The organism is Ruegeria sp. AG6, assembly GCF_056541565.1.
This window is the reverse complement of the sequence record NZ_JBQFYQ010000010.1, coordinates 57,514-109,777: the sequence shown is the minus strand read 5'-3', so window position 1 is coordinate 109,777 and position 52,264 is coordinate 57,514. Positions and strand designations below refer to the sequence as shown.

Genomic DNA, 52,264 nt, shown 5'->3' with positions numbered 1-52,264 from the left:
GTCTCGCCCTTCTTGCCCAGAACGATGCCCTTGTGGCCGTCGCGCATGACATAGATGACCTGATCGATCTTGGCAGAGCCGTCTTTGCGCTCTTCCCAGTTTTCGGTCTCGACGGTCAGTTGATAGGGCAATTCCTGATGCAGACGCAGGGTCAGCTTCTCGCGCGTCATTTCGGCGGCGATCATGCGCAGGGGCAGATCGGCGATCTGGTCTTCGGGATACAACCACGGGCCTTCAGGCAGTTCAGAGGCCAGCCACTTGCGCAAGTCCTCGACGCCGTGTCCCTTTTCAGCAGAGATCATGAAGGTTTCGGCAAACGGGTAGCGCGCGTTCAGGTCACTGGTCAGCGCCAGCAGCTTCTCGGACGGCACCTTGTCGATCTTGTTGATGGCCAACGCGATCGTGCGGCCCTGCCCGATCTCTTCCAGACCTTCTAGAATGCGCTCGACGCCTTCAGTAATGCCACGATGCGCCTCGACCATGAGCACAACGATGTCGGCATCCGCGGCCCCGCCCCATGCGGCGGCGACCATGGCGCGATCCAGTCGGCGGCGGGGTTTGAACAGGCCCGGCGTGTCGACGAAGACCAGTTGCGCGTCGCCTTCCATCGCCACGCCGCGGATACGCGCGCGGGTGGTCTGCACCTTATGCGTCACGATCGACACCTTGGCCCCGACCATGCGGTTCAGGAGGGTGGATTTGCCCGCATTGGGCTCTCCGATCAGGGCGATAAATCCGGCGCGTGTGGTCATGTGTCTGGCAATCCTGTCTGCAACTGCGCCCCCCTATAGCAGAAAGGGGCGGCGGGCCAGAGGGATTTGTCGCATTGCAGCCCTGCGCTTGCAGTGGCAGGACAGGATTAGATGCCCAGCCAGTTCCAGCCCGGCAGCAAATCCTTTCAGTGAGGTTGTCATGAAACGTCGCGAGTTTCTTCTTGGAAGCGGTGCCGCCGCTGGTGCGTTTGGGTTGGGCGGATGGTCGCTGGCGGCAGGCAATGCGGCGCAGGAGCTGGTGCTGCAACCCGCCAGTTACTGGCTGCGCGAAGGGCTGACCACAGGGATGGTCAGCCTGTCGCCCGATGCGCCGCCGCCGATTCTGTATGGGCGGCAGGGCGAGCCTATGCGGCTGAGCGTTCGCAACACCTTGCCGGATTATACCTCGATGCACTGGCACGGGCTGCGCATTCGAAACGGGATGGACGGGGTGCCCTACCTGACCCAAATGCCCATCGGCGAGGGCGAAAGTTTCGCCTATGAGTTCACGCCGCCGGATGCGGGCACGTATTGGTATCATCCCCATTGCATGACGATGGACCAGATGGCGCGCGGGCTGACCGGCGTGATGGTGATTGCCGAGCCGGACGAGCCGGGGTTCGACAGCGAGCAGGTGGTCAATCTGCGGGATTTCCGTCTGGACGAGAATGACGCGTTCCTGCCGGCCTATACGGCGCGAGGTGCGGCGCGGGCGGGCACGTTTGGCACGGTGCAGACCGCCAACTGGCAGAGCGAGGCGGTCTATGAACACACGGCGGGTAGTCTGGTGCGACTGCGGGTGGTCAACACGGACACGACCCGCATCTATAGGTTGCATCCTGAGGGGGCCGAGACCCGGATCATCGCCTGGGACGGGCATCCGGTCGAGATCGATCTGCCGGTGCCAACGGCGGACGAACCGCTGTTGCTGGGCCCCGGTCAACGGGTGGATATTGCCGTCCGGATGCCCGAGGGCGAAGGGCAGTCGGCGGACCTGATAGCCAAGTTTCCCGGTCAACCACATCGCGCCATGGCGCGCTTGCGGGCGACCGGCACATCAGCGGCGCGCGATCTGCGAGAGCTGCGCCCATTGCGTGCAAACCCTGTCGCGCGCCCAGATCTTGATCAGGCCGAGTTGCATGAATTCGTGTTCGGCTGGACCCCGGAAGGCGGCGCCCCGAATGACGGGTTCTGCGGGTCGTTGGGCTATAGTTTCTGGTCGATCAACCGCACACCCTGGCCGGGCGATGCGGCGCAGGAAACCGGGCCGCTGGCCGTGCTGCAACGGGGCAAGAGCTATGTTTTGCGATTGCGCAATGAATCGCCCAATCTGCACCCGATCCACCTGCACGGGCTGGCCTTCGTGCCGCTGCGATCCAACCTGCGCACCCTGCCACCGCTGATGACGGACACGATGCTGCTGTTGAAGGATGAGGTGGCGGATATCGCACTGGTGGCGGACAACCCCGGCGACTGGGCGTTTCATTGCCATGTGATCGAACATCAGAAAACCGGGCTGACCGGGTTCATTCGCGTGGAGTGATCAATGAAAACCGTCGGCCCGACACCGGACCGACGGATAGTACGGGTCAGATCACGGGTGACGGCGCAGGATGGGGTTCAGCACGGCCACAAACACGATACCGTACAAAACGTGTCCGATCAGCGCGACCCATGTGATGCCGACAAAGTTCAGGAACGGTGGCAGACCGGCAAAGGTCGTGACACCTCCGATAGCAAACACCCACAGACCGAAACCATAGATTGCCGAGGCTACAAAGATGTGGGCCGGACCCAGAACCTTGACCCAGATTGGCTGGAAAATAAGGAACCAACCCAAAGGATAGGCAATCAGGCCGACAATGTAGAAATGCACAAAGAAGCCCAGAAAAGCGTTGCTGGGCAGGCCCAGACTGGACAGCAAACTCTGCGCCAGACCTTCGGGTGACAGGTTGGCCCAGCCGATCCCGGGACTGACAACCTGCCCCCAGAAATCGAAGGCCATGGTTGCCACAAACCCGGCAATGAACAGAAAGCCGATATTGACGAGCGAGAGTTTTGCACGTTGCATTAGATTGCCTTTTTTTATGTTGTTTTCTGAGTGCTTTGACCTGCCGTAGCCTGACTGGTGCCAAAACGACTGATACCCAGATACAGGTCGCCTGTCGTGGCTTCTATAGTCTTCAAGTTAGATTGAAGTTTGTGACAGGCCGAGCTTAAACTGAGATCAGCCGACCCGCTCCAGCAAGGCCTTGGCGGCCGCCTGTTCGGCCTGGCGCTTGGAACCTGCCGTGGCTTGTGCCTCGGTTCCGTCCTGAAGGCGGGCGGCGATGGTGAAGACGGGGGCGTGGTCGGGGCCGCTGCGTTTGACCTCGACATAGCTGGGTGGTTTCTGGCCGCGCGCCTGCGCCCATTCCTGAAGCGCGGTTTTGGCGTCGCGGGCGTCGGCCTCGACCTTATGGATGCGGTCCCCCCAGAGGGCGAGGATGACATCGCGGGCGGCCTCAAACCCCGTATCCCGATAGATGGCAGCGATCACGGCCTCCATCGCGTCGCCCAGCAGCGCTTGCTTGCGACGGCCACCGGACAGCATCTCGGACCGGCCGAGTTTCAACACCGCGCCCAGGTCAATCTGGCGGGCCACATCAGCGCAGGCTTCTTTGCGGACCAGTGCGTTGAACCGTGGGGCCAACTGACCCTCGGACGCCTTCTTGTCAGCTTCAAGCAGCGCAGTGGCCATGACAAGGCCCAGCACCCGGTCTCCCAGAAACTCCAGCCGCTGATTGTCGGGGCGGGTGGACGAAGACACCGAGCCATGGGTCAGCGCGCGCACCAGCAGTTCGGGGTTTTTGAACTCATACCCCAATCGCCGCTGGAACGCCTTTATTTCAGCCGAGAGCTTCAATTGACCGCCTTGAAGAACCGATCACCGCGCCATGTCCAGAAGAACAGCATCGAACGGCCCGCGGACGAGAACATGATCCGGTCGGCACGACCGATCAGGTTTTCGTAAGGCACGTATCCGACACCACCGGCAGATTGCGGCAGACGGCTGTCGCTGGAATTGTCACGGTTGTCACCCATGAAGAAATAATGACCCTCGGGCACGGTATAGATGCCGGTATTGTCCGATGCCTGGTTGCCGATATTCAGCACGTCATAGGACACACCGTTGGGCAGGGTTTCGATCAGGCGCGACTTTTCACAGGTACCACCGATTCCAACAGGGCCGTTTTCACAGCGGGGGCGCAGGCGCTGCGGGCCTTGCGGTTCGGCAATTTCAGTAAACACGCCGTCGGGCTGCTGAGGAACCGGAGTGCCATTGAGGATGATCTGGCCATTGCGGACCTGGATCCGGTCGCCAGGCAACCCAATCAGGCGTTTGATATAATCACGCCCGGTGACCGGATGGCGAAAGACGATGACATCGCCACGTTCGGGATCACCGCCCCAGATACGGGTATTGTCTTCGCCCTGCATCCAGCCACAGATATCTTCGGCATCCACGTTCAGGCCGACGCTGGGGATGATCAGGCTGGGGCAGGATGCGTAGGAATAGCCATAGGCCATCTTGTTGACGAAGAGGAAATCGCCGATCAGCAGCGTCTGCTTCATCGAGCCCGAGGGGATCCAGAACGGTTGAAAGAAGAGGGTGCGGAACACGCCGGCAATCAACAGCGCGTAGACGATGGTCTTGATCGTCTCCCAGACGGGATTTCCGGTTTTGGCGTCCTCGGCCATTCTGCTCGCTCCAGTTCTTTGCTTGGCTTCGCTGCTACATGCGGGGGGGATGGGGGCAAGTCAAGGCTGCGCGGGCTGATCTTGAACCGGACGCGCCTCGATCACCACAAAAGCCTGCGCCCAAGGGTGATCATCGGTCAGGGTGACGTGGATGATCGCCTCGTGCCCGTCGGGGGTCATTTCCTTGAGGCGCTCGGCGGCCCAGCCGGTCACGTGCATCACCGGTTGGCCGGTGCGCAGATTGGTGACGGCCATGTCCTTCCACGAAATGCCCATGCGCAGGCCGGTGCCGAGCGCTTTGGAACAGGCCTCTTTCGCGGCCCAGCGTTTGGCATAGGTTCCGGCCGTATCGGCGCGGCGTTCGGCCTTGCGCTGTTCGGTGTCGGTGAAGACCCGGTTGCGGAAGCGGTCGCCGAACCGGTCGAGCGTGCCCTGGATGCGGTCGATGTTTGCGAGGTCTGTGCCGATTCCGAGGATCATGACAACCGCACCGTGAGGATCTTGTAACTCGCCACCCCGAAGAACCCGGCAAAGGCGAAATCGAACCAGCGGCGGGCGCGGCGGTAGGTTCGAACCAGGCGTTCGGAGGAAAACAGAAACGCATAGCCGATAAAAATTATCAACGATCCAGCATAGAGCATGGCGAAATAGCCCAGCAGCATCGACAGGCTGGCATCGCTGGGGGCGACGATGGCATAGATCGAGCCCCAGCTGAGGATCGCCTTGGGGTTCGTCAGGTGGATGGCGGCACCTTTGGCGAAGATCGTCGGCAGCGCGCCCGTGACCGGTTTGCCCAAAGCGACCTCATCCGCGGTCATCGCGCGGCGCAGGGCCTTGAGGGCCAGCCAACCCAGATAGGCCACGCCGACATAGCGGATCACTTCGAACACCCAGACATTGGCCAGCATGATCGCCGACAGGCCAAGCGCTGCAGCAATGCCCCAGGCGGCGGACCCGGCACAGATGCCCAGCGCGAAGACCAGACCAGCGCGGCGGCCTTCGTTCATGGCGGTTCCGGCAATGCCCATCGTGGCGGGGCCCGGAGAGCCCCCGGCCATCAGCCAGGCGAACCAGATGGCGACAAAGCCGGGGGTGATCACGCGCGCGCCTCGTCCATCAGGCGACGCATTGCCTGAATGGCCGGGGTCATGCCCAGAAAAATCGCCTCGCCAATCAGGAAATGACCGATATTCAGCTCTTTTACTTCTGGGAAAGCGGCAACCGGTTTTACGGTGTCATAGGTCAGGCCATGGCCCGCATGAACCTCGAGCCCAAGCGAATGGGCGAAGGTGGACATCTGGCGCAGCGACTCAAGCTCGCGTTCGGCATCTTCCATGCGACCTTCGGCATGGGCGTCGCAATAGGCGCCGGTGTGCAGCTCGATCACTTCGGCACCAATGCGATGCGCGGCTTCGATCTGACGCTGATCGGCGGCAATGAAGATCGACACGCGGCAGCCGGCCTCACGCAGGGGCGCGATGAAATGCGCCAGCTTGTTTTCCTCGCGCGCGACTTCAAGCCCGCCTTCGGTCGTGCGCTCTTCGCGCTTTTCAGGCACGATGCAGACCGCGTGAGGCTTGTGGCGCAGGGCGATTTTCTGCATCTCGGGCGTCGCGGCCATCTCAAAATTCAGCGGCACCGACAGAACCTCCATCAACCCGTCGATATCGGCGTCCGAGATATGGCGTCGATCTTCGCGCAGATGCGCGGTGATGCCATCCGCCCCCGCTTCTTCCGCCAGTTTGGCAGCGCGCAGCGGATCTGGATAATCCCCACCCCGCGCATTGCGCACGGTGGCCACGTGATCGATGTTCACACCCAGACGCAGATGGTTCTCAGACATCACTCGATTCCTTTTGCATGTTTCTGCCCGAGCCTAGAGGCTCTGCCGAAGAAACGGCAGCCGAATCTTCGGCCAAACGCTTGATTTCCTCGAACTTCGCCTTGATCCTGGCGCGGCGGCGCTGCTGATACGTCAGGATCAGCGGCAGGCTGAGGTAATAGCAGATCACCCCCGCAACGACGCCCGGAATGATCCCACCGATCATATAGGGATAGAAGACGTCATCGTAGAACTGCGACAGCCCGTGCCAGTCGGCCACGCGATCCGTAAACAACGCCAGAAAATTGTTCTTGAGGTCCCCTATGGCGCTGGCGAATTTGCCCATCAGCCCTTGTGTGTCGCCTTCTTCGTATTCTGTCCCCAGCAGGAAATGCCCAGTCTGAAGACAGATCACCCCGATCGGAACATAGGTGAGCGGGTTGCCAAAAAACGTGCCGCTGAGCGCGGCCAGAATATTTCCCTTGATCAGCCGGGCACCGATGGCGGCGACAAGAAAATGCAACCCGTAAAACGGCGTAAAGGCCGCGAAAACACCCGCCCCTATACCGCGCGCGATCCGGTCAGGGGTATCCGGCAAGCGCCGGACGCGGTGTTTCACGTAATGGAAGGCGCGGGTCCATCCGCCACGCGGATAGACGAAATCCGATGCAATCTGGACTGGAGAGCGTCGGTCTCGGCGCTTGAATACCACCCGTGATCACCCCTTCTCAGCCAGCCGCGGTCGCGGTTTTGGTCCGGTCCCGATAACGTTCGACCGCTGCAACGTCGCTTTCCGCCTCCAGCATCAGCATGAGTGAATGAAGCTGTTCAAGGTCGCGCAGTTCGACATTGATCAGAAGGCGGTAAAAATCCGGTTTGCGGTCAACAAATTCCAGGTTCGAGATATTGGCCTTTTTCTCGCCGATCAATGTGCAAATACGCCCCAGAACCCCGGCATCGTTGCCAATGGTCAGATCCAGCGTCGCGCCATAGACGGCCGGGTGCGTGCCCGAATGCCAGTGCAGATCGACCCACCGGTCAGGTTCGCCTTCGAACTCGCTGAGCCGATCGCAATCGATGGCATGCACGACCACGCCCTTGCCCCGATAGGTGATACCGACGATACGTTCCCCCGGCAGCGGCTGACAGCAGGGGGCCCGGTCGAACTTCTGCCCCGGCTCCAGGCCAATCACCGCACGGCGCAGCGGAATGGCGTCGCCGTCGTCCTTGGCAAGTTCGGGATAGACGGCCTGAACCACCTCATGTGCGGTCAGTTCGGCGCTGCCAAGGCGGGCCAGCAGCTCGTGCCGGTCTTTCAGGCGCAGGTGTTTTGCTGCGGTATCCAGCGCCTTGTCGGTCGCCTTGCGGCCCACGTGCTCGAACCCGGAACGGGCAAGTTCTTTGCCCAGCTTGATGAATCGTTCGCGATCCACCTCGCGCAGGGCGCGGCGAATGGCGGTACGGGCCTTGCCGGTGACTGCAATCTCCAGCCACGTGACCTGTGGCGTCTGACCATCGGCGGTAATGATGTCCACGGACTGGCCATTCTTGAGCCGCGTCCAGAGCGGAACGCGGATACCGTCAACCTTGGCCCCGACACAGGCATGACCGATCCGGGTGTGAATGGCATAGGCAAAATCGATCGGCGTCGCGCCACGCGGCAGCTTCACCACGTCGCCCTTGGGGGTGAAACAGAACACCTGGTCGGAATACATCTCGAGCTTGACGGCCTCGAGGAAGTCTTCGTGATCTTCCTCGTTGTCGAACTGCTCGGTCAAATTGGAAATCCATTTGGCCGGGTCGACGGCGAACGGGTTCTCGGTGCGCACACCGTCGCGATAGGACCAATGCGCCGCGACCCCGGTTTCGGCCACGTCGTGCATCTGGCGGGTGCGGATCTGGACCTCGACCCGTTTGCCGTCCCGGCCCGACACCGTGGTGTGGATCGAGCGGTAACCGTTCGATTTGGGCTGGCTGATGTAGTCCTTGAAGCGCCCCGGCACCGCGCGCCAGCGCTGGTGGATGGCCCCCAGGGTTCGATAGCAGTCTTCCTCGGTCTGGGTGATGATGCGGAACCCATAGATGTCGGACAGGCGCGAAAAGCCCTGATCCTTTTCCTGCATCTTGCGCCAGATCGAATAGGGTTTCTTGGCGCGGCCGAACACCTCGGCCTCGATCCCGGCCTTTTCCAACTCGTGCCGCATGTCGCCGGTGATGCGATGGATCACGTCGCCGGTCTCGCGTTGCAGGGTAATAAAGCGACGGATGATCGACTGGCGGCCTTCGGGATTGAGAACACGGAAAGCCAGGTCTTCCAGTTCCTCGCGCATCCACTGCATACCCATCCGGCCCGCAAGCGGTGCGTAGATGTCCATCGTCTCGCGCGCTTTGACGATCTGTTTTTCGGGACGCATCGCCTTGATCGTCCGCATGTTGTGCAAACGGTCGGCCAGCTTGACCAGAATGACGCGCAAGTCCTTGGACATGGCCATGAACAGCTTGCGGAAGTTCTCGGCCTGCTTGGTCTCGCGACTGGACAGTTGCAGATTGGTCAGCTTGGTGACGCCGTCGACCAGTTTGGCGACTTCATCCCCGAAAAGTTCAGCCACCTTGCCATAGTTGGCCTTGGTGTCTTCGATCGTGTCGTGAAGCAGCGCCGTGATTATGGTCGCATCATCCAGACGCTGTTCGGTCAGGATGGCGGCAACGGCAACGGGATGAGTGAAATAGGGCTCGCCGGAATGGCGGAACTGCCCTTCGTGCATCTGCTGGCCAAATTCATAGGCCAGCGCAATGCGGTCAGCATTCGTCTTGGGATTGTAGTTGCGGACCAGCGCAATCAGATCGTCAGCAGAAATCATCCGGTCCGCACCTTCGTCTTCAGGGCTTACCCCTGCCCTTGAGCCTCCATCAGAGCGCGCAGGAGCTTCTCTTCCGACATGTCGTCCATGGCGGGTTTGTCCGTTTCGGCACCCATCAGCAGCGCCATCTGATCTTCTTCGGGCTCATCAACCTCGATCTGGGTCTGGTTGGCCTCGATCAGGCGCTCGCGCAGTTCGTCCGCGCTTTGGGTTTCATCGGCGATCTCACGCAGAGACACGACAGGGTTCTTGTCGTTGTCGCGGTCAACGGTAATCGCTGCACCGGCGGAAATCTCACGCGCCCGATGGGCGGCGAGCATCACCAGCTCGAACCGGTTTGGAACCTTGTCTACGCAATCTTCAACCGTCACGCGGGCCATTGGGCGCTCTCCGTTTCTGAATCCATGTCAGGAAGGGGTTTATCTAAGCGCGAATCCGCGCCTTGACAAGCAGGAAATGCTGCATTTGCACGGATCACAGCGCCGTGACCGCCGCAACCTCTGCCGCGGGAAGGGTCTGGATCATCTCGCAGACCGTGCGACCCATAACCGGATGACGCCAGTCGGGCACGATATCGGCCATCGGCACCAGGACAAAGGCGCGATCCTGAAGGCGCGGATGCGGCAAGATCAATTGATCCGGTGCCTCTTGCCTTTGCGCGTCGGTCGGCAGGGTCCGCCAGCGATCAAACGTGGCGCGATCCGGCAGGACCAGATCTTGGAAACAGACCAGATCCAGATCCAGCGTCCGCATCCCCCAGCGCTGCACCCGTTCACGCCCGAATTCCTGTTCCACCTCGTGCAGCACCTGCAACAGCTGCGACGGAGATTTCTCGGTCGCAATCAGCGCCGCAGCATTCACATAATCCGGGCCGGCCCCGGAGGGAAAGCACGGGGTGGAAAAAAAACGACTGACGGAGCGAATCACCACATCGTGACGCGATAACGCGTCAAGCGCGTTCTGAAGTGTTACAGCGGGACCATTTCCTCTCAAATCGAGATTTGCGCCCAGCGCAACAACGGCATTTGGCATGGATTTGCTCATGTGATACCCTACATTCGACCCATTGCATACTTGCGATAATCGACAGAAGTTCTAATTATGGGCGTACCAGAGCGCGTCATTTTATCACTCACTCACTCACGTAACGCGGCACGCACTGGATTATACCGGAAGGGAACATTTATGTTTTATAAAGACGAACGGCTAGCGCTGTTCATCGACGGCTCGAATCTTTATGCTGCGGCAAAAGCACTCGGTTTCGACATTGACTACAAACTTCTGCGGCAGGAATTCATGCGCCGCGGCAAGCTTCTTCGGGCCTTCTATTATACAGCGCTGCTGGAAAACGACGAGTATTCGCCGATCCGCCCATTGGTTGACTGGCTGCATTACAACGGCTTCACCATGGTCACGAAACCGGCCAAGGAATACACCGACAGCATGGGGCGTCGGAAAGTCAAAGGAAATATGGATATCGAGCTTACCGTCGATGCCATGGAACTGGCGCCGCGCGTCGATCATATCGTGCTGTTCTCGGGTGATGGGGATTTCCGCCCGCTGATCGCCAGCCTGCAACGGCAGGGCGTGCGCGTATCGGTGGTTTCGACCATCCGCAGCCAACCGCCGATGATCTCGGACGAACTGCGCCGCCAGGCCGACAATTTCATCGAGCTGGAAGATCTGCGCGATGTCATCGGTCGCCCGCCGCGTGAAATGCCGACGGAGCATCGCAGCGTCGCTGTTGCCAGCAACAGCTGACAAGGCGACAAGCCTGTCATGATGGGGAAAAAATTTGCGCGGTCAGGACATCAGTCCTGGCCGCGCTTCTTTAACAAGGTACAGGTGCTTAAACATCACCCGAGTAGCAACGATTCGTGTCAGATGAATGACAATGTCCTGTCTGGACCAAGGCCGGGAAAAGACTTACCTGTGCCACAAGGAGACAGCCTGATGAAAAAGCCGCCACTGACACTTTACCTTGCCGCCCCACGCGGGTTCTGCGCCGGTGTGGACCGTGCCATCAAAATCGTTGAGATGGCTTTGCAGAAATGGGGACCACCGGTCTATGTGCGCCACGAGATCGTGCACAACAAATTCGTGGTCGATGGCCTTCGCGCCAAAGGGGCTGTGTTTGTCGAAGAATTGCAGGAATGCCCCGATGACCGCCCGGTGATCTTTTCCGCCCACGGGGTGCCGAAATCCGTTCCCGCCGAGGCTGCCCAGCGCGAGATGATCTATGTGGACGCCACCTGTCCTCTGGTTTCCAAGGTGCATGTCGAGGCGCAGCGCCACGCGGACGCGGGATTGCAGATGATCATGATCGGCCATAAAGGCCATCCCGAAACCGTGGGCACCATGGGGCAGCTGCCCGAGGGCGATGTGCTGCTGGTCGAGACCGTGGACGACGTGGCCACGGTGCAGGTGCGTGACCCGGATAAGCTGGCCTTTGTCACCCAAACCACCCTTTCGGTCGATGACACCAAGGATATCATCGCCGCCCTTCAGGCCCGGTTCCCGGCCATTGTCGGACCGCACAAGGAAGATATCTGTTACGCCACCACCAACCGGCAGGAAGCGGTGAAAGCCGTGGCCCCCAAGGCGGACGCCTTGCTGGTAGTAGGCGCGCCGAACTCATCGAACTCGCGCCGTCTGGTCGAGGTTGCCTCGCGCGAGGGGTGCCAGTACGCGCAGCTGGTCCAGCGCGCCACCGAGATTGACTGGCGCGCGCTCGAGGGGATCTCTACCGTGGCTGTCACCGCAGGCGCGTCGGCCCCGGAGGTTCTGGTAAACGAGGTGATCGAAGCGTTCAGCGCGCATTATGATGTCACCGTCGAGCCGGTCGAAACCGCCGTTGAAAACGTCGAGTTCAAAGTCCCCCGCGTGTTGAGGCAACCGGCGTGAACGGAGTGCCGAAAGCGCCGCTCTGTCTGGGGCTGGCGGGACTGATTCCGTTTGTCTGGGGCGCCCTGACCTATCTGAATGGCGATCTGAATGCCTGGGGCGCGCAAACCTTTGGCCCGCGTTTCGTGGGCCCTTATGTGCAACTGTTCTATGGATCAGTCATCCTCAGCTTCATGTCCGGTGTACTCTGGGGTTTTGCCACCAAGACCTCGGGCAGCAAGGCGGCCCTGTGTTATCTGTTGTCGGTTCTGCCCGCGCTTTGGGCCTTTGCCATGACAGGTGGTGGGCCGGTGAATGCGGGCACCAATCTGATGTATGGGTTCGCTGGCCTGTTGTTGCTGGATGCCCTGTTTTCCTACTGGCGCCTGACACCGGTCTGGTGGATGCGGTTGCGCATCCTGCTGACCGCGGTCGTATTGGCCAGTCTTGCAGTCGGAGTCTATCTGTGACCGATGAACGTACGATCACCGCTTATACCAACAGGGTGGCGGAATATCTGAAGATCCCTCTGCCGCCCGAGCAGCTTGAGGCCCGACAGGCTTTTGCTGATGCAGTCGGCGCAGGCGGCTATGTGCTGGATTTGGGGTCCGGGCCGGGATCGGACAGCGGGTTCCTGATGCGTCAGGGGCTGAAGGTTCGCGCGCTGGATGCCACGCCGGCCTTTGTCGAACATGCGCGGGAAAACGGTGTGGATGCTTATCTGGGTACGTTCGATGACGTCACCGAGACAGCCGAATATGACGGTGTTTACGCCAGCTTTTCCCTGCTGCACGCGCCGCGCGCTGATTTCCAGCGGCATCTGAATGCGATCCACAGGGCTCTGAAACCCGGTGGACAGCTGTTTCTGGGGATGAAGCTGGGCACTGGTGAACATCGGGATGATCTGGATCGTTATTATTCCTATTACACGGAGGCCGAGATCGAGGACGCCTTGAACAAGGCCGGGTTCACGATTGACCGCGCAGTCCATGGCATGGGCAAAGGCCTGGCCGGATCGTATGACGGATATATCCTGGTGTTCGCCCATGCCTGAATTGTTTGCCTATACAGACGGTGCCTGTTCCGGAAACCCCGGCCCCGGAGGCTGGGGTGTGCTGTTGCGCGCGATGGACGGGGACAGCGTTCTGAAAGAGCGTGAGCTGAACGGGGGTGAGGCCGAGACGACCAACAACCGGATGGAATTGCTGGCCGCCATCAGCGCCCTTGAAGCGCTGGAGCGACCGTCGAAGATAACCGTCGTCACCGACAGTGCCTATGTGAAGAACGGCGTCACCGGCTGGATTTTCGGTTGGAAACGCAACGGCTGGAAAACCTCGAACAAGAAACCGGTCAAGAATGTCGATCTTTGGCAGCGTCTGGATGAGGCGCAGGAACGGCATGATGTGACATGGGAATGGGTCAAGGGCCACGCAGGCCACCCCGAGAATGAAAAAGCTGATGAGCTGGCCCGGGCCGGAATGGCGCCGTTCAAACCGAAAAAGGCACAGGCGTGACCGCGCTGACGCTGCTGGACTATGCCTCGGTTCTGATCTTCGCGTTGACGGGGGCACTGGTGGCCAGCCGTGCCCAGCTGGATCTGGTGGGATTTGCCTTCATGGCCTGCCTGACTGCCGTCGGGGGCGGCACTGTACGAGACCTTTTGCTGGACCGTCACCCGATCTTTTGGATCGGGCAGCCGGATTACATCCTGATCGCAGTCGCGGCGTCGGTCCTGGTGTTCTTTACCGCACATCTGGTGGAAAGCCGCTATAACTGGCTGGTCTGGCTGGACAGTTTTGCACTGTCAGTGGCTGTTGCGGCCGGAACCGGCGCGGCATTGTCGCTGGATCAGTCCGGGGTCATTGTCGTTTTGATGGGTGTGACGACCGGATGCCTGGGCGGGCTGATGCGCGATGTGGTCTGCAACGAAGTGCCGCTGGTGCTGAAACAGGGCGAGCTTTATGTGTCCTGCGCCTTTACAGGTGCCCTGACGGCGGTTCTGGCTGCCCGATTGGGGACAGAGCCTGCGTTTTCTCTGGCTCTCTGCGCCTTGGTGTGCTGGGCGTTGCGTGCCGGGTCGTTGATGTTTGGCTGGCAATTGCCGGTCTACAAAAGCCGTCCGCCGCGCAACTGAGCCCGATAGTGGACGCCAAAGCGGCTGGCTGATACCCCTTTTGAAAGCACAGCCCGGAGGCCAACGTGACATTCAGACTTGCATCCATCACAGCCTGCCTGGCCCTGCTCGCCTCATGCGGCGCGTATTACACCCCTGTCAGTTTTGTTGCGCAGGGCGACCAGATCATCGCCTCGGGCACGATTGACGAGACAACGCTGTCTGCCTTTGAGGAAGTGACAGCCCAAAACCCCGAAGCCCGCACTTTGGTTCTGCAATACATTGAAGGATCGGTTGATGATGACGCCAATGTCATCTTCGCCCGCGAAGTGCACAGGGCCGGGTTCGATACCGTTGTTCCATCGAACGGTCTGGTTGCCAGCGGCGGCACCGATCTGTTCCTGGCCGGAAACCGCCGCGTGCTGCAACCGGGGGCCTGTGTCGGTGTCCACAGCTGGGCCGGGTCGGGTCTGGTGGCGACCGACTTGCCCCAGGACGATCCCGAACATGACCGATACCTGGACTATTTCAAGGATATCGGCGTGGACGAGGAGTTTTACTGGTACACTCTGTTCGCAGCCCCGGCCGACAGCATCCACTGGATGACCGCCGCCGAGGCGAACCGGTTCGATTTGACCACCAGGGGTGCTCCGGCACTTGGGTCTGCGACGGCGTGCGACGAACGGTAAGTCAACCGTTCAGCAAGCGCGCGCCGATTTCCTTGACGAATTTCGCGGCCACCATCGCCGTCATGCCATAGGGGTCGCGATGCGGGTTGAGCTCGACGATATCCGCCCCGACCAGCTGACCTTTGAACCGGTGGATCAGGTCGATAACCTCGCGCATGCTCAGCCCACCGGGTTCATAGTGCGAGACGCCCGGGGCAAAGGCCGGGTCCAGCGCGTCCAGATCAAGGGACAGATAGACCGGGCCATCGAATGAAATCTGCAAGTCGGGGCGCCAGTTGCGCATGTCGATCACCTCGACGCCGAACTTGTTGGCCTGTTCGCGCTGATGGGCGTTCATGGTGCGGATGCCGACCTGCACCAGACGCTTGACCGGGCAGGTCTCCATCACCCGCGCAAAGGGGCAGCCATGGCCGAGCGGGCCGATATCCTGCGTGTCGTACAGATCCGGGTGGCTGTCGATATGCAGGATGTTCAGGCCTTCGTACCGATCTGCATGGGCCTTGATCAGCGGATAGGCCACGGAATGGTCGCCGCCCAGCGACAACAGGCGTGCGCCGGTTGCGATCCGCTTCGCCGCTTCGGCCTCGATCCGGTCAATCGGTTCCTGCCCGCGCATTTCGAACACATCCAGATCGCCGGTATCCCTGAATTTGGCGCTTTCACCCAGATCGGTACCATCTTCGGCGGTCAGGTTGGCGGCTCCGGAATGCAGCGCTTCGCGGATGCGTCCGGGTGCGAAGGCCGGCCCTTGCAGGAACGAGGAATGCAGATCCAAAGGAACACCCATCAGAGCGACATCACCCGGCTTCAAATCATACGGCATCATCATTCCCCTTTTTCGTTGAATGTGATCTGGACGGAGGAAGGGCACCGGGTCAAGGGGTTAGCGGCGCAGGTAGGTCTGCCAGATCCAAATCACAAGCAACGCGCCCAGAACCGCCCCGACAAAACCAGACAGCCACCCCATAACGGTAACAAGAAACCGCAGCAGCGCCCCTCCGATCAGGGCCCCCACGATACCGATCAACATGGTCGTCGGGATATCCGCCTCGATCCGCATCAGGCGGGTGGCCAGAAACCCTGCCGCTGCACCGATGATGATCAGGGCGACGATTGGCATGTCACTTCCTCCAGTGGGTCGGCACGATGATCAGGGCACCAACAGAGGAAATCACCGCATCCAGCCCCGGAGGACCAAAGCTGATACCGAACATGATACGGACGAAATAGAACAGGAACGCCCCGCCCACACAGATGATGATGGATTGCAAATAGCCGTTATGGGTGAAACCGGTCTGTTCGGACAGATACCCGACGATCCCGGCAATCACGACAGTGCCCATCATCACCATGAACATATGGCTTTACTCCGAAGACATCCGGGTGCCGATCGGGATTGGCCAGCCCCGCAGGAACGTTTCCTTATCCTGCGCGCCTTTGCCCGCCCTTTGCAAGCGCAGCAGTTCTATGGCGCCCTGCCCGCAAGCCACATACAGATCGTCATTCAGAACTTCGCCCGGCGCGCCCTGCCCTTCGGCCAGACGCGAAGCGAGGAGTTTTACCCGGTTGCCGTCGATCTCGGTCCAGGCCCCGGGAAAGGGCGACAGCCCGCGGACCTGCCGATCGACCTCAACCGCCGGGCGCGACCAGTCCACGCGGGCCTCGGACTTGTCGATCTTGGCGGCATAGGTGACACCAATCTCGGGCTGCGGATCAGGGGTCAGGCCGGGCAGCTTTGCCAACGCCTCAACGATCAAGGCCGCGCCCATCGCCGAGAGCCGGTCATGCAGTTTCGCAGTGGTTTCCTCGGGCCCGATATCGGTGGCCTGCCGCAACAGAACGGGGCCGGTATCAAGGCCCGCCTCCATTTGCATGATACAGACGCCAGTTTGCGCATCGCCCGCCATGATCGCGCGGTGGATCGGAGCCGCCCCGCGCCAGCGCGGCAGCAGGCTGGCATGAATGTTCAGGCAGCCATGAGCCGGCGCATCGAGGATGGGCTGGGGCAGGATCAGCCCATAAGCCACAACCACCGCCACATCCGCGTTCAGTGCCGCAAAACTGTCCTGCTCCTCGGCCGGTTTCAGCGAGGTTGGGTGACGCACGTCCAGACCCAGCGCTTGGGCACGCGCGTGGACCGGTGTCGGGCGATCCTTCTTGCCCCGCCCCGCCGGGCGCGGGGGCTGGCAATAGACGGCGGCGATCTCATGCCCGGCCTCGACCAGCGCATCCAGAACCGGCACCGAGAAGTCCGGGGTTCCCATGAAAACAACGCGCATCTTTACCCCTGTTTCTTGGCTTTGCGCAGCAGCATGTCGCGTTTGACCTTGCTGAGCCGGTCAAAATACATCCGGCCATTCAGATGGTCGATCTGGTGCTGGACACTGGTGGCCTCGATGCCGACAAAATCGCGACGGTCCACCACGCCCTGCTCGTTCAGGAATTTGACAGTCACCGCGCGCGGGCGCTTTACCTTGGCCGACACGCCCGGCAGGTTCGGACTGGCTTCTTCATGTTCACGCAGTTCGATCGAGCTGTGCAGGATTTCCGGGTTCGCCAGACGCACGGCCTTGCCCCGCTCGGCCGACCCATCGACCACGGCCAGACGCAACATCACTCCGATCTGCGGCGCGGCCAGACCGACACCGGGCATGGCCTCCATCGTGTCGATCATGTCCTGCCAAATCCGGCGAATGTCATCGGTGATTTCAGTCACCTCATCCGCCTTTGTGCGCAAGCGTTTGTCAGGCCAGGGCAGACAGGTGCGGACGGTCATGCGCGCGCCCGTTCACGTTTGAGCTTTTGCATCTTGCGGGTAATCATCTGCCGTTTCAGCGGTTTGAGGTAATCGATGAACAGCTTGCCGTTCAGATGGTCGATTTCATGCTGCACGCAAGTGGCCCAAAGACCGTCGAACGTCTCCTGTCGCAGGTTTCCCTTCTCGTCCATCCAGGTGACATCGACCACCTTGGGGCGGGTCACTTCGGCATATTGATCCGGGATCGACAGGCATCCTTCTTCGTATACATTGGTTTCCTCGGAAGAGGCGATGACCTCGGGGTTGAACATGATCAGCGGGCGCGGGGTCTCGCCTTCTTCCTTGATGCAATCCAGCACGATCAACCGCTCCAGCACACCGATCTGCGGGGCGGCAAGGCCAATCCCGGGCGCGTCATACATGGTTTCCAGCATGTCGTCAGCCAGCGTGCGCAGCTCGTCCGTCAGGTCGGATACGGGCGCGCAGACCTTTTTCAGGCGGGGATCGGGATGGATCAGGATAGTGCGTTTCATGAGGCTGATTTAGGCCATCCCGCCCCGCGCCGCAACGCCCCCCTTGCACCTGCCCGATTTGCGGTTAGCTTTCGGTCGAGAAAATGGAGCAGACATGACTTTCAACGACCTGATCGACCGCCGGGGCACCAACAGTTCTAAATGGGACAAGATGGAGATGCTGTATGGCGTCTCGCCCGAGGGCGGTCTGGCCATGTGGACGGCCGATTCCGATTACCAAACGGCACCCTGCGTGATCGAGGCCGTGCGCAAGGCCGCAGATCACGGCGTGTTCGGCTATTCATGGATGCACCCGGACTATCTGGCCTCGGTTCAATGGTGGATGAAAACCCGCCACGATTGGGAAATCGACACGGATTGGATTCTGACCACCCAGGGCTTGGGCAATGCAATCGCCCTGTCGCTGGATGTCTGGACCGATCCCGGTGATGGCATCGTGATCTTTACCCCCGTTTACCATGAGTTTGCCCACAAGGTGAACAAATCCGGCCGCCGGGTCGTGGAATGCCCTTTGGTGCGGGACGGGGAAAGTTACGGCCTGGATCTGGACGACGCCCAGTCCCGGTTGGACGGGTCCGAGAAGATGCTGCTGTGGTGTTCGCCGCAAAACCCGTCGGGTCGTGTCTGGACGCCCGACGAGTTGCAGGCCGTTGCTGCGTTTGCCGAACGGAACGGTTTGATCCTGGTATCGGACGAGATTCACCACGATCTGGTCTATCCCGGCGCCAAATTTGTACCGATGGACGTGGCGGCCCCGGATGCACGCCCGTGGACCGTGACGCTGACTGCGGCGTCGAAGACCTTCAACATCGCCGGGCAGCGGACCGGCAACATGATCATTCCCGATCCCAAACTGCGCGCGGCCATGAAGCAACGGCTGCAAACATTGGATTACGATCCCGGCGCGTTGGGCGTGGCGATGATCACCGCCGCCTACAGCCCCGAAGGGGCCGAATGGGTAGATGCCCAGATCGCGCATCTGGAGGGAAACAGGCGTCTGTTCGATCAGACCATCACCGAGATTCCGGGGCTCTGGTCGATGCCCTTGCAGGCGACCTATCTGGCCTGGGTCGATTTCTCGGGCACCGGCATGGATCACGCCGAATTTGTCCGCCGATTGCGCGAGGACGCGCGGATCGCGACATCGTCAGGTCCGGGTTTCGGCACTGGAGGAGAAACGTTTGAACGGTTCAACCTCGCCACTCAACGGGCGCGGGTCGAGGAAGCTTGCCTGCGGCTGAAACGTGCTTTCGGGGATCTGCAATAAGTACGTGCCGGCCAGAGCTTGAAAGCCCTGCCCTGTTTTCACAGGTGCCGGTTGCCTTGGTTAAGGCCGCTTTGGGCCGCGCGCGCCTGTCTTTAGGCTGGCATCGCTGGCCTTTGGCATCGACCAAACCCGGGCCAAATCGGAATACCAGTTGAAATTCGCCCCTAGTCGTCACGCCCCAGCAGGGCGATCGGCGCATCGGGCGCGCGGTAAAAATCAAGCGGCGCGCTGTCATGGGCGGCCGTGCTGCGTTTGAATTCATACCGCATCTCACCGCCTTCATCCTCATCCGCGACGATGAGGCATTGATAGAGGTGGTTGGCCCCGTCAAAGATATCGACAAGCCCGCGCAGGCGCGGCGTGGTTTCCGCCTCAACCGTAAAACCGTCTTTCCACAATTTGAGTATTTTGTAGGTATTGTCGCCCATCTCCACCCGTAAACGGCTGGCTTTTTTCAATGTGGCGATTCGGGCCGCGTCCAACTCGGCGCGTATTTCCTTTGAAACATAGGTACTCATTAATCCGTTCCCCCGTGAATGACTTCTATTGTGCGGGATAAGTTGTAAAAATCCAGTGAACCACGTCACAGAAACACGATCCAGCCGAGGTTTGTTGCACAGAAATCCCGAACTCGACTGTGCGCGGATGCAGAGCATTTGCGCGGGCGCTCGCATAGGAAGATGCAAGCCCTGGCCCTATGTTTTTCGAAACGCACATGCGGAGGAAAAGACATGGGCCTGCTGGTCGACGGAAAATGGCACGATACCTGGTATGATACCAAGTCCACGGGCGGTGCATTCAAGCGCAGCGCAGCGCAGTTTCGCAATTGGTTGACTGCTGACGGCGAGGCGGGGCCATCAGGCAAAGGCGGGTTCAAAGCAGAACCCGGGCGCTATCACCTTTACGTCAGCTATGCCTGCCCCTGGGCCCATCGCACGCTGATTTTTCGCGAGTTGAAAGGGCTGAGCGATCTGATCTCGGTGTCGGTCGTGCATCCGGACATGCTGGATCAGGGTTGGACCTTTGAAACAGACGCTCACGGCGCGACGGGAGATGACCTTTACGGGCTGGGTTTTGCGCACCAGATCTATACCAAAGCCGATCCAGCCTATTCGGGGCGCGTGACCGTGCCGATCCTGTGGGACAAGCGGCAGGAAACCATTGTGTCGAACGAAAGCTCGGAAATCATCCGCATGTTCAATTCGGCCTTCAACGGGATCACCGGCAATACCGATGATTACTGGCCCGAAGCGATGCGCGATGAAATCGAAGAGGTCAACGCGCGCATCTATACAGACGTCAACAACGGCGTCTACAAGTCCGGCTTTGCCACTTCGCAAGCGGCCTATGACGCCGCCGTGGGCCCGTTGTTCGACACGCTGGACTGGCTGGAAGATCGTCTGGCCCGGAACCGTTACCTGATGGGGGATCGGATTACCGAGGCTGACTGGCGGCTGTTTACGACGCTGAACCGCTTTGATCCGGTCTATCATCTGCACTTCAAATGCAACAAGCGGCGCCTGATCGATTACCCGAACCTATGGGCCTATACGCGTGAACTTTACCAATGGCCCGGCGTGGCGCCCACGGTGAACATGAACCATATCGTGCGCCACTATCACTACAGCCATGACAGCATCAATCCGCACCGGATCATTCCGGTAAACCCGGTGCTGGATTACACAGAACCGCACCGCCGCGATCAGCGCCCTGCTGCGTAATGCTCGACCATCGCCGCCAGATCCTCTGGCGGTGTTTCGCTTTGCACATAAGCACAGGCGTTCGGGCTGTGGGCAAATATCGATCCATCCGAGAAGAAGGTGGTGTTGGTGACAAAGATCACCCGCGCCTGGGGGCGGCGATAGCTTGCGAAATCGGCCACAGCCAGTGCACTGCCGGTTTCCAGAACCAGATCCAGCACGATAATTTCGAAATCCGTGCCGTACAGCGCCAGAATGGCGGCTTCCTGCGTCTCGACCAGCGTGACCTCGGCGCCCTGCCGTTCCAGATGCCTTTTCCAGACCCGACCAAGGTCGGGATTACTCTCAACAATCAGAACTTTCATTTGCAACAACCTCGGCACTTGGTATGGTGAGTGGTGCCGACCCCCATGGTCCGTGATCTCGTTATTTCCTTAACAAAGTGTTAACAGCAGCCCCACAGGCCCGTGAACAGGCGGATTTGCTTGTGTAAGAGGCGAAAATCCGCTTGAAGCGGTCCAAAAGCGGTAATTTCTCGCAGAGAGAGCAGATGAGCACATTCGATGAAAGTCTGAATCCACGCGCGGTTCGTGACCACGGCGGCGGGTTGGACAAGGCGATTGTCAAATATGGTGGGCAACGCACCGACTGGATCGACCTGTCCACCGGCATCAATCCCCATGCCTATCCCGTGTCTGGCCTGTCGGCCGGGGATTGGGCCGAATTGCCGGATCACGGGGCGTTCGAACGGCTCAGCGATGCCGCGCGCCGGTTCTGGAACGTGCCGCAGCGTGCCGCGATCCTGCCCGCGCCCGGAGCGTCGGCGATCATCGCGCGTCTGCCGGCTCTGGCCGCGACGGGTACGGTACAGATCACGCCGCCCACCTATAACGAACATGCCGCCGCCTTTTCGGCGCAGGGGTGGAAGGTACGGCAAGACGGGCCCAGCGACGCCCGCGTGATCGTACATCCAAACAACCCGGACGGGCGTATCTGGCAGGAAAGCGACGTATCGGCACCACTTACCGTGATTGACGAAAGCTTTTGCGACGTCATGCCTGACAAGTCCCTGATCCATCTGGCAGACCGCCCCGGCGTGATCGTGCTGAAGAGTTTTGGCAAATTCTGGGGGCTGGCCGGGGTAAGGCTGGGGTTTGCCATCGGACGGCCGGATATGATCAGCCGGTTGAACGATCTGACCGGCCCTTGGTCGGTATCCGGTCCGGCCTTGCGGATCGGCACACAGGCTTTGATGGACAACCGTTGGGCGGAAGCCACGCATGCGCGTCTGGCTGACGAGGCCTCAAGGCTGGATGCGCTGGTCACGAGAAAAGGGGCCAAAGTGATCGGCGGCACCAGCCTGTTCCGACTTTATCAGGTCGACAACGCCGCCCATTGGCAAGGTCGTCTGGCACGGTCCCACATCTGGAGCCGCATCTTCCCCTATTCTAAAACCTATCTGCGCCTTGGGCTCCCGCCCGAGGATGGATGGAACAGGTTGGAGGCCGCCCTGTGAGCCCTGGCCTGATGCTGGTCTGTGCCATGTGTCTGGACGCAGCACTGGGGGAACCCGACTGGCTCTGGTCGCGCATCAGGCATCCGGCGGTGATGATCGGCAACCTGATCGGCTGGCTGGATACACGCCTGAACCACGGGGCCCTGCGCCGTTCAAAAGGGGTGGGTGTGCTTGTCCTGCTGGTTTTCGGCGCAGGGGCGCTTGGCTGGGGTTTGTCTCTGCTGGGGCCGGTGGTTGAAATCCTGGTCTGCGCGATCCTGTTGGCGCAAAAATCGTTGGTCACCCATGTGCGCGCCGTGGGCGAAGGGCTGATGGCCTCGCTGTCAGAGGGGCGGGCACGGGTGGCCATGATCGTCTCGCGCGATACACGGGACATGACCGAGGCACAGGTGGCACGCTCGGCCATCGAAAGCGCCGCTGAAAACCTCAGCGACGGCGTCATCGCGCCTGCTTTCTGGTTTCTGATTGCCGGGTTGCCGGGGCTGCTGGTCTACAAGGCGGTGAACACGGCCGACAGCATGATCGGGTATCGCAATGAAACGTACCGCGCGTTTGGCTGGGCTTCGGCCCGGTTCGACGACCTGATGAACCTGATCCCGGCCCGCCTGACCTGCGTGATGATCGTGGCGCTGTCGGGCCAGTGGTCGCGCTGGCGCGAAATCTTGGCTGATGCGCACCGTCACATCTCGCCCAATGCGGGCTGGCCCGAGGCCGCCATGGCCCGCGCCTTGAACGTCGCCCTGGCCGGGCCGCGCAGCTATGACGGCAAGGTGCGGGATCTGGCATGGGTCAATGGCAATGCTCAGCGCGAAATCGGAGCCTTGGACATTTTCCGCGCATGTCGCATGTTGTGGCGTGTTTGGGGGCTTGCGCTTGGGCTCGTGTCGGTGTCGGTTGGGATCGACCTGATTTACTGACGGACATTTGTCATGCGTTTTCTTTCCGGCCTGATCGCCGCCACCCTGTTTGCCCAACCTGCCCTGGCCCAATGTGGTGGCGGCTTCAATTCCTTTGTCAAAGGGCTAAAGGCCGAGGCCACGCAGCAAGGCTTTGACAAATCCACCGTGAACGCGTTTTTCAAAGGCGTGCAGCAGGACAGCGCCGTGCTGAAGGCCGATCGGGCGCAAGGGGTGTTTCAGAAACCCTTTATCGAGTTTTCCCGTCGTCTGATTTCGCAAAACCGGATCGAACGCGGGCAAGCGATGTCACGCAAATACGACGCGGTGTTTGACCGGATCGAAAAGCAATACGGAATCTCACGCGGGGTGTTGCTGGCCTTCTGGGCGTTCGAGACCGATTACGGATCATTTCAGGGCGACTTCAACACCCGCAATGCGCTGGTGACGTTGGCCCATGACTGCCGTCGCCCCGACCTGTTCCGCCCTCAAATCTTCGCCGCCATCGAACTTTATCAGAATGGTGATTTCGACCCGGCCCGCACAACGGGCGCATGGGCCGGCGAAATCGGTATGGTCCAGATGCTGCCGCAGGACATTCTTGAAAACGGTGTCGATGGTGACGGCGACGGGCATGTCCGCCTGAAAACCTCGGCCCCCGATGCACTGATGTCTGGCGCCAAGATGCTGTCGCATCTGGGCTGGCGCGCAGGCGAACCGTGGCTGCAAGAGGTCACTGTGCCCGCGCAGATGGACTGGTCGCTGTCCGGCCCCGGCAAGCCCCGGTCGGTGGCCGATTGGCAGGCCATGGGCGTTCAGGCACGCAGCGGGTCGCTGGCAAACCTGCCTGCCTCGCTGATCCTGCCCCAGGGGCACCAGGGCCCGGCCTTTCTGGCCTATCCGAATTTCGACGTCTATTTCGAATGGAACCAGAGCTTTGTTTATGTATTGACCGCCGCCTATTTCGGGACACGTCTGGAAGGGGCACAGATCTATGATGCCGGCAATCCCGCACAGGGTCTGAACGGTGCACAGATGAAGCAGCTGCAAAGCAAGCTTCAGGCCAAGGGGTATGACGTTGGCAAGGTCGACGGGATCCTGGGCGCTGGCACGCGGGCGGCCGTGCAGGCGGAACAGAAGCGGCTTGGCCTGCCGGCCGATGCATGGCCGACAGTGGATCTGCTAAACCGGCTTTAGGCGGCAACCACGCTTACGCGACCCATTCCCGTTGCTGCGGAACACAGGGCGCAAAGGCGTGCGTCGTCACCGTGGCACCCTCGGTTTCGATTGCCGTGTTGGGCTGTATCTCGAGCCATCCCTCGTTGTTGGCATCCAATGGCTCGGACGAAATGATGATACCGTCTTTGCAGGCCTTGTAGTGCAAGCTGGGGGCAAACCGATCCGAGGCATAACGGGCCGCAAAAACCCGTTTGCCGTCCGACCAGCAGGCGGCAAACCGAAGATAGGGTGATGCTCCGCGGCGCCTGGAAAGGGCTTCGACCCGACCGACCGCACGGGCCATTGCACCCACAGGATCGGTGTCCAGCCCTTCGCCATGAGCGATGAGAAAGATCGCCTCGCTCTCGGTTGCGCCCATACGATGCTGGTACAGATGCGCCGGGATCATGGCATCAAGCTCTTGCCGGATTCCTTCATGACCCCCGGCCTGACCGTTATGCATGAAACTCCACCTGCCGACGCCAAAGGGGTGACAGTTGTTGCGCGAGGTCGCCGTACCGGTCGAGGCCCGTACATGGGCCAGAAACAGCCGGGATTTCGTGTGATGCGCCAATTGCTTCAGATTGGCATCGGACCACGCCGGATGGGTGTCCTTGTAAAAACACGGCGTATCACGATCAGAATACCATGCCAGACCGAACCCATCCGCGTTTATCGGCGTTTTTCCGATCAATGCATTTCGGCTTTGAATGACAAGCGATTGTTCTTGCTCAAGGACCAGTTCGTCCAGGTATCGCTGCCGCCCAACCCAAGCCAAGAATCGGCACATTGCCTGTCTCCGTCCGTCAGTGAAAATTTTCGGGACAATACCACCTTGGTTATCAGATTTTCTCCCATACATTATCTGATTTTTCGGATTTTCCCTATCAAATGCGCAGAAACTGCAAGAACCTCAGATCAATTTCACTTACTACGCACCGGATACCGATCGCCTTTTTCGTCAATCAGGATCAACCTGTCCCCGTTGCGTACGTACAAATCGCATCGGCTGAACCCATTGCGGTAAGCGATGCACACGCTGCCATCATCGGCAATCGCGTAAGTTCCAAAGGCAGAATCTCCGCTTGCATATGTATAGGAATAGGCGCCCCCGGCCGAGAATTTGGCCTGTCCGTCGTCGAAAAAGGTCAGCGTCTGCCCCGCCAAAGCATCAAGCTCTGCGGCTGTAAGGGGCGTATCCCCGGTTTTGACGGGCCAGTCGGCTGCAAAGACAGGGCCGGCGGCGATGAGGGCGGGGATCAGAAAGCGCGTCATGCGCTCAGGTTAGCGCGATAAAGCCGCAATCGTCATAAATTTGCAGTGAGCGGTCAGGCGACCATCTGTTCGGCCTTCTTCAGATCGACCGAAACCAGCTGGCTGACGCCCTGTTCCTGCATGGTGACACCGAACAGGCGATCCATGCGCGCCATCGTCACCGCATGGTGAGTGATGATCAGGAACCGCGTGTCAGTTTGGCGGCACATCTCGTCCAGCAGATCACAGAAACGCGTCACGTTTGCATCATCTAGAGGCGCATCAACCTCGTCCAGCACGCAGATCGGAGCTGGATTGGCAAGGAAGACGCCGAAAATCAGCGCGGTCGCCGTCAGGGTTTGTTCTCCGCCCGACAGCAGGCTGAGAGTCGACAGTTTCTTGCCAGGCGGCTGGCACATGATCTCAAGGCCCGCATCCAGCGGGTCGTCACTTTCGACCATCACAAGATTGGCCTCGCCACCCCCAAATAGATGCTTGAACAGCATCGCAAAGTTTGAATTCACCTGTTCAAACGCAGTCAGCAACCGCTCGCGCCCTTCGCGGTTGAGGCTGGCGATCCCGCTGCGCAGCGCCTTGATTGCCTCTTCCAGATCGGCTTTTTCGCTGCTGAGCGTATCGAATTCTTCCTGAACTTCCTTGCTGTCTTCCTCGGCCCTCAGGTTCACGGCCCCCATCGCGTCGCGCTGACGTTTGTGACGGTTCACTTCGGATTCCAGAACGTCCGCAGCTGGCATCTGGTCGGGGTTCACGTCCAGCTGGTTCAGCAATTGGTTTGGGGTCAGTTGCTGATCCTCGGCAATCCGTTCGGCCGCCGCGACAACACTTTCCTTGGCCGCGTCACAACGCGCCTCGGCCGCGGCACGGCTTTCGCGCGCTTCTGATGCCAGACGCTCGGCCTCCCGTTCGGCCAGAACGATTTCACGGTGCATAGCCTCGGCTTCGGCCAATTTGTCGGCGGCTTCGGCGCGCCGTGCTTCGGCGGCTTCGATCTGTTCGTTCAGCTCCTCACGCGCCTCGGCGATTTCGCCGGGCATGGCCATGGCCTCCGTCAGCTCTTCTTCCGAACTTTCCTTGCGCTCGGCAAGTTCGGAAATCCGCTTTTCAGCCGTTTCCAAACGGTGGCGCCACCCGCTGAGATCTTTCGCGACCTCCTGGGTGCGACGCGTGCGGGCGTCCCCCTCACGGCGCAGCTCGTCATGGGTCGAGCGGTGGGTCAGCATGGTGATCCGCGCCGCCTCGACCGTCTGCTTGATGTCTTCGACCTGCGCGCGGGCACTGTCCAGATCACCCAGACCGGCCAAAGCCGCTTCGGCCTCGCGCAGTTGCGCGCGGGCGGCCATGGCGTCGTCCTTGTGGCGATCAACGGCGAGGGTCAGGGTTTCCAGCTTGCCCTGGGCCAGATTGCGGTCGGCCTCGGCCCGCGACAGTGCGCGCGCGGTTTCGGCCATGCGCTGATCAGCAGCACGGCGGGTCTCACGCGCGCGCCGGTCTGCTTCGGTCACGTCCGCCAATTGCTGAGACAGTGCCTCATGCGCGGCCCGGGCACCGTCAGCCTGTGCTTCAGCACGGGCAAGGTCCTGTTTCAGTGCTTCCAGCCTGTTGAGCTGCTCCAACCGCAGAGCAGCAGCACTTGGCGCGTCTTCGGCCCAGGCACGGAACCCGTCCCAGCGCCAAAGGTCGCCCGAGCGGGACACGAGCCGCTGGCCCGGCTTCAGAGATGCCTGCAACCGTCCGCCCTGATCCGCATCCACCAACCCGATCTGCGCAATGCGTCGGCTGAGACGATCGGGGCCCGATACATGAAGCGCCAGAGGCTCGGCCCCTTCAGGCAATGGCTGGTCGCTGTCATATCCAGCCACCTGCACCCAGCCAGATGGCCCGTCACCCTCGACCAGCGGCGCGCGAAGATCGTCGGCCAGAGCAGCACCCAAAGCCTTTTCATAGCCGGGTTCGACGCGCAGCAGGTCCAGCACCTGACCGCCTTCCGCCGTGTCGCGCTCCACCAGCTTGGCCAGCGCCGTGGTTTCGGCCCGGATCGCGCCCAGCTCGCCTTCTGCCTCGGACCGTCTTGCCCGGGCCTCGGCTTCGCGCGCTTGCGTTTCGTTGCGCAGTTCATCCGCCGCGGCAAGCGCCTCTTCGGCGGCTTCCACCGCTTCACGGGCTTCTTCTTCGCCCGATTGGGCGTCTTCAAACGCCTCGCTGGCGCGGATCAGGGCCGTCTTGGCCTCGTCCACGGCTTTCCGGGCTTCTTCTTCTTCACTCTCGGATCGGGCCAGTGTCTTGCGACTGTCTTCGACCAGACGCTGGGCGGACTGGTGCCGGGCGACAAGACGGGCCATATCCTCGGTTTGCTGCGACAGGTGGTCTTCGCGTTCCTGTAAGATCGAGGCTGCCTCGCGGGCGATTTCCGCCGCTTCGGCCACTTTCTCATCGTGACCTTCTGCTGCCTTGGCCAATTCGCGCGCTTCCCATTCCAGCCGTTCAATCATTTGTCCCGCATCGCGGTTCAGACCGGCTTCGCGTTCGATATCGTTGGCCAGCTGCTGAATCCGGTTGGTCAGCGTCTCGATCGTTTGACGGGCGCGGGTTTCCTGATCGGACAATTGATCGCGCTGCACCTGCTGGCGTTGCAGCACGGCGGCGGCAATGGCCTCCTCCTCGCGCAGAGGCGGCAGGGTTTCCTCGATCTCGGCACGTTTTGCGGCGGCGGCGCGGGCTTCGACCTCGGCACGGGAGGCTTCGGTGATCCGCTCACGGAGTTTTTCTTCGGCCTGCTGGCGGGCCATGTCGGCCTCTTTCCAACGTCGATAAAGCAGCATCCCCTCGGCCTGACGCAGCTGTTCGCCAATTTCACGATAGCGGGCCGCCTGACGGGCCTGACGCGCAAGCTGGGCCAGTTGTCCGCCCAACTGCTCCAGCACGTCATCGACGCGGGTCAGGTTGGCTTCGGTGCCTTTCAGCTTGAGCTCGGCCTCATGGCGACGCTGATACAGGCCCGAGATCCCGGCGGCCTCTTCCAGAATGCGCCGACGGGCACGCGGCTTGGCGTTGATCAGTTCGGCAATGCGGTTCTGCCCGACCAAAGCGGGCGAATGCGCACCGGTCGAAGCATCCGCAAACAACATCTGCACATCGCGCGCGCGCACATCCTTGCCGTTGGTCTTGTAGGCGCTGCCCACATCGCGGGTGATGCGGCGAACGATTTCGAGTTGATCGCTGTCGTTGAACCCTGACGGTGCCAGACGTTCCGAGTTGTCCATGGTCAGGACAACTTCGGCAAAGTTGCGCGCGGGTCGCGTGGCGGCCCCGGCAAAGATCACGTCTTCCATCGCGCCACCGCGCATGGATTTGGGGCGGTTTTCGCCCATCACCCAACGCAAAGCTTCCAGAAGGTTGGATTTGCCGCAACCATTCGGGCCCACCACACCGGTCAACCCGTCCGCGATGATCAAATCGGTCGGATCAACAAAGCTTTTGAAGCCGGTCAGTTTGAGCTTGCTGAAACGCAATGGCTGCGTGTCCCATGATTCCTGTGCATTGGAAGTCTGCGCAAGGGATGGGGTCCGAGTCAACGGAGTTGCGCAGGATATGGGATATCAGCCCGAGTTATCCACAACATCTTGCCGAAATACGCAAGAACGCGCGCATCTCAATATGGGGTGCATTCAAAGACCTGATACCCGTTTTCCCCACCGACGTTTTCATAAAGACCAAAGTCGATGCATTCGTAATTGGGGGTCGAGACGGCCGTCAGCAAAAGCCGCTCACCCGCATCGCGGTCACACCCCAAAACCCCAACGGTCACGGCTGCGTCCCCCAGCACGTCCAGGATCGGACATCCCGAAACCTGCGCCATCGCCAAAGCGGCGCGATCCCGGACCGGGCCCAGCCGAGGGGCGTATTGCGCGTTGATCCGCACAGCCTCGGCCAGGTCGCCGCGCACACGCACATCAAAGACACTGCCATTCACAGCCACGCGCGTGGCGGGAACGTCGCGGAAATGCGGAGTGCCGGCGGCGCAGGCGGCCAGCAAGAGAGGTGCGAGAAACCGGATCATGCCGCAGAGTTGCAGCATTTTGGTTAACAGAACCTTTCCGAACATCAGGCCCGCAGCACCTCTCCCAGCCGGCGAATACCTTCGCGGATTGTCGCCTCGTCAGAATTCGAAAAACTGAGACGGATCGTGTTTGCCCCGCTGCCATCCGGGAAGAACGCCTGCCCCGGAACAAATGCTACTTTGACGGTGTCCAACGCACGCGCCAGCAGGTCAGAGCCAACCATCCCCTCGGGCAACGTGACCCAGATGAACATCCCCCCTTCGGGACGTGTCCAATCCACCCCGTCAGGCATATGCTGGTCCATCGCGTTCAGCATCACATCACGACGGGCGCGATAGGCGTTTCGTACTTTCGGAATATGGGTGTCGAAACAGGCCTGCGCCACCTGATGCACGGCCATCTGGTTGATGGTCGCGGAATGAAGGTCCGCTGCCTGTTTCAGCAGCACCATCTGGGAAATGACTGGCTTGGCCGCAACCACCCACCCCATGCGCAAACCCGGCGACAGCGTTTTCGAGAAACTGCCGCAATAGATCGTCCGACAGTCCTCGATTGACCCTTTGCGGGCCTGCTCCAATGACAGTATGGGTGGGATCGGGTCCCCGTCATAGCGCAGAGCCTGATAGGCTCCGTCCTCTATCAACGCGCAATCCAGTTCCTCGGCCAGATCCAGCAACGCCTCTCTGCCCTGCAAGTCCACGGTTTCTCCTGTCGGGTTCGCAAAATCCGCCGACAGATAGGCAAATTTCACTGCGCCTTCGCCCGCTGCGGCCTTGTATTCCTTGGCCCCCTGATTGCCATTGAGCCGGTCAAAGCGCGGCTCGTAGGCGTTGAATGCCGCCAGCGCACCCAGATAAGTGGGCCACCCGACCAGGGCCGTGTCGCCGGGGGACAGGAACAGCTTGCCCAGATAGTCCAGCGCCTGCTGCGACCCCGAGGTGATCAGGATGTTGTCGATGTCACAGGCCACCCCGATTTCGCGCATGTGCTGCGCCAGCCACTGCCGCAATGGGATATAGCCTTCGCTGACCGAATATTGCAGCGCCTGCGCTTGAAAATCCGGCCCCAGAGCCTGCTGAAACGCCTGTGCAAAAGCATCGGCGGGAAACAATGCGGGATCAGGAATCCCACCGGCAAAGGAAATGATGCCGGGTTGGTCGAGCAGCTTCAGCAATTCGCGGATCTCTGACGCTTTCATTCGCGAGGCCCGGGTGGCAAACAAAGGGTGTTGGGACATGAGGCTCCTCCGATCTCAATTCGGTGCAGCCTAAGCTCTCCCCCATTAAGGTCAATATTGCTGATCTAATTAATCAACGGATGCGACCGGGGATTCTTGAACAGTACCGGCGTCCATGGTCAAATGAGTTGACCACTTTCGGAAGATGAGATGCCATTTCACAAAGTTCAGACGGAAAAGCTGTCGCTCGCAGTTGTTCGCCAGATCGAGCTTTTGATCCTGCGAGGCATCCTGCGCCCCGGCGAGCGCCTGCCATCCGAGCGGGAGTTGGCAGAGCGCATGGGCGTTTCGCGCCCGTCCCTGCGAGATGCAATTTCTGACCTTCAGGAACAGGGGCTTTTGACTGCGAAAGCCGGATCCGGGATCTATGTGGCCGAGGTTCTGGGCTCTGCCTTTTCACCGGCACTGATCCGTCTGTTCGGCAGCCATGAAGAAGCTGTATTCGATTACCTGTCCTTTCGCCGTGACATGGAAGGGCTGGCGGCGGAACGAGCCGCGCGCCTGGGATCAGACAGCGATCTGAAGGTCGTTCAGGCGATCTTTGACAAGATGCAGGCGGCCCACAACCGAAACGCTGCGAATGACGAGGCGCAGCTGGACGCCGAATTCCACATGGCCATCATCGAAGCCAGCCACAATGTGGTGATGCTGCACATGATGCGGTCGATGTATGACCTTCTGGTGCAGGGGGTGTTCTACAACCGTCAGACCATGTTCCGTCAGCGCGCCACCCGCGAGGCTATCCTAGACCAGCACCGCGCCATCAATGCGGCGCTGCAAGAGCGTGATCCCCTGGCCGCCCGAAATGCAATCGAACGCCATTTGGATTTTGTGGAACGCTGTATGGCGGACCAGCAAAAGGCCGATCGAAACGAAGCTATTGCGCAACAAAGGCTGCAACACGAAACCGGGCGGGGCTGAGCGCGGCCCCGATTTTGCAGACTAGGCAGGGCAAGGCCGGGACTAGGCAGCGCCCGACGCGGCTGGCAGCAGATGTCGGGGGAACGGCGCGCCGCTGCCTTCTCCCAAACGGTCCTCAGCGGCCAGTGTCGTCAGCGCCGGGTCGATGAACAGCCTTGCGCCGCGATCTCTCAGATGTTTGTGCAGCATAACGTGTTCGCACACCTGTTGGCCTTTTTCATCCCGGCAAGAATAGCGCAACCCTCGCAGCGCGCGGGATTTGTACAACCCGGCGCCGCCGAATGCGCTGTCGACCGGGATTAGGGGCGTATCGGCAGGAATGTGGAACTGGCGGTCAAAAACAGCGGACTTCATGACAGACCGGCGCCATTTGCGACGCCCGAACAGCGGCCTGCGCGTGCTTTGAATGCGTTGCCATACGTCCTCATCACACCAACCCGAGCAACGCAGGGCGTAGATATCATCATATGCTGGTTTGGGGTTGGCGAAAACGCCCTCCCACAACGGGGCGACCCGCTGTGCTGCTGTCAGAACCGCCTGAGCATCCAGGCAGGTATTCGGACCATCCAGATCCAACACCAGCGTCAACTCCAGATCCCTGTCCTGATCCTCGAGTTTTTTGAGAACTGCATTTCTGGCCGCCGTGATACGCTCGACCCGGTTTGGCAATTCTGACGCAAGACCATCCAGTCGCAGGATATCGACATGCCTGTTTTGCCCCGCATAGTCGGACAACACCTGATCCGTACCGTCCGTGTTGTCGTTCGTGGCAATGGTGACGGTGAACCGGTGCAACTGCGCAGACAGGTTTTCGATCCTGTTGATCGTGTCGATCAGCGCCGACCCGCCATTTCGGACGACGCCGACAATATTCATCGAAACTGCGTTGCCTGACACCGCCTGTCTTTCCCTGTTGTTTTCACGCCCCCATCAGGGCGCTCCTATCAACCTGATCCCCGGCAGGTCGTAGGATTCGGAGTGTTCCAAACAACAGAAACAGAAGCACGGTAAAAACAAAAGACCCGACAGCCAAAAGCTCTCGGGTCGTCTGTATCACGTGTCTGTCGGGGTCACCCGTCAGTGCAGCTTGGCATCCACATCTGCAATCGATGCATCGATCAGCTTGTTGGCCTGCGCTGCGGTCATTTGCTTTGCCAGAACCGAGCTGGCCGCCGAAACCGCAACCGAAACGGCCTGATCACGCACTTCCTTCAGTGCAGACGCTTCGGCCGAAGCGATCTGGTCCTGAGCCGCGGCCAGACGACGTTCGATCGACTTTTCCAAGTCAGCTTTCGCCTGTTCTGCTGCCAAGGCCGCGTCTTCCTTCGCTGCCGCGACAATCGCATCGGCCTGCCCCTGAACTTCACGCTGCTTGCGCTCGTACGAGGCCAGCAAACTGCGGGCTTCTTCATGCAGAGCACGGGCTTCGTCCAGTTCGGATTTGATGCCTTCGGCACGTTTGTCCAGCGCACCGCCGATCATACCGGGTACCTTGAAATAGAACAGGACCGCGATGAAGACGATGAAGCCCAGAAGGACGACAAAGTCGGTATTGCCAAGCGAGAAGAACGGGCCGCTTGCAGCCAGCGCGGGGCTGGCGGCACCAACGGTCAGGATAAGGGCAAGAGTGTTCCGCATGTCACTTATCCTTTCGTCTGTGCGTCTACTGCACTGTTGATGGCTTTGGCATCTGCCTCGCCGCCCAGTGCGGTGACCAGTTCAGCCGCCGTATCCTTGGCAACCACTTGAATGCTTTCCAGCGCACCGGCACGGATTTCGGCGATTGCCTTTTCCGATTCAGCCGCCTTGGCAGCGATTTCCGCATCCGCCTTGGCAATCGCATCATCCAGACCTGCCTGGATTTCCGCACGTGCTTCGGCAGCGATACGCTGCGCTTCGGCACGGGCATCGGCCAGCGCCTTGTTATAGGCCTCTTCGGCCTCGACCGCCTTGGCCTTCAGATCTTCGGCCGCAGCCAGGTCATTTGTAATGGTCCCCTGACGTTCAGCCAGGATTGCCGCGATGCGGGGCAGAGCCACGCGGGACAGGACCAGAAAGATGACGACCAGCGTAATGACCAGCCAGAAAATCTGGTTGGGGAACCAATCGAAGCAGAGCTGTGGCATCCCGATGGCAGAGCCATAGGAGTCGACGCACGAGCCAGCTACCTCTTTTGTAAGGGGTTCAGTCGCCATGATATCCTCCGTCGGAAACGTGTCTTTACAACAGGTGGGCCGCTATGGCTTGGACCCACCTGCGCGTAAGGATCAGGTTCCGCAGATTATACGGCGAACATCAGCAGCAGCGAGACCAGGAATGCGAAGATCCCCAGGGCTTCTGCGAACGCGATACCGATGAAGAGGGTTGCGGTCTGCGAAGCAGCCGCCGAAGGGTTGCGCAGGGCGCCGGCCAGGAAGTTGCCTGCAACGTTGCCCACCCCGATTGCGGCTGCGCCGGAACCGATTGCTGCCAGGCCTGCGCCGATGTGTGCGAGATCGCCTTCCATGATGTGTCTCCTTACGAATTGGAAGTTTCGATGTTGGGGTATCGGACCTTAGTGCGAAGGATGCAGCGCATCTTTCAGATAAACACAGGTCAGAATGGTGAATACGTAGGCCTGAATGAAGGCCACCAGGACCTCAAGACCATACATTGCAGTGATCGCCAGAACCGACACGGGCGAGATCACGGCAATCGCGGCGAAGCCTGCGAAAACCTTGATAACCGCGTGACCTGCCATGACGTTACCGGCAAGACGGATGGAGTGGCTGACAGGGCGTACGAAGTACGAGATCAGCTCGATGAGCGCCAGGATCGGGCGCAGCGCCAGAGGCGCGCTGGAGACCCAAAACAGGCCCAGGAATGCGGCGCCGTTCTTCACGAAACCCAGCACGGTCACGGTCAGGAACACAGCCAGCGCCAGCGGGATGGTCACGGCGAAATGCGACGTGGTGGTGAACGAGGTCGGGATCAGCCCCAAGAAGTTTGCGCAGACGATGAACATGAACAAAGTCATGACATAGGGGAAGTATTTCACGCCTTCCTTGCCGCAGATGTCTTCCAGCATCTTGTAGATGAAGCCATAGGCCAGCTCGGCCACCGACTGCATACGGGTCGGAACGATGGCGCGTTTCGAAGTGGGCAGCACCAGCAGAGCGATTATGGCCAGCACCGCAAAGAACAACCACAGGGTCACGTTGGTGACCGTGAACATGCCTACTGCACCGTCGCCGAACAGCGGCTTGACGATGAACTGATCCATCGGGTGGAATACCAGGCTGCTGCCTTCTGCTGCGGTGGTCTCGGTTGCCACGTTCAGTCCCTCTCGTCCTTCTCGGCAGCCGTTGCCGCCGTTTGTTTCTCTTGAGCCTCTTTCGCGCTGCGGAGCATAACCTTCACGCCCGCGACAAGGCCCAGCAATGTAAACAGCACCAGAAAGATCGGGATCGTCCCGAGCAGGCTGTCCAGCCCGTATCCGATGCCAAATCCGATCCCCAGACCGGATACCATTTCGATGACCATCCGCCAGGCAAGCTCGCCCCCGGACACGTCAGCATCCGCACGAGGTTTTGGCGCTTTGGCCTTTTTCGCCGCTTCGATCTTGGCCTCAAGCTGCGCCATACGCTGCTTTTGGTCATCATCGGTCACGGGCGTTTCCCTCGTACAATCTTGGGCATGGTGCTAAGGCGCGAAGCGCCCAGAGTCAACGACCTTGAATGCCCTCATTGACGCAGCCTAAAGCATTGAAAATTTTATGATTTTCAGAACCCACAGGGCGTGTCATTGGTTTCGAGGGCCACCATTGCGCCGCCAAGGCCCTGAATCCGCATATTCAACCAAATGGTTGACCAATCCCGGCAGCTATGGTTGAGCGGACGCATGTCCAACGATCTCGACACCGTCTTTGCAGCCCTCGCCGACCCCACCCGCCGCGCCATTCTGGCGATGCTGCTGGAGGATGACATGGCGGTGACGGATGTGGCCGAACCGTTCGAGATGTCGCTGGCGGCGATTTCCAAACACCTGGTCATACTGACCAAGGCCGGTCTGATCAGTCAGGAAAAACGCGGGCGGGTAAAATGGTGCAAGCTGGAACCCGACGCCTTGCGCGCCGCTTCGGTCTGGATGCAGGGGTTCGGACAATTCGAGCCCGTCAATCTGGACGCGTTCGAACGGTTTCTGGAAGCTGAACTGCCAAAGTCGGGCGAGGCCTAGCGCACCACAAAAACAGACATGCTGGCGTGTTTCGCCAGATAACCGGCGTGGCTGGAAAAAATATAGTCGGTGATCCGGGGCGCGTGGGTGCCGACAATGACCAGATCTGCGCCAATCTCCTCGGCCGCGCGGTTCAGATCGCTGTCCACCTCTGCGGCAACGTCGACCGAGTGGATTTTGCGCATGGAAACGTCTGATCCACTTTCTGCGGCCAACTGTTCGGTGAACTCCGCCAACTCCTTGTCGATCTCGGCCTCGGTTTCCGAGGATTCACCCATATGGGCCCCGGTAACGCTGACCAGAGTGATTTTGGCGCCCTGCCATTTTGCAACCTGCGCGGCAACATCGGCTGCTTTGCGAACTTCGGGCGGTAGATGCCGGTCAACCGGCAACATGATATGTTTGAACATGATCTCCTCCATTTGCCTGCCAAAGAGGTTATGGAAGAGCCCGCAGGGGCGCCTTGATCTGGCTCAACAAATTCCACCTCTGGAATGCATCTAGGATCTGTCGGGTTTTTCCAGCGAAGACATGGCTTATTCCACGGCGCGGCGAACAGGCACCGAGGGCGGGACTTCCTCTTTCAACAACATCAGCAGGGCGATGATTGTCAGCGCCACACCACCCAGGATCAAACCGGTTGGCACGCCTTTGCCCAGCGCAATCTCCCACAGAATGACCCAGCTGGGAACCAGGTAGGTATAGGCCATGACCTTGGCCGACGGCAGCCGCAAAGAAGAAAACTGCACCAGCACGAAGCTGGCTGCCGTTGCAAATAACGAAATATAGAACAGACCGATCCAGACAATAGCCGGAAGCCCGGCCCAATCGGTTGCCATCAGGTCCGACCAGCCGAAGACGACCAACAACAGACACCCGGCGACCAGCGTACCGAAGGTGAATACCACGGCGGGCTCTCCTCGGTTCAGCTTGCGTATCATGGGCGTATAGATCGCATGGGCGACGCAGCCCCAGAAATAGATGATTTCGCCGCCACCGATTTCAAAGGCGCGGAACATTTGCCAATCGGCCCGGAAAATCACCCAAAGCGCCCCCACGGCGCCAATGGTCAGGGCCAGCGCCATGCGCGGAGTCGTGATCTGGCGCAACAAGACCCAACCGGCCATGGCAGAGACAACTGGTGTCAGGGTGAACACCGCCGCCGCACTGACAGGTGGGGCGGTTCGCAACCCATAGAACATCAGGACGAAATAGGTGGCGAACAAAGCCCCGAGCACCAGATAGCGCCAAGGGGCCTGCGCGGCGCTGCGCGGCAGGCCGGTTGTCGCCAGGGCGGCCAAACCAATCACGGCAGCGGCAATCGCAAAGCGAACCGCATTCAGGGCGGCTGGCGCGATTTCGTTGGCGATCATGGACCCCAGCGAAAAGCTGCCTGCCACAAGGGCTGAAAAGGCAAGCATGGCCAGATGGCCACGCATCTGCGGGCTCATGGCTGCCAGCCTTTGGCTTCTTCTTTCAGAAAGCTCAGAAAGGCCTGTACCTTGGTGGTGCGGTGCAAATCCACGTGGGTCACCAGCCACAAATTGCCGAACCATTCCGGCAGCGGATCAATCACCTCGACCAGATTGTCGTGGCGGGCAGCCTCCCAACGGGCCATGAAGCCGATGCCGGCACCGGCCAGGACGGCCTCGCGCATGCAGAAGTTGTTGGTACAGCGGAAGGTGATGCGATCGGCGGGTACCGTCGCGCGCAGCCAGCGTGTGAACGGCGCGCGGCTGGTCTCATCATCGGAACTGACGAAGTGATGGCGTGCAAAATCTTCGATTCCGGATGGCTTGCCGAACCGTTCGATGTACGAGGCGCTGGCATAAAGACCAACTTCCTCTTGTCGGAAAGGCTGGACGACATTGTCGGGTTGATCAGGGGCCGATCCGGCGCGGATCGCCACATGCGCCTCACCGTATTCCAACCGGAACAGCCGGTCGCCCGTCAGGTATCGCACGATCAGGTCCGGATGCATCTTTTGAAACGCGGTGAGCGTCGGCACCACCAACGGGGCAAGAGACCCCAGGGATGTCACGACCAATTCACCCGAGACATCGTCTCCGCGACCCTTCATCCGGCCGACAAGCTGGTTGAACTGATCTTCGGTCGCCTGTGCCACGCGCAACAGATCGTCGCCTGCTTCGGTCGGCGTATACCCACGGGCATGGCGCTGGAACAGTTTGACACCCAATCGCGCCTCAATCGCATCAATGTGACGGATCACGGTGGCGTGGTGAACACCCAGAACCTCTGCCGCGCCGCTGACCGTCCCCATGCGTGCCACCTGATAGGCGGTTCTCACTTCATCCCAATTGTCCATGGCAATGTCGTCACTGTGCAATTTCCAACAATAACTGTTGATGTATCCGAGTTTTGTTCATCAACGCAACAATCATATTGGGCGCAGGACAAGATTCCCCTGACCAAAAGGACCAAAACAATGACCAAAACGATCCTTCACATCGACTCATCCGCCCGCCGCGTGAACTCGACCACGCGCGATCTGTCTGACCGTGTGGTCAAGCAACTGGGCGCAGACCGTATCATCCGCCGCGATCTGGCCACCCCCCTGCCCCTGCTGACAGAAGACTGGATCGCCGCCAGTTTCACCCCCGCCGAGCAGCGCGACGATCTACAGCGCGACCGGCTGGCCCTGTCGGACGAACTCGTTTCCGAACTGCACGAGGCCGACACCATCGTCATCGGCCTGCCGATCTACAACTTTTCGGTGCCAGCCGCATTCAAGGCCTGGGTCGACCTCGTGGCGCGCGCGGGCCTGACCTTTTCCTACACGGAAAACGGCCCCAAAGGCCTGCTGGAAGGGAAACGTGCGATTCTGGCCATCGCATCGGGCGGTGTTCCCGTCGGATCCGAAGCTGATTTCGCCACCAATTACGCGCGCCACGTTCTGGGTTTCATCGGCATTCATGACATCGACGTCATCGCCGCTGATCAGATGGCCGTGAACCCGGATGCGGCGCTGGAAAATGCCCACAAGGCGGTTGCGGAGCTTGCAGCCTGATCGCCTCTGGCCAACGAGCGTGGAAACGTCCAGTCTGCATGCGAGCAAACAGGCAGACTGGATGGGCCACATGAAGAAAATCGGCATTCTGGGCGGTGTGGGCTGGGCCTCGACCGTCGATTATTACCGGGCGATTGCCGAAGGGGCCGGGCGTTATCACGCGGAACGCGGCCATGGTTCGCCTTTGCCAGTCCCACCGATGACCATCGAATCCGTTACGCAGGCCAGAACGCGCGCCCTGCGCGGTGTCGCCGGTGATGAGGCAAGCTGGGCGGATTTTGACGCGGTGTTCCGCGACGCCCTGCTGACTCTCGAACGCGCCGGGTGCGATTTTGGCATTATCGCGTCCAACACCCCCCATGCGCGGCTTCACGCGATACGGCAGGGTGTCTCGATGCCGATCCTCAACATCTTTGACGCAACCGCCGAGGCGACGGCAGGTACCGGCGCATCACGGGCTCTGGTCCTGGGAACAACCGTGACGATGCAGGCCACCAACTATGCGGATCGACTGGCCGCCGAAGGCATTACCGCGAATGAACGGTTGCCCGAACCCGAGATTTCCCAGATGCAGGCCATGATCGACAGTGATTTCTATGGTGGTGCAACCGACACGGCCCGCGCTCGTCTGCTGGCGTTTTGCGACAAGCACGCCAGCCCCGGAACCGCGATCCTGCTGGCCTGTACCGAGCTTCCACTGGCTTTTCCGAACCACCTGGACGATCCGGCGTTCGAAGCTGACGGGCATCTGTTCGTCAACCCGTCAGCCGCGCATGTTGCCGCCGCATTGAAAGAGGCGCTGATGTAATCAGGGCAACCACGTGACCGCGCAGCCGATGCGCTCGAAAAAGGCCATCATGTCGGCCCGCGTCAGGGCCACGGTGCGGTCGTTGACAAGGGGGTGCATGTAAATCACCTCGGCCTGCTGTGCCGCCGCATCCATGAAGAACCTGACATCATTCTGAACACCGTTGATCATCGCCAGCGGACTGACCGCGCCGGGGCGTATGCCGAGATTCTGAAACAGCCGGTCCGCCGAGCCGAAGGACAGGTTGCCTATGCCCAACTCGGCCCCCAAAGCCTTGAGATCAATCTCGCGACTTTGTTCCAAGGTCACCAGAAAGTTGCGCTTTTTCTTGTCGCGCAGGTACAGGTTCTTGACCCTCAGCGCGTTCTCTCCCGGTGTCATGAACTGGTCTTCGACCGCCTTTGCATCCTCAACCGTACGCAATGGCACATGGGTATGCAGGCGATAGGTCAGCCCCCAATCTTCCATCTGCGCCAGCAATGCGTCCGAACTCAGCGGCAACGTGTCCTGATAGGTGGATGAAGCGTCCATGAAGCCCTCGCTTTTTTGGGATTGCTCATCGCGCAACAAAGCTTGGAATTCAAGCGCGGGACATACAATTGCCAGGGTGACACCCGCCCGAATGAAAATCGCGCGCATCACTGGCGCAGTCAGTGTCTGGCGTGCCGAACCTGGCCTTGACCCCGCCAACCACACTGCCCGAGATCAAGGACGGTGCTGTCCTTGCCCCGCGCGTTTCAGCCTGATTTCACGCAAGACGGTGATGAAACAAACTGGAACAGGGTGTTGGAACGGTGCTAGAGTACCGCCATGAAAGTGACCCGAGACACCCCGAACCAACTGATCATCGCCAATACGCCCTGGTTCATCGGTATCACGCTGGTCATTTTCATTCTGGCCTTTGTCGGCCCCGGTATTTTTCTGATGAGCACGGGCGGCGAAGGCATCTGGTTCGGCCTGATCTTCGCCCTTGGCGGAGGAGGTCTTGGGTTTGGTACGTTTTGCGTTTTCGTAAGACGGGTTCAGATCATTCTGGATCGGAACAAGGACAGTATCCTGATCCGCCGCCAATCGGTTTTTGGTTACGAAGCGGTTGAACACAAACTGTCCAACCTGTCCCACGCAGAAATCGAAAGCACGATATCCCGAAGCAAAAACGGCACCTCGACGCTGTATCGCCCGGTCCTTGTTCTTGAGAAAGGCATGAGCGCGGGCCGCCATCCCATTGTCGAAGCGTTTTCCAGCGGCTCCGGCTCTCGCCGGTTGGCCGAGGCGGTGAATGACTGGCTTCCATCTAAGCCCGGCCAAGACCGTCGCGCAGTCGGGACGAATTAAGAGGTCAGGCCGCGTTCCAGCCACAATCGTTCTTCGGCTGAGACCAGCCGGGACATGCAGGAGTCATATCGCGCCATGTCCTGCTCGGTCAGCTTGCCTTCCCACTTGTTGCTTGTGCCCGAAGAGAAGAACTGCGCAAAGTCGTGAAAACCGCTGGTGAATCCGGGGGTTTGCTCCAGACGTATGGCATTGTTTTTCATCGATCCGAAACTGCCGGCCTCGGCTATGTCCTTGACCAGATCCGGGTTAATTTCGATGTCCATGATCCGTGCAAGGCGCGCGACCTGTCCCGGAAGATCTCGGCTGAGCTCGGCATAGTGCAGAAAATGGATGTTTGGCAGGTCGCGATACATCCAAAAGGAATGGAAGTGATGAATGATCGATCTGAGGGTCAGGTCATCTGTGCCCTTGGACGACGCGGGCCGGTTCAAAAACATGTCGAAAGCTTCCGACAGATCGTCGGGGAACAGGTAATCAAGCCAGTCATGCTTCATATTCTCGACATGGCGGCGCATTGAAAAATGAACGTCAACCGGGTGGCGGTGAACAACCAGATATTGCGCATTTGGCGAGAACAAGATGCCATCAAGCGGGGTATGTGTCTTGATACAGCGCCGATGGCTTTGCGCGCTCAGTTCATCCGCCTGCGCCACCCGATCGCGAAAACTGCAATCAAGCCACGGTGAAACCCTGTTGTCGTACACACTGGGGTCGGCCGTTTCGGTGATGAGCATGCGCACCAGTGTTTGCGTCCAAGTGGTGCCGCATTTGGGCGGTGTGCACACAAAAACGTCGCTGGGCCGGATCTCGAATCCGGACCATATATCGGTGTTGGTCACTTCGCCGACATAGTCGGTCGTCTTTCGCGGCAGACCATTCTTCATCGCCTCCTCCCTCAGCTTCAATCACGCAGAATAGCCCGCAATGTGACACTCACATAGCTTATCTTGACTCACACGGCCCAGAGGCGTAGATGATCGCCAAACATCCGGAAGCCTTTCGATCTTCCGGTCCCTTGAGTCGTTCAGGGATCGCCCCCCACCAGCGAGTTTCGCCCGTGGGGGCGTTTGTGCATTGACCCGTCTGCCCTTATCTAAGGGGCGCCAAATCAGAACCGGCTAAGGAGGCCGCAGGCATGTTTGAAAATCTATCCGAACGCCTCTCTGGCGTCTTCGACCGGTTGACCAAACAGGGCGCCCTGTCCGAGGAAGACGTCAAAACCGCCCTGCGTGAGGTCCGCGTTGCCCTACTTGAGGCCGACGTCTCGCTGCCGGTTGCAAGGGAATTCGTCAAGAAAGTTCAAAGCCAGGCCACCGGTCAGGCAGTCACCAAGTCGATCACCCCCGGTCAGCAGGTCGTCAAGATCGTGCATGACGCTTTGGTTGACACCCTGCGTGGCGAGGAAGACCCCGGCGCGCTGAAGATCGACAACCCGCCCGCACCGATCCTGATGGTCGGCTTGCAGGGTTCGGGTAAAACGACGACCACCGGCAAGCTGGCGAAACGTCTGAAAGAGAAAGAGGGCAAAAAGGTCCTGATGGCCTCGCTGGACGTCTACCGCCCGGCGGCGATGGATCAGCTGGCGGTTCTGGGCACCCAGATCGGAGTGGACACCCTGCCGATCGTTCCCGGCCAGAAACCTGTCGATATTGCCAAGCGCGCCAAACAGCAGGCGACGCTGGGTGGCTACGACGTGTACATGCTCGACACAGCGGGTCGTCTGCACATCGACGAAGTCCTGATGGATGAGGTCGAACAGGTCCGCAACGCCGTTGACCCGCGCGAGACGCTGCTGGTGGTTGACGGCCTGACCGGGCAGGTCGCCGTCGAGGTCGCTGAAGAGTTCGACGCCAAGGTCGGCATCTCGGGCGTGGTTCTGACGCGGATGGACGGCGACGGGCGCGGTGGTGCGGCGCTGTCGATGCGCGCAGTCACCGGCAAGCCGATCCGCTTTGTCGGTCTGGGCGAGAAGATGGACGCGCTCGAAACCTTCGAGCCGGACCGGATCGCCGGTCGGATTCTGGGCATGGGTGACATCGTTGCCCTGGTCGAAAAGGCCCAGGAAACGATGGAGATGGAACAGACCGAGCGCATGATGAAGCGCATGGTCAAGGGTCAGTTCAACATGAACGACCTGAAAATGCAGCTGGAACAGATGATCCAGATGGGCGGCATGCAGGGCATGATGGGCATGATGCCGGGCATGGGCAAGATGGCCAAGCAGATGGATCAGGCCGGTCTGGACGACAGGATACTGCGCCAGCAAATCGCCATGATCCAGTCGATGACCAAGCGCGAACGCGCCAACCCGCAGATCCTTCAGGCCAGCCGCAAGAAACGCATCGCGGCGGGGTCCGGGATGGAGGTCAGCGACCTCAACAAGCTGCTCAAGATGCACCGGCAGATGTCGGACATGATGAAGAAGATGGGCAAGATGGGCAAAGGCAAGATGCTGAAACAGGCCATGAAAGGCATGTTCGGCAAAGGCGGCCCCAGCCCCGAGGAGATGGCCGCAGGCATGGACCCCAAGGCGCTGGAACAGGCGGCCAAGGCCATGGGTGGCAAAATGCCCGGTCTGGGCGGCGGCATGGGTCTGCCTCCGGGCCTGAGCGGGTTCGGAAAGAAAAAGTGACCCCCGCACGCTGTACCCAGCCCCCGTCCGGAAAGGCGGCGATGGCAGCAGCGCAATATCGCGCAGCCCTGCCGGTCATTCAGACCCGGCGGCTGGAACTGCGCGTGCCCACACTGGACGACCTGCCGGTGTGGACGTCGATCTGCAAAGGCAGCTTTGGTGACACCGCGCAAGCCGCGTGGACCGAGTTTTCCTATTATACCGCGGGCTGGCTTCTGCATGGTCACGGCCTGTTCACGGTCACGCTCAAAGGAAATGATCAGGCCATTGGCTTCGTCGTTCTGGGTTTGGAATGGGACGATCACGAACCGGAACTTGGCTATATGTTCGGCGCTGAACACCGGATGCAGGGCTATGCCACCGAAGCTTGCGCCGCCGTGCGTGATTTCGGATTTGACCTGCTGGGATCGGGGCAGTTCGTAAGCTATGTTTCGCAATCCAACGCCCGTTCGAACGCGCTTGCCCAACGACTGGGCGCAGCGCGTGATGCCGATGCAGAAAGCGCCTTTGGGCCAACCCAGCATGTCTGGCGCTACCGCGAGGTGCAGGCATGACATTCGCGTTGCCGATCCCGACGCTGGAAACCGAACGCCTGATCCTGCGCGCGCCGTCCGAGGCCGATGTCGATGCGGACACTGCCTTCTTTGCAAGCGATGCGGCCAAGTTCGTCGGCGGCCCTCTGCGGAAGGATGAGGTTTGGCGGGTGGTCGCCTCGCTGCTGGGGCACTGGGCTTTGCGCGGCTATGGGTATTGGAGCGTCGATGAAAAAGACACCGGCACCTATGTCGGGCGGATCGGGCTTTGGTTTCCCGAAGGCTGGCCGGAACCCGAAGTTGGCTGGACCCTGTTGAACCACGCCACCGGCAAGGGCTATGCGACCGAGGCCGCGCTGACCGCACGCGCCTACGCCTATGATGTATTGGGCTGGGAAACCGCGATCTCACTGATCGACCTGGACAATCACGCCAGCAAGGCCGTGGCCAAGCGTCTGGGCGCGCAGTTCGAGTATCACTATGACCACCCCAAGTACGGAAAATCCGAAATCTGGCGGCACCCGGCGCCCTCGGATCTGGTGAATGGCGGAATGGAGGCATACGCATGACCTCTTTCACCATTCCCACCATTGAAACCGAACGCCTGATCCTGCGCGCGCCGCATCTGGATGACCTGCCCGCAATGACCGCATTCTTCGCGACCGAGCGCAGCCATATGGTGGGCGGCCCGAAGGATTCGTTCGAATGCTGGAACTCTCTGTCGAACCGGCTGGGTCATTGGGCGTTGCGGGGTTATGGCCTGTGGCACCTGACCGAAAAGGCCGGCGGCACATTCGTCGGCTGGGCCGGAATGATCTACGTACCGGGCTGGGCCGAACCGGAACTGGGTTGGACCCTGATGGAAGAAGCCGAAGGCAAGGGGCTGGCCTTTGAAGCTGCATCGGCTGCGCGTGATCATGCCGCCCGGCATCAGGGCCTGAACGGTGTGATCTCTTACATCGCCCATGCAAATGATCGTTCGCGCGCTTTGGCTGAACGGCTTGGTGCAACGCTGGAGCTTGAGAATGCCGAACTTCTGGGCAAGCACGCTCAGATCTGGCGCCATCCGCAGATTGACTTGACCACCGAAAGGACCGGCCAATGACCAACCCCGTGACACAGGCTGCCACGCTGTTGAAAGAGCATCGCGAAAGCATCGACAGGCTGGATGCGATCCTCGTCTACACGCTTGGCGAGCGGTTCAAGCACACGCAGGCCGTTGGCAAGCTCAAGGCCGAACACGACCTTCCCCCGTCCGATCCCTCGCGCGAAGCTGCGCAGATCGCACGGTTAGAAGACCTGGCGAATGAGGCCGATCTGGACCCCGATTTCGCCAAGGCTTTCCTGAATTTCATCATTCAGGAAGTCATCCGACACCACCGGAAGCATCAAGAGTGAACCTCCGGTTCAACAAGCACCAGAACTAACCGGCACCCACGCCGGCTCAAACAAAGACACGCCTCTGGCGTGATGCCATTCAAAGGAGATACCACCATGGCAATGAAAATTCGTCTCGCCCGCGGCGGCTCGAAAAAACGTCCTTTCTATCGCATCGTTGCGGCTGACAGCCGTATGCCGCGCGATGGCCGTTTCATCGAGAAACTGGGCACCTACAACCCGCTGCTGCCGAAAGACAGTGAAGAGCGCGTGAAAATGAACATGGAGCGCATCCAGTACTGGCTGGATCAGGGCGCACAGCCCACCGACCGTATCGCACGCATGCTGGAAGCGGCCGGTGCCCGTGACAAGGCCGAGCGCAACAACCCCAACAAGGGAACTCCGGGCAAGAAAGCCCAGGAGCGCGCCGAAGAGAAAGCCGCCAAGGCCGCTGAAGCAGCCGAAGCCGCTGCTGCTCCGGCGGAAGAAGCCGCAGCAGAAGAATAAGCAGGCGCACGCGTGCGGGATCATTCCTTTACAGACGATTTTCGCACGCGGTTCGACCTGTTGTTGCGGCTCCGGCGGGATGTGCGCCGGTTCCGCACCGATACGATTGACGAGGCAGTGCTGGCGCGCTGCCTCGACGCATTTCGACTGGCCCCTTCGGTGGGGCTCAGCGAACCCTGGCGCGTGATCCGCGTCGAAAGCGAAGCGGCAAGGGCCGCAGCGCTGAAGAATTTTCGCACCGCCAATGACCACGCTTTGGCGGGCTACTCGGGGGACAAGGCGCAGCTATACAGCAGTCTGAAGCTTTCCGGGATGCAGGAAGCGCCTGTGCAACTGGCCGTCTTCTGCGACGACAGCACCGAAAAAGGGCTGGGACTTGGCGCCGGCACGATGCCCGAGATGCGGCGCTACTCTGTCGTGTCGGCGATCACTTTGTTCTGGCTTGCACTTCGGGTCGAAGGGCTGGGGCTGGGCTGGGTTTCCATTCTGGATCCCGACCAGATGAAGCGCGATCTGAATGCTCCTGAAACCTGGCGCCTGATCGGCTATTTCTGTGTCGGCCGGCCGGAACAGATGTCGGATACACCTGAACTGGAACAGGTCGGCTGGGAAACCCGGGCGCAGGGCCTGACGATCGAAACAAGGTAGGGCCTCATGTTCGGATTGATACGACTTCCCATTCTGCTGTTGATCGCCTTTATTGTGGGCGTGTTCTTCGAGCGCAACAACCAGCGTGAAGCCTGCAACGGGCTTGGCGAATGGAGAAACGGGATATGTTTGACGACTGGGGCAGCCAATGAGTGATCTGATCTGCGTCGGCAGCATTGCGGGGGCTTACGGTGTGCGAGGCGAGGTGAGGCTGAAAAGCTTTTGCGCCGTTCCCGAAGATATCGAGACCTATTCGCCGCTGACCGATGAAGCGGGCAAAGAGCGTTATCCGGTGGTACTGACGCGCGCCATCAAGAACGGATTCGCGGCCCGCCTTGGTGGCGTTGAAACCAAGGAACAGGCGGATGCCCTGAATGGGTTGCGCCTTTATGCAAGGCGCGATCAGCTGCCGTCGCTGCCCGATGATGAATTCTACCACAACGATCTGATCGGGCTGGATGTCTATGACACCGGAGGCACCTTGCTGGGCAAGGTCAAATCGGTGCAGAACCACGGCGCCGCGGACTTGTTGGAATTGCACGGGCCGGGCCTGAAAACCACGGTTTTGCTGCCTTTCACGATGCAAGTTGTACCCACGGTGGATCTGGAACAAGGCCGTATCGTGGCCGACCCGCCCGAAGGCCTGATCTGATGCGTCGGGTCCTGCTGCATCTGGGCCTGCACAAGACAGGCATGACCGCAGCACAGTCCTTCCTCCATGAAAACCGGAAACTGATCTGGCCGCGCTTCGCGTTGGTACTGCCCTACAAAACGCGCAACAGCGGCTTGAGCGAGAACGCCACGCGTCACTCGCTTTACCGGCTGGATTCCACATTGGCGGGTTTTGGAAGCCACCTGCACGCGTTTCTGGACGATCTGGATTTCGGCGCACGCCGGGGGTTGATCCTGAGCGAAGAGAATTTCGCAGGCTTGCGCCCCAGCAGAAACAAGCGAGAAGGATACGGTGCTGCACCGGAACTGGCGGAAACTCTGGTCAGCGTCGTGCGGCGTCGGTTTCTGGGTCATGAAACCGACATCACGATCTACATATCCTTGCGCGCCCGCGATCAATGGCTGCGGAGCCTGTGGGCACACGACTTGCAGAAATCACGCATGGTGCAGGATTTGGACGCCTTTTCCTCCGAACTTGCCCATTTGCCATCCCTTAAGGAAACTGCTGATGCGGTCCGGAATCGGCTGCCATCCGTTACGGTCAGAACAGAGTGGATGGAAGCGTTGCAGAACCACCGCCTTGGTGCAGGTGCGCCGTTGGCCGAATTTTTGAACCTGCCACCCGAGCTTTCGTCACAGCTTGTCGGGCCTGCACATGGCACGCCAACATTTTCAGACGATGTGCTACAGGAAATCCTGGCGCTGAACCGATCCTCGCTGGACGACGCCGCCATGATCACCCAGAAGAAAGCTCTGATTCAATCCGCACAGAACGAACTGGCCCGCCAGACATGACAGAGAAACCCAGCAGATCCCACGGCCGCAAGGCGATCCGTCCTTCCCTGAAACCACGCGAGCTGATGACGCCGAGCCCTGATCTGCACGGGGTCTGGAAAGCCAAGATCATCACTTTGTTCCCGTCCGCCTTTCCCGGTGTTCTGGGTGAAAGCCTGACAGGCAAGGCCTTGCAGGAGGGGCTTTGGCAACTGGAAACAGTGGATCTGCGACAGTTCGGAATAGGCAAACATCGCAATGTTGATGACACCCCGGCCGGGGGTGGCGCGGGCATGGTTCTGCGGGCCGATGTTCTGGGTGACGCGATCGAACATGCGATGGCAGGCATTCAAGGAAACTGGCCGCTGATCTACCTCAGCCCGCGCGGGCGTCGCATGGACCAGCGCATGATGCAGAATCTTGCCCGTTGTGACGGCATGACCCTTCTGTGCGGTCGTTTTGAAGGCGTGGACGAGCGCGTTTTGGAACATTACGGCGTTCAAGAGGTATCGTTGGGTGATTTCGTCATGACCGGCGGCGAAATCGCGGCACAAGCCCTGATCGATGCCACGGTACGGCTGATTCCCGGAGTGCTTGGAAATCAGGCTTCGACAGAAGAGGAAAGTTTTGCCTCGGGTTTGCTGGAACACCCCCAGTATACCCGCCCCGCAAATTGGAAAGGGCGCCCGATCCCCGAGGTTCTGATGTCGGGCCATCATGGCCGGATCGCGGAATGGCGGCATAAAATGGCAGAAGACATCACGCGCGAACGGCGTCCTGATATCTGGGCGGAATATGTCAAAGCCACATCGGAAACCCAGGACTAGACCCGCTCGTTGTGGCCGGGATGCCTCAGTTTCGATGTTTGTCAGAATGCCATTTGAAGTTGAACACACCTAAACTTATTCACTTCCATGCCCCATTGGTTTTTGGGTAAAAAGAAGTGAAATAGAATGCATTATGAAAAAGCTATTGCTTGGCACGTTACTGGTTGCCTCCGCCTGTACCACCAAACCGCTTGGGATGTCCGTTCCGACGCAAGCCGGTCACAATCTGCACTCTGCGAAGGTTGCCGTTGATTCCTGCTCTCAGGAAGCTGACGAGGGCGGCAACAGCGCCGTAATTGGCGGTTATGCAACCAATATCCTGCTTTGGGGCATCATCATCGGACCTGCGGTCACCGCGCCATTTCAGGACGAGCTGCGTCAACAGGGCGAAATCGATCAGGTTGATCGCTGCCTGCGCGCACGCGGTTTCGAGCGGCGCGAACTGACCGCGGGTGAATCGTTCTGGGTGCGCAACGCCTTTGGTGATGAACGCGAACGGCGGCTGGACCACCTGGTCGGGGGCGGCACTATCGAAACCTACGGAACAGCCAAGAACTAGCGGCGCGCTTTCCAGCTGGCCCAAGTTTCTGGGGTGCCGTTGAACGTGTTGATGTCCACCCTGCCCTGAACCCCCGGCACCAGCCCGGTGCCGGTGTATTGCCAAAACCGCCAGACCGTTCTGGGGTAGACCTGACGCGGATGGCCTGCGACGGATCGCAACCAGAACTCGGTTTTGGGCAAACGCCCGATATCCGTATCCGCAAAGAAATCCACTGTCGTATAGACGATGGGACGCCGGCCATAATGCCGTTCGAGAATGTCCAGAAAGCGCTGCGCTTCGGCGCGGACGGTTCTGCCATCGGGCCGCAACGTGCAGGTCTTGGAATGCGGCGTCCACTCCATGTCAAGAACATGCGGCAGATCTGCCCCTTTCGGGACGTTCTGAATGAACCAACGCGCCTGTTCCTGGGCCGATCGGCAGAAATAATAGTAATGATAAGCCCCCCACGGCACGCCCGCTGCCTGAGCACCGCGCCTGTGGTCGTCGAACAATGGATCCGCCACATCGCCGCCTTCGGTTGCTTTCAGAAATGCAAAGCTTACGCCCGAAGCTTTGGCTGTGGGCCAGTCTATCGGTCCCTGCCAGCGCGAGACGTCAAGCCCGTGGATCGGATACAAGCCGGGGTGACGGCCTTCCCACTCATGCGGATCGGCGTCCCCAAAATCAGGATAGATTACGGACGGTGCCGTCCTGTCCACGCCCGGCGTGGGCTCCACGACCTGCGGTTTCGGGCCGCCGCGTCCGCACGACATAAGCAAAGCGGCTGCAATCGTCAGCATAAGTGCAATTCGCATCATGGGGTCCTGTCTGAAATTTCTGCTCTTTCAATTTCCTTCAGAATGCCTGATCTGACCGCTGTGGCAACGGTGGGATTTTCGAAAGGCGGATTCCCACTGCTTCGCCATACGATTTGTTCTTGATCCCGGCACTCAATACCCTTAAACGACCGCAATCCGGTGCCGCATTCTGCGACTCCGGTGTTTTGGTTTGATTATCGGCTTAAAGCCCGGCTTTCTTCGGCGGGGATGTGTCAGATCAAACCAGACCAAAGGAACATTCGATCTGACCTCTGGCGGGCTGCATGCAGGACCCGGTGAAGACCAAGAGCTCTCAGGCCGTGCCCAAACTTCGTGGGCCAACCACGAGCATATAGGAGTACCTGCGATGGATCTTATCGCACAGCTTGAGGCGGAACAGATTGCCGCCCTGGGGAAAGACATCCCCGACTTCAAGGCCGGTGACACCATTCGTGTCGGCTATAAGGTGACCGAAGGGTCGCGCACCCGTGTGCAGAACTACGAAGGCGTCTGCATCGCGCGCAACAACGGCAATGGCATTGCCGGTTCGTTCACCGTTCGCAAGATTTCGTTCGGCGAAGGCGTGGAGCGTGTGTTCCCGCTGTATTCGACCAACATCGACAGCATCACCGTTGTCCGCCGTGGCCGCGTTCGTCGCGCCAAACTGTACTATCTGCGCACCCGCCGCGGTAAATCCGCACGTATCGCAGAGGTCACGAACTACAAGCCCAAGGCTGGCGCCGAAGCGTAAGGAACGGAAAGATGAAAAAAGACATCCATCCCGATTATCACGTCATCGACGTCAAAATGACCGATGGCACCGTGGTTCAGATGAAATCCACCTGGGGCGCCGAAGGCGACCAGCTGGCTCTGGAAATCGACCCCTCCGTGCACCCTGCATGGACTGGTGGTTCGTCGCGCCTGATGGACGCCGGCGGCCGCGTGTCGAAGTTCAAAAAGAAATACGAAGGTCTGGGCTTCTAAGTCTGACCGGTTTCGATTTCGAAAGGCCGTCCCTTGGGGGCGGCCTTTTTTGTTGGAAGCTTCCATGTGTCTTATGGACGCGAAACCGGACTAACCGAACAAGATGCGTTTTGGCAAAGGCCCAGGGATGCTACACTCCGGTTAACCAACACTCAGCTTCCACGGAGACCCGGACATGCCCCAGTACAATGACATGATCGAGCTTTCAGTCGATGATATGGATCTGATTGAAACGGCGTTGCGCGACTCGATCGCTTCGTTGTCACATGTTGCTTCGGATGAACCAGAGGACAGCAGGACCGACCGGGAAGACACGTTGAGGCGC

The 52,264-nt window shown here is 60.0% G+C and carries 69 protein-coding genes (2 of these 69 running past the window's edge); 33 read left to right on the top strand and 36 right to left on the bottom strand.

Annotated features, from left to right (window positions below; all coding sequences use genetic code 11):
• Positions 1-752, bottom strand: partial view of a GTPase Era gene (gene era, locus ACR0I0_RS17470; RefSeq protein ID WP_480492374.1) — the 5' portion only. It extends 157 nt beyond the left edge of the window; 752 of the gene's 909 nt are visible here — the first part of the coding sequence; it begins with the start codon at positions 750-752; its stop codon lies beyond the left edge, outside the window.
• A gap of 160 nt (positions 753-912) precedes the next feature.
• Between era and ACR0I0_RS17465 the strand changes: the two genes are divergently transcribed.
• Positions 913-2,295: a multicopper oxidase family protein gene (locus ACR0I0_RS17465; protein ID WP_480492372.1), complete on the top strand. Its 1,383-nt coding sequence runs from the start codon at positions 913-915 to the stop codon at positions 2,293-2,295.
• Positions 2,296-2,346: 51 nt separating this feature from the next.
• Here ACR0I0_RS17465 and ACR0I0_RS17460 read toward each other — a convergent pair whose 3' ends face one another.
• From ACR0I0_RS17460 to folK, 10 genes are all read right to left on the bottom strand, one after another.
• On the bottom strand, positions 2,347-2,823 hold the full coding sequence (locus ACR0I0_RS17460) for a hypothetical protein (RefSeq protein WP_171637561.1): 477 nt from the start codon (positions 2,821-2,823) through the stop codon (positions 2,347-2,349).
• A gap of 156 nt (positions 2,824-2,979) precedes the next feature.
• Entirely contained in the window at positions 2,980-3,657 is a 678-nt protein-coding gene (rnc, locus tag ACR0I0_RS17455; protein WP_171637563.1) for a ribonuclease III, read from the bottom strand.
• Positions 3,654-4,493: a signal peptidase I gene (gene lepB / locus ACR0I0_RS17450; protein WP_171229134.1), complete on the bottom strand. Its 840-nt coding sequence runs from the start codon at positions 4,491-4,493 to the stop codon at positions 3,654-3,656. The genes rnc and lepB overlap by 4 nt, the downstream gene beginning before the upstream one ends.
• A 60-nt stretch (positions 4,494-4,553) precedes the next feature.
• Positions 4,554-4,973 (bottom strand): holo-ACP synthase, encoded by a 420-nt coding sequence (acpS, locus tag ACR0I0_RS17445; protein WP_171637565.1) that lies wholly within the window; start codon positions 4,971-4,973, stop codon positions 4,554-4,556.
• Positions 4,970-5,593, bottom strand: coding sequence for a LysE family translocator (locus ACR0I0_RS17440; RefSeq protein WP_171637567.1), 624 nt, complete (start codon positions 5,591-5,593; stop codon positions 4,970-4,972). The genes acpS and ACR0I0_RS17440 overlap by 4 nt, the downstream gene beginning before the upstream one ends.
• Complete coding sequence (locus ACR0I0_RS17435) at positions 5,590-6,336, bottom strand: pyridoxine 5'-phosphate synthase (RefSeq protein ID WP_171637569.1); 747 nt, start codon at positions 6,334-6,336, stop codon at positions 5,590-5,592. Before ACR0I0_RS17435 ends, ACR0I0_RS17440 begins: the two co-directional genes overlap by 4 nt.
• Complete coding sequence (locus ACR0I0_RS17430) at positions 6,329-7,027, bottom strand: DUF2062 domain-containing protein (RefSeq protein WP_171724853.1); 699 nt, start codon at positions 7,025-7,027, stop codon at positions 6,329-6,331. The genes ACR0I0_RS17435 and ACR0I0_RS17430 overlap by 8 nt, the downstream gene beginning before the upstream one ends.
• 16 nt (positions 7,028-7,043) lie before the next feature.
• Positions 7,044-9,176, bottom strand: a complete 2,133-nt coding sequence (locus ACR0I0_RS17425) for a RelA/SpoT family protein (protein ID WP_171637571.1) — start codon at positions 9,174-9,176, stop codon at positions 7,044-7,046.
• 26 nt (positions 9,177-9,202) lie between these two features.
• Positions 9,203-9,556: a DNA-directed RNA polymerase subunit omega gene (rpoZ, locus tag ACR0I0_RS17420; protein WP_117869873.1), complete on the bottom strand. Its 354-nt coding sequence runs from the start codon at positions 9,554-9,556 to the stop codon at positions 9,203-9,205.
• Positions 9,557-9,650: 94 nt separating this feature from the next.
• On the bottom strand, positions 9,651-10,220 hold the full coding sequence (gene folK / locus ACR0I0_RS17415; RefSeq protein ID WP_480492369.1) for a 2-amino-4-hydroxy-6-hydroxymethyldihydropteridine diphosphokinase: 570 nt from the start codon (positions 10,218-10,220) through the stop codon (positions 9,651-9,653).
• Between the two features lie 141 nt (positions 10,221-10,361).
• Here folK and ACR0I0_RS17410 point away from each other — a divergent pair, with 141 nt between their 5' ends.
• The 7 genes from ACR0I0_RS17410 to ACR0I0_RS17380 all read left to right on the top strand — a co-directional run bounded on the left by ACR0I0_RS17410 (position 10,362) and on the right by ACR0I0_RS17380 (position 14,861).
• Positions 10,362-10,937 (top strand): LabA-like NYN domain-containing protein, encoded by a 576-nt coding sequence (locus ACR0I0_RS17410; protein ID WP_117869875.1) that lies wholly within the window; start codon positions 10,362-10,364, stop codon positions 10,935-10,937.
• A 192-nt stretch (positions 10,938-11,129) separates the two neighbouring features.
• Entirely contained in the window at positions 11,130-12,080 is a 951-nt protein-coding gene (gene ispH / locus ACR0I0_RS17405) for a 4-hydroxy-3-methylbut-2-enyl diphosphate reductase (RefSeq protein ID WP_152457074.1), read from the top strand.
• Positions 12,077-12,529, top strand: a complete 453-nt coding sequence (locus tag ACR0I0_RS17400; protein ID WP_171642257.1) for a DUF3429 domain-containing protein — start codon at positions 12,077-12,079, stop codon at positions 12,527-12,529. The genes ispH and ACR0I0_RS17400 overlap by 4 nt, the downstream gene beginning before the upstream one ends.
• Complete coding sequence (locus ACR0I0_RS17395; protein WP_480492367.1) at positions 12,526-13,113, top strand: class I SAM-dependent methyltransferase; 588 nt, start codon at positions 12,526-12,528, stop codon at positions 13,111-13,113. Before ACR0I0_RS17400 ends, ACR0I0_RS17395 begins: the two co-directional genes overlap by 4 nt.
• The gene (gene rnhA / locus ACR0I0_RS17390; protein ID WP_152457071.1) at positions 13,106-13,573 is read left to right on the top strand and encodes a ribonuclease HI; all 468 of its coding nucleotides are present in this window, start codon (positions 13,106-13,108) and stop codon (positions 13,571-13,573) included. Before ACR0I0_RS17395 ends, rnhA begins: the two co-directional genes overlap by 8 nt.
• A complete protein-coding gene (locus ACR0I0_RS17385; protein ID WP_480492365.1) occupies positions 13,570-14,193 on the top strand; it encodes a trimeric intracellular cation channel family protein in 624 nt (207 codons plus the stop codon). The genes rnhA and ACR0I0_RS17385 overlap by 4 nt, the downstream gene beginning before the upstream one ends.
• A gap of 65 nt (positions 14,194-14,258) precedes the next feature.
• Complete coding sequence (locus ACR0I0_RS17380; RefSeq protein WP_480492363.1) at positions 14,259-14,861, top strand: COG3904 family protein; 603 nt, start codon at positions 14,259-14,261, stop codon at positions 14,859-14,861.
• A 1-nt stretch (position 14,862) separates the two neighbouring features.
• Here ACR0I0_RS17380 and speB read toward each other — a convergent pair whose 3' ends face one another.
• The 6 genes from speB to def (ACR0I0_RS17350) are packed head-to-tail and all read right to left on the bottom strand — an operon-like array spanning position 14,863 to position 18,152.
• A complete protein-coding gene (speB, locus tag ACR0I0_RS17375; RefSeq protein ID WP_480492361.1) occupies positions 14,863-15,684 on the bottom strand; it encodes an agmatinase in 822 nt (273 codons plus the stop codon).
• A gap of 60 nt (positions 15,685-15,744) precedes the next feature.
• Positions 15,745-15,981, bottom strand: a complete 237-nt coding sequence (locus ACR0I0_RS17370) for a GlsB/YeaQ/YmgE family stress response membrane protein (RefSeq protein ID WP_171637580.1) — start codon at positions 15,979-15,981, stop codon at positions 15,745-15,747.
• 1 nt (position 15,982) lies between these two features.
• Positions 15,983-16,219, bottom strand: coding sequence for a hypothetical protein (locus ACR0I0_RS17365; RefSeq protein WP_170344822.1), 237 nt, complete (start codon positions 16,217-16,219; stop codon positions 15,983-15,985).
• Between the two features lie 6 nt (positions 16,220-16,225).
• Complete coding sequence (gene fmt, locus ACR0I0_RS17360) at positions 16,226-17,140, bottom strand: methionyl-tRNA formyltransferase (RefSeq protein WP_209835287.1); 915 nt, start codon at positions 17,138-17,140, stop codon at positions 16,226-16,228.
• 2 nt (positions 17,141-17,142) lie between these two features.
• A complete protein-coding gene (def, locus tag ACR0I0_RS17355) occupies positions 17,143-17,637 on the bottom strand; it encodes a peptide deformylase (RefSeq protein WP_171120283.1) in 495 nt (164 codons plus the stop codon).
• Positions 17,634-18,152 carry a peptide deformylase gene (gene def, locus ACR0I0_RS17350; RefSeq protein ID WP_171637587.1) on the bottom strand — a complete coding sequence of 173 codons (519 nt, stop codon included), beginning with the start codon at positions 18,150-18,152 and terminating at the stop codon, positions 17,634-17,636. The genes def (ACR0I0_RS17355) and def (ACR0I0_RS17350) overlap by 4 nt, the downstream gene beginning before the upstream one ends.
• A 94-nt stretch (positions 18,153-18,246) precedes the next feature.
• Between def (ACR0I0_RS17350) and ACR0I0_RS17345 the strand changes: the two genes are divergently transcribed.
• Positions 18,247-19,419 (top strand): MalY/PatB family protein, encoded by a 1,173-nt coding sequence (locus ACR0I0_RS17345; RefSeq protein ID WP_171724845.1) that lies wholly within the window; start codon positions 18,247-18,249, stop codon positions 19,417-19,419.
• A gap of 164 nt (positions 19,420-19,583) precedes the next feature.
• On the opposite strand, the gene ACR0I0_RS17340 is transcribed toward ACR0I0_RS17345, so the two are convergent.
• Positions 19,584-19,937: a hypothetical protein gene (locus ACR0I0_RS17340; RefSeq protein ID WP_171169191.1), complete on the bottom strand. Its 354-nt coding sequence runs from the start codon at positions 19,935-19,937 to the stop codon at positions 19,584-19,586.
• A gap of 213 nt (positions 19,938-20,150) precedes the next feature.
• On the opposite strand from ACR0I0_RS17340, the gene ACR0I0_RS17335 reads away from it, so the two are divergent.
• Positions 20,151-21,140, top strand: a complete 990-nt coding sequence (locus ACR0I0_RS17335) for a glutathione S-transferase family protein (RefSeq protein ID WP_480492359.1) — start codon at positions 20,151-20,153, stop codon at positions 21,138-21,140.
• Here the strand turns inward: ACR0I0_RS17335 and ACR0I0_RS17330 are convergent.
• Positions 21,122-21,484 carry a response regulator transcription factor gene (locus ACR0I0_RS17330; RefSeq protein ID WP_117869888.1) on the bottom strand — a complete coding sequence of 121 codons (363 nt, stop codon included), beginning with the start codon at positions 21,482-21,484 and terminating at the stop codon, positions 21,122-21,124. The genes ACR0I0_RS17335 and ACR0I0_RS17330 overlap by 19 nt on opposite strands.
• A 185-nt stretch (positions 21,485-21,669) precedes the next feature.
• Between ACR0I0_RS17330 and cobD the strand changes: the two genes are divergently transcribed.
• Genes cobD through ACR0I0_RS17315 form a run of 3 tightly spaced genes read left to right on the top strand, consistent with a single transcriptional unit; the run spans position 21,670 to position 24,728 of the window.
• Positions 21,670-22,635: a threonine-phosphate decarboxylase CobD gene (gene cobD, locus ACR0I0_RS17325; protein WP_480492357.1), complete on the top strand. Its 966-nt coding sequence runs from the start codon at positions 21,670-21,672 to the stop codon at positions 22,633-22,635.
• The gene (cbiB, locus tag ACR0I0_RS17320) at positions 22,632-23,552 is read left to right on the top strand and encodes an adenosylcobinamide-phosphate synthase CbiB (protein WP_480492356.1); all 921 of its coding nucleotides are present in this window, start codon (positions 22,632-22,634) and stop codon (positions 23,550-23,552) included. Before cobD ends, cbiB begins: the two co-directional genes overlap by 4 nt.
• Before the next feature lie 12 nt (positions 23,553-23,564).
• Entirely contained in the window at positions 23,565-24,728 is a 1,164-nt protein-coding gene (locus ACR0I0_RS17315) for a lytic murein transglycosylase (protein ID WP_171637596.1), read from the top strand.
• Between the two features lie 13 nt (positions 24,729-24,741).
• Here ACR0I0_RS17315 and ACR0I0_RS17310 read toward each other — a convergent pair whose 3' ends face one another.
• From ACR0I0_RS17310 to ACR0I0_RS17290, 5 genes are all read right to left on the bottom strand, one after another.
• Positions 24,742-25,539, bottom strand: coding sequence for a class II glutamine amidotransferase (locus ACR0I0_RS17310; RefSeq protein WP_171724841.1), 798 nt, complete (start codon positions 25,537-25,539; stop codon positions 24,742-24,744).
• A 134-nt stretch (positions 25,540-25,673) separates the two neighbouring features.
• Complete coding sequence (locus tag ACR0I0_RS17305; RefSeq protein WP_171637600.1) at positions 25,674-26,024, bottom strand: hypothetical protein; 351 nt, start codon at positions 26,022-26,024, stop codon at positions 25,674-25,676.
• Positions 26,025-26,077: 53 nt separating this feature from the next.
• Positions 26,078-29,533 (bottom strand): chromosome segregation SMC family protein, encoded by a 3,456-nt coding sequence (locus tag ACR0I0_RS17300; RefSeq protein WP_480492354.1) that lies wholly within the window; start codon positions 29,531-29,533, stop codon positions 26,078-26,080.
• A 140-nt stretch (positions 29,534-29,673) separates the two neighbouring features.
• Positions 29,674-30,126: a hypothetical protein gene (locus ACR0I0_RS17295; RefSeq protein ID WP_245218195.1), complete on the bottom strand. Its 453-nt coding sequence runs from the start codon at positions 30,124-30,126 to the stop codon at positions 29,674-29,676.
• A complete protein-coding gene (locus ACR0I0_RS17290) occupies positions 30,126-31,319 on the bottom strand; it encodes an aminotransferase-like domain-containing protein (RefSeq protein WP_480492352.1) in 1,194 nt (397 codons plus the stop codon). The genes ACR0I0_RS17295 and ACR0I0_RS17290 overlap by 1 nt, the downstream gene beginning before the upstream one ends.
• A gap of 150 nt (positions 31,320-31,469) precedes the next feature.
• Here ACR0I0_RS17290 and ACR0I0_RS17285 point away from each other — a divergent pair, with 150 nt between their 5' ends.
• Positions 31,470-32,240: a FadR/GntR family transcriptional regulator gene (locus tag ACR0I0_RS17285; protein ID WP_152457051.1), complete on the top strand. Its 771-nt coding sequence runs from the start codon at positions 31,470-31,472 to the stop codon at positions 32,238-32,240.
• 42 nt (positions 32,241-32,282) lie between these two features.
• Here the strand turns inward: ACR0I0_RS17285 and ACR0I0_RS17280 are convergent, their stop codons facing one another.
• The 6 genes from ACR0I0_RS17280 to ACR0I0_RS17255 all read right to left on the bottom strand — a co-directional run bounded on the left by ACR0I0_RS17280 (position 32,283) and on the right by ACR0I0_RS17255 (position 35,888).
• Positions 32,283-33,116: a hypothetical protein gene (locus ACR0I0_RS17280; RefSeq protein ID WP_480492351.1), complete on the bottom strand. Its 834-nt coding sequence runs from the start codon at positions 33,114-33,116 to the stop codon at positions 32,283-32,285.
• A gap of 201 nt (positions 33,117-33,317) precedes the next feature.
• Positions 33,318-33,878, bottom strand: a complete 561-nt coding sequence (locus ACR0I0_RS17275) for a F0F1 ATP synthase subunit B (protein WP_152457049.1) — start codon at positions 33,876-33,878, stop codon at positions 33,318-33,320.
• Between the two features lie 5 nt (positions 33,879-33,883).
• The gene (locus tag ACR0I0_RS17270; RefSeq protein ID WP_171120301.1) at positions 33,884-34,435 is read right to left on the bottom strand and encodes a F0F1 ATP synthase subunit B'; all 552 of its coding nucleotides are present in this window, start codon (positions 34,433-34,435) and stop codon (positions 33,884-33,886) included.
• 86 nt (positions 34,436-34,521) lie between these two features.
• Entirely contained in the window at positions 34,522-34,746 is a 225-nt protein-coding gene (locus ACR0I0_RS17265) for a F0F1 ATP synthase subunit C (RefSeq protein WP_005981269.1), read from the bottom strand.
• 48 nt (positions 34,747-34,794) lie between these two features.
• Positions 34,795-35,553 (bottom strand): F0F1 ATP synthase subunit A, encoded by a 759-nt coding sequence (locus tag ACR0I0_RS17260; protein WP_171637610.1) that lies wholly within the window; start codon positions 35,551-35,553, stop codon positions 34,795-34,797.
• A gap of 2 nt (positions 35,554-35,555) precedes the next feature.
• Complete coding sequence (locus tag ACR0I0_RS17255; RefSeq protein ID WP_171637611.1) at positions 35,556-35,888, bottom strand: AtpZ/AtpI family protein; 333 nt, start codon at positions 35,886-35,888, stop codon at positions 35,556-35,558.
• A 231-nt stretch (positions 35,889-36,119) separates the two neighbouring features.
• Between ACR0I0_RS17255 and ACR0I0_RS17250 the strand changes: the two genes are divergently transcribed.
• Positions 36,120-36,455, top strand: coding sequence for an ArsR/SmtB family transcription factor (locus tag ACR0I0_RS17250; RefSeq protein ID WP_170344797.1), 336 nt, complete (start codon positions 36,120-36,122; stop codon positions 36,453-36,455).
• Here ACR0I0_RS17250 and ACR0I0_RS17245 read toward each other — a convergent pair.
• The 3 genes from ACR0I0_RS17245 to ACR0I0_RS17235 form a co-directional block, all read right to left on the bottom strand.
• The gene (locus ACR0I0_RS17245; protein WP_171637612.1) at positions 36,452-36,865 is read right to left on the bottom strand and encodes a universal stress protein; all 414 of its coding nucleotides are present in this window, start codon (positions 36,863-36,865) and stop codon (positions 36,452-36,454) included. The two genes, ACR0I0_RS17250 and ACR0I0_RS17245, sit on opposite strands and share 4 nt — an antisense overlap.
• A 126-nt stretch (positions 36,866-36,991) precedes the next feature.
• The gene (locus ACR0I0_RS17240; RefSeq protein WP_210093788.1) at positions 36,992-37,906 is read right to left on the bottom strand and encodes a DMT family transporter; all 915 of its coding nucleotides are present in this window, start codon (positions 37,904-37,906) and stop codon (positions 36,992-36,994) included.
• On the bottom strand, positions 37,903-38,781 hold the full coding sequence (locus ACR0I0_RS17235) for a LysR family transcriptional regulator (protein ID WP_152457042.1): 879 nt from the start codon (positions 38,779-38,781) through the stop codon (positions 37,903-37,905). Before ACR0I0_RS17235 ends, ACR0I0_RS17240 begins: the two co-directional genes overlap by 4 nt.
• A 120-nt stretch (positions 38,782-38,901) precedes the next feature.
• Here ACR0I0_RS17235 and ACR0I0_RS17230 point away from each other — a divergent pair, with 120 nt between their 5' ends.
• Together ACR0I0_RS17230 and ACR0I0_RS17225 are read left to right on the top strand one after the other, a co-directional pair.
• Positions 38,902-39,483 carry an FMN-dependent NADH-azoreductase gene (locus tag ACR0I0_RS17230; protein ID WP_480492348.1) on the top strand — a complete coding sequence of 194 codons (582 nt, stop codon included), beginning with the start codon at positions 38,902-38,904 and terminating at the stop codon, positions 39,481-39,483.
• Between the two features lie 70 nt (positions 39,484-39,553).
• A complete protein-coding gene (locus ACR0I0_RS17225) occupies positions 39,554-40,291 on the top strand; it encodes an aspartate/glutamate racemase family protein (protein WP_480492346.1) in 738 nt (245 codons plus the stop codon).
• Here the strand turns inward: ACR0I0_RS17225 and ACR0I0_RS17220 are convergent, their stop codons facing one another.
• Entirely contained in the window at positions 40,292-40,822 is a 531-nt protein-coding gene (locus ACR0I0_RS17220; protein ID WP_480492345.1) for a prolyl-tRNA synthetase associated domain-containing protein, read from the bottom strand.
• Positions 40,823-41,101: 279 nt separating this feature from the next.
• On the opposite strand from ACR0I0_RS17220, the gene ACR0I0_RS17215 reads away from it, so the two are divergent.
• Positions 41,102-41,626: a hypothetical protein gene (locus ACR0I0_RS17215; RefSeq protein WP_480492344.1), complete on the top strand. Its 525-nt coding sequence runs from the start codon at positions 41,102-41,104 to the stop codon at positions 41,624-41,626.
• On the opposite strand, the gene ACR0I0_RS17210 is transcribed toward ACR0I0_RS17215, so the two are convergent.
• Positions 41,623-42,510: a sulfotransferase domain-containing protein gene (locus ACR0I0_RS17210; RefSeq protein ID WP_480492343.1), complete on the bottom strand. Its 888-nt coding sequence runs from the start codon at positions 42,508-42,510 to the stop codon at positions 41,623-41,625. The two genes, ACR0I0_RS17215 and ACR0I0_RS17210, sit on opposite strands and share 4 nt — an antisense overlap.
• A gap of 251 nt (positions 42,511-42,761) precedes the next feature.
• Here ACR0I0_RS17210 and ffh point away from each other — a divergent pair, with 251 nt between their 5' ends.
• The 12 genes from ffh to ACR0I0_RS17150 all read left to right on the top strand — a co-directional run bounded on the left by ffh (position 42,762) and on the right by ACR0I0_RS17150 (position 50,155).
• The gene (ffh, locus tag ACR0I0_RS17205) at positions 42,762-44,258 is read left to right on the top strand and encodes a signal recognition particle protein (RefSeq protein WP_171120316.1); all 1,497 of its coding nucleotides are present in this window, start codon (positions 42,762-42,764) and stop codon (positions 44,256-44,258) included.
• A gap of 41 nt (positions 44,259-44,299) precedes the next feature.
• Positions 44,300-44,812 carry a GNAT family N-acetyltransferase gene (locus ACR0I0_RS17200; RefSeq protein WP_480492342.1) on the top strand — a complete coding sequence of 171 codons (513 nt, stop codon included), beginning with the start codon at positions 44,300-44,302 and terminating at the stop codon, positions 44,810-44,812.
• Complete coding sequence (locus tag ACR0I0_RS17195; RefSeq protein ID WP_171724828.1) at positions 44,809-45,360, top strand: GNAT family N-acetyltransferase; 552 nt, start codon at positions 44,809-44,811, stop codon at positions 45,358-45,360. Before ACR0I0_RS17200 ends, ACR0I0_RS17195 begins: the two co-directional genes overlap by 4 nt.
• Positions 45,357-45,896, top strand: a complete 540-nt coding sequence (locus ACR0I0_RS17190) for a GNAT family N-acetyltransferase (protein WP_171724827.1) — start codon at positions 45,357-45,359, stop codon at positions 45,894-45,896. Before ACR0I0_RS17195 ends, ACR0I0_RS17190 begins: the two co-directional genes overlap by 4 nt.
• Complete coding sequence (locus ACR0I0_RS17185; protein WP_170344783.1) at positions 45,893-46,189, top strand: chorismate mutase; 297 nt, start codon at positions 45,893-45,895, stop codon at positions 46,187-46,189. Before ACR0I0_RS17190 ends, ACR0I0_RS17185 begins: the two co-directional genes overlap by 4 nt.
• A gap of 96 nt (positions 46,190-46,285) precedes the next feature.
• On the top strand, positions 46,286-46,675 hold the full coding sequence (rpsP, locus tag ACR0I0_RS17180) for a 30S ribosomal protein S16 (protein WP_010437590.1): 390 nt from the start codon (positions 46,286-46,288) through the stop codon (positions 46,673-46,675).
• Positions 46,676-46,687: 12 nt separating this feature from the next.
• Positions 46,688-47,323 carry a 5,6-dimethylbenzimidazole synthase gene (gene bluB / locus ACR0I0_RS17175; protein WP_480492340.1) on the top strand — a complete coding sequence of 212 codons (636 nt, stop codon included), beginning with the start codon at positions 46,688-46,690 and terminating at the stop codon, positions 47,321-47,323.
• Positions 47,324-47,329: 6 nt separating this feature from the next.
• A complete protein-coding gene (locus tag ACR0I0_RS17170; protein WP_162896811.1) occupies positions 47,330-47,479 on the top strand; it encodes a hypothetical protein in 150 nt (49 codons plus the stop codon).
• Positions 47,472-47,975: a ribosome maturation factor RimM gene (rimM, locus tag ACR0I0_RS17165; protein WP_171120329.1), complete on the top strand. Its 504-nt coding sequence runs from the start codon at positions 47,472-47,474 to the stop codon at positions 47,973-47,975. The genes ACR0I0_RS17170 and rimM overlap by 8 nt, the downstream gene beginning before the upstream one ends.
• Positions 47,975-48,790 (top strand): hypothetical protein, encoded by an 816-nt coding sequence (locus ACR0I0_RS17160; RefSeq protein ID WP_480492338.1) that lies wholly within the window; start codon positions 47,975-47,977, stop codon positions 48,788-48,790. Before rimM ends, ACR0I0_RS17160 begins: the two co-directional genes overlap by 1 nt.
• On the top strand, positions 48,787-49,596 hold the full coding sequence (trmD, locus tag ACR0I0_RS17155) for a tRNA (guanosine(37)-N1)-methyltransferase TrmD (RefSeq protein ID WP_480492336.1): 810 nt from the start codon (positions 48,787-48,789) through the stop codon (positions 49,594-49,596). Before ACR0I0_RS17160 ends, trmD begins: the two co-directional genes overlap by 4 nt.
• A 133-nt stretch (positions 49,597-49,729) precedes the next feature.
• Positions 49,730-50,155, top strand: a complete 426-nt coding sequence (locus ACR0I0_RS17150) for a hypothetical protein (RefSeq protein ID WP_171229165.1) — start codon at positions 49,730-49,732, stop codon at positions 50,153-50,155.
• Here ACR0I0_RS17150 and ACR0I0_RS17145 read toward each other — a convergent pair.
• A complete protein-coding gene (locus ACR0I0_RS17145; RefSeq protein ID WP_480492334.1) occupies positions 50,152-50,952 on the bottom strand; it encodes a glycoside hydrolase family 25 protein in 801 nt (266 codons plus the stop codon). The genes ACR0I0_RS17150 and ACR0I0_RS17145 overlap by 4 nt on opposite strands.
• 370 nt (positions 50,953-51,322) lie before the next feature.
• On the opposite strand from ACR0I0_RS17145, the gene rplS reads away from it, so the two are divergent.
• The 3 genes from rplS to ACR0I0_RS17130 form a co-directional block, all read left to right on the top strand.
• Positions 51,323-51,706, top strand: coding sequence for a 50S ribosomal protein L19 (rplS, locus tag ACR0I0_RS17140; protein ID WP_152457026.1), 384 nt, complete (start codon positions 51,323-51,325; stop codon positions 51,704-51,706).
• An 11-nt stretch (positions 51,707-51,717) separates the two neighbouring features.
• The gene (gene rpmE, locus ACR0I0_RS17135) at positions 51,718-51,939 is read left to right on the top strand and encodes a 50S ribosomal protein L31 (protein WP_050605278.1); all 222 of its coding nucleotides are present in this window, start codon (positions 51,718-51,720) and stop codon (positions 51,937-51,939) included.
• A gap of 175 nt (positions 51,940-52,114) precedes the next feature.
• Positions 52,115-52,264, top strand: partial view of a hypothetical protein gene (locus ACR0I0_RS17130; protein WP_171637644.1) — the 5' portion only. 78 nt of this gene lie beyond the right edge of the window; the window shows 150 of its 228 coding nt (coding positions 1-150); its start codon is at positions 52,115-52,117; the stop codon falls past the right edge of the window.

What these genes read in the sequence shown, in the direction of transcription:
- ACR0I0_RS17465 (WP_480492372.1), top strand. Translation starts at nt 913, where the DNA reads ATGAAACGTCGCGAGTTTCTTCTTGGAAGCGGTGCCGCCGCTGGTGCG.
- ACR0I0_RS17460 (WP_171637561.1), bottom strand. Translation starts at nt 2,823, where the DNA reads ATGCAACGTGCAAAACTCTCGCTCGTCAATATCGGCTTTCTGTTCATT.
- lepB (WP_171229134.1), bottom strand. Translation starts at nt 4,493, where the DNA reads ATGGCCGAGGACGCCAAAACCGGAAATCCCGTCTGGGAGACGATCAAG.
- acpS (WP_171637565.1), bottom strand. Translation starts at nt 4,973, where the DNA reads ATGATCCTCGGAATCGGCACAGACCTCGCAAACATCGACCGCATCCAG.
- ACR0I0_RS17435 (WP_171637569.1), bottom strand. Translation starts at nt 6,336, where the DNA reads ATGTCTGAGAACCATCTGCGTCTGGGTGTGAACATCGATCACGTGGCC.
- ACR0I0_RS17425 (WP_171637571.1), bottom strand. Translation starts at nt 9,176, where the DNA reads ATGATTTCTGCTGACGATCTGATTGCGCTGGTCCGCAACTACAATCCC.
- rpoZ (WP_117869873.1), bottom strand. Translation starts at nt 9,556, where the DNA reads ATGGCCCGCGTGACGGTTGAAGATTGCGTAGACAAGGTTCCAAACCGG.
- folK (WP_480492369.1), bottom strand. Translation starts at nt 10,220, where the DNA reads ATGAGCAAATCCATGCCAAATGCCGTTGTTGCGCTGGGCGCAAATCTC.
- ACR0I0_RS17410 (WP_117869875.1), top strand. Translation starts at nt 10,362, where the DNA reads ATGTTTTATAAAGACGAACGGCTAGCGCTGTTCATCGACGGCTCGAAT.
- ispH (WP_152457074.1), top strand. Translation starts at nt 11,130, where the DNA reads ATGAAAAAGCCGCCACTGACACTTTACCTTGCCGCCCCACGCGGGTTC.
- rnhA (WP_152457071.1), top strand. Translation starts at nt 13,106, where the DNA reads ATGCCTGAATTGTTTGCCTATACAGACGGTGCCTGTTCCGGAAACCCC.
- speB (WP_480492361.1), bottom strand. Translation starts at nt 15,684, where the DNA reads ATGCCGTATGATTTGAAGCCGGGTGATGTCGCTCTGATGGGTGTTCCT.
- ACR0I0_RS17370 (WP_171637580.1), bottom strand. Translation starts at nt 15,981, where the DNA reads ATGCCAATCGTCGCCCTGATCATCATCGGTGCAGCGGCAGGGTTTCTG.
- ACR0I0_RS17365 (WP_170344822.1), bottom strand. Translation starts at nt 16,219, where the DNA reads ATGTTCATGGTGATGATGGGCACTGTCGTGATTGCCGGGATCGTCGGG.
- fmt (WP_209835287.1), bottom strand. Translation starts at nt 17,140, where the DNA reads ATGCGCGTTGTTTTCATGGGAACCCCGGACTTCTCGGTGCCGGTTCTG.
- def (WP_171120283.1), bottom strand. Translation starts at nt 17,637, where the DNA reads ATGACCGTCCGCACCTGTCTGCCCTGGCCTGACAAACGCTTGCGCACA.
- def (WP_171637587.1), bottom strand. Translation starts at nt 18,152, where the DNA reads ATGAAACGCACTATCCTGATCCATCCCGATCCCCGCCTGAAAAAGGTC.
- ACR0I0_RS17345 (WP_171724845.1), top strand. Translation starts at nt 18,247, where the DNA reads ATGACTTTCAACGACCTGATCGACCGCCGGGGCACCAACAGTTCTAAA.
- ACR0I0_RS17340 (WP_171169191.1), bottom strand. Translation starts at nt 19,937, where the DNA reads ATGAGTACCTATGTTTCAAAGGAAATACGCGCCGAGTTGGACGCGGCC.
- ACR0I0_RS17335 (WP_480492359.1), top strand. Translation starts at nt 20,151, where the DNA reads ATGGGCCTGCTGGTCGACGGAAAATGGCACGATACCTGGTATGATACC.
- ACR0I0_RS17330 (WP_117869888.1), bottom strand. Translation starts at nt 21,484, where the DNA reads ATGAAAGTTCTGATTGTTGAGAGTAATCCCGACCTTGGTCGGGTCTGG.
- cobD (WP_480492357.1), top strand. Translation starts at nt 21,670, where the DNA reads ATGAGCACATTCGATGAAAGTCTGAATCCACGCGCGGTTCGTGACCAC.
- ACR0I0_RS17315 (WP_171637596.1), top strand. Translation starts at nt 23,565, where the DNA reads ATGCGTTTTCTTTCCGGCCTGATCGCCGCCACCCTGTTTGCCCAACCT.
- ACR0I0_RS17310 (WP_171724841.1), bottom strand. Translation starts at nt 25,539, where the DNA reads ATGTGCCGATTCTTGGCTTGGGTTGGGCGGCAGCGATACCTGGACGAA.
- ACR0I0_RS17305 (WP_171637600.1), bottom strand. Translation starts at nt 26,024, where the DNA reads ATGACGCGCTTTCTGATCCCCGCCCTCATCGCCGCCGGCCCTGTCTTT.
- ACR0I0_RS17295 (WP_245218195.1), bottom strand. Translation starts at nt 30,126, where the DNA reads ATGTTCGGAAAGGTTCTGTTAACCAAAATGCTGCAACTCTGCGGCATG.
- ACR0I0_RS17290 (WP_480492352.1), bottom strand. Translation starts at nt 31,319, where the DNA reads ATGTCCCAACACCCTTTGTTTGCCACCCGGGCCTCGCGAATGAAAGCG.
- ACR0I0_RS17285 (WP_152457051.1), top strand. Translation starts at nt 31,470, where the DNA reads ATGCCATTTCACAAAGTTCAGACGGAAAAGCTGTCGCTCGCAGTTGTT.
- ACR0I0_RS17280 (WP_480492351.1), bottom strand. Translation starts at nt 33,116, where the DNA reads ATGAATATTGTCGGCGTCGTCCGAAATGGCGGGTCGGCGCTGATCGAC.
- ACR0I0_RS17275 (WP_152457049.1), bottom strand. Translation starts at nt 33,878, where the DNA reads ATGCGGAACACTCTTGCCCTTATCCTGACCGTTGGTGCCGCCAGCCCC.
- ACR0I0_RS17270 (WP_171120301.1), bottom strand. Translation starts at nt 34,435, where the DNA reads ATGGCGACTGAACCCCTTACAAAAGAGGTAGCTGGCTCGTGCGTCGAC.
- ACR0I0_RS17265 (WP_005981269.1), bottom strand. Translation starts at nt 34,746, where the DNA reads ATGGAAGGCGATCTCGCACACATCGGCGCAGGCCTGGCAGCAATCGGT.
- ACR0I0_RS17250 (WP_170344797.1), top strand. Translation starts at nt 36,120, where the DNA reads ATGTCCAACGATCTCGACACCGTCTTTGCAGCCCTCGCCGACCCCACC.
- ACR0I0_RS17245 (WP_171637612.1), bottom strand. Translation starts at nt 36,865, where the DNA reads ATGTTCAAACATATCATGTTGCCGGTTGACCGGCATCTACCGCCCGAA.
- ACR0I0_RS17240 (WP_210093788.1), bottom strand. Translation starts at nt 37,906, where the DNA reads ATGAGCCCGCAGATGCGTGGCCATCTGGCCATGCTTGCCTTTTCAGCC.
- ACR0I0_RS17235 (WP_152457042.1), bottom strand. Translation starts at nt 38,781, where the DNA reads ATGGACAATTGGGATGAAGTGAGAACCGCCTATCAGGTGGCACGCATG.
- ACR0I0_RS17230 (WP_480492348.1), top strand. Translation starts at nt 38,902, where the DNA reads ATGACCAAAACGATCCTTCACATCGACTCATCCGCCCGCCGCGTGAAC.
- ACR0I0_RS17225 (WP_480492346.1), top strand. Translation starts at nt 39,554, where the DNA reads ATGAAGAAAATCGGCATTCTGGGCGGTGTGGGCTGGGCCTCGACCGTC.
- ACR0I0_RS17220 (WP_480492345.1), bottom strand. Translation starts at nt 40,822, where the DNA reads ATGGACGCTTCATCCACCTATCAGGACACGTTGCCGCTGAGTTCGGAC.
- ACR0I0_RS17215 (WP_480492344.1), top strand. Translation starts at nt 41,102, where the DNA reads ATGAAAGTGACCCGAGACACCCCGAACCAACTGATCATCGCCAATACG.
- ACR0I0_RS17210 (WP_480492343.1), bottom strand. Translation starts at nt 42,510, where the DNA reads ATGAAGAATGGTCTGCCGCGAAAGACGACCGACTATGTCGGCGAAGTG.
- ffh (WP_171120316.1), top strand. Translation starts at nt 42,762, where the DNA reads ATGTTTGAAAATCTATCCGAACGCCTCTCTGGCGTCTTCGACCGGTTG.
- ACR0I0_RS17200 (WP_480492342.1), top strand. Translation starts at nt 44,300, where the DNA reads ATGGCAGCAGCGCAATATCGCGCAGCCCTGCCGGTCATTCAGACCCGG.
- ACR0I0_RS17195 (WP_171724828.1), top strand. Translation starts at nt 44,809, where the DNA reads ATGACATTCGCGTTGCCGATCCCGACGCTGGAAACCGAACGCCTGATC.
- ACR0I0_RS17190 (WP_171724827.1), top strand. Translation starts at nt 45,357, where the DNA reads ATGACCTCTTTCACCATTCCCACCATTGAAACCGAACGCCTGATCCTG.
- ACR0I0_RS17185 (WP_170344783.1), top strand. Translation starts at nt 45,893, where the DNA reads ATGACCAACCCCGTGACACAGGCTGCCACGCTGTTGAAAGAGCATCGC.
- rpsP (WP_010437590.1), top strand. Translation starts at nt 46,286, where the DNA reads ATGGCAATGAAAATTCGTCTCGCCCGCGGCGGCTCGAAAAAACGTCCT.
- ACR0I0_RS17170 (WP_162896811.1), top strand. Translation starts at nt 47,330, where the DNA reads ATGTTCGGATTGATACGACTTCCCATTCTGCTGTTGATCGCCTTTATT.
- rimM (WP_171120329.1), top strand. Translation starts at nt 47,472, where the DNA reads ATGAGTGATCTGATCTGCGTCGGCAGCATTGCGGGGGCTTACGGTGTG.
- ACR0I0_RS17160 (WP_480492338.1), top strand. Translation starts at nt 47,975, where the DNA reads ATGCGTCGGGTCCTGCTGCATCTGGGCCTGCACAAGACAGGCATGACC.
- trmD (WP_480492336.1), top strand. Translation starts at nt 48,787, where the DNA reads ATGACAGAGAAACCCAGCAGATCCCACGGCCGCAAGGCGATCCGTCCT.
- ACR0I0_RS17150 (WP_171229165.1), top strand. Translation starts at nt 49,730, where the DNA reads ATGAAAAAGCTATTGCTTGGCACGTTACTGGTTGCCTCCGCCTGTACC.
- ACR0I0_RS17145 (WP_480492334.1), bottom strand. Translation starts at nt 50,952, where the DNA reads ATGCGAATTGCACTTATGCTGACGATTGCAGCCGCTTTGCTTATGTCG.
- rplS (WP_152457026.1), top strand. Translation starts at nt 51,323, where the DNA reads ATGGATCTTATCGCACAGCTTGAGGCGGAACAGATTGCCGCCCTGGGG.
- rpmE (WP_050605278.1), top strand. Translation starts at nt 51,718, where the DNA reads ATGAAAAAAGACATCCATCCCGATTATCACGTCATCGACGTCAAAATG.